Origin of the sequence: Tenacibaculum dicentrarchi, from assembly GCF_964036635.1 — a bacterium.
In the GTDB taxonomy this organism is placed as follows: Bacteria; Bacteroidota; Bacteroidia; order Flavobacteriales; family Flavobacteriaceae; genus Polaribacter; species Polaribacter dicentrarchi.
This window is the reverse complement of sequence record NZ_OZ038524.1, coordinates 2,095,686-2,153,356: the sequence shown is the minus strand read 5'-3', so window position 1 is coordinate 2,153,356 and position 57,671 is coordinate 2,095,686. Positions and strand designations below refer to the sequence as shown.

The following is a 57,671-nucleotide window of genomic DNA, read 5'->3' as shown; positions in this document are numbered from 1 at the left end:
ATACTAGAGTAATTATAGCGCCTAGTTTTGTGAATTTAAACACGGCAGTTAAAAAAGCAAAGAAAACTAAAATTGAAGTAGCAGCTCAAAATATGTATTTTGCTAAAAGCGGTGCTTTTACGGGAGAAATATCTGCCGATATGTTAACTTCTTTAGGATTGAATTTAGTTGTTTTAGGACATTCTGAACGAAGAGAATATTTTGGTGAAACAGCGGCTATTTTAGCTAAAAAAGTAACAGCAGCTCTTGAAAATAATTTAGAAATTATTTTTTGTTTCGGAGAGGTTTTAGAAGATAGAAAAGCTGAAAATCATTTTAAAGTAGTAGAAAATCAATTGAAAAATAGCTTGTTTCATTTGAATAAAGCTGATTTTTCTAATATTATTTTAGCCTACGAGCCTGTTTGGGCAATTGGAACTGGTGAAACAGCATCGGCAGAACAAGCACAAGAAATGCACGCTTTTGTAAGAGCAACTATTGCAAAACAATATGGTGATGCAATTGCAAACGATATTTCAATTTTATACGGAGGAAGTGTAAAGCCTGAAAATGCCGCAGAAATTTTTTCAAAAACAGATGTAGACGGAGGATTAATTGGAGGAGCGGCTTTAAAAGCAGCTGATTTTGTAACGATTATAAAAGCAATATAATCAAGAGTAATGGATAATATTTATATAGAATATAATTTTGAAGTAAGCCCTAAAGACCCGGCAACTGAAATTTTAATAGCGGAATTAGGTGAGGTTGGTTTTGAGAGTTTTGTAGAACTTGATAACGGAGTAACGGCATACATCCAGAAAAATGACTGGAAAGAAAACATGTTAGAAGATCTTTTTATTTTGAAATCGGAAGATTTTTCTATTCGTTTTGATCATAAAGAAATTGAGCAAACGAATTGGAATGCCGAATGGGAAAAGAATTTTAATCAAATTCAAGTAGATGATTTGGTAAGTATCAGAGCGCCGTTTCATGAAAACCCTCATTTAAAATACGACATTGTTATTGAGCCAAAAATGAGTTTTGGTACAGGGCATCATGAAACAACACATATGATGGTACAGCATTTAATTGATTTAGATGTAACCAATAAAAAAGTGTTAGATATGGGCTGCGGAACAGGAATTTTAGCAATTTTTGCTGAAATGAAAGGAGCAAATCCTATTGATGCCATTGATATTGATGCTTGGTGTTATGAAAATTCTGTAGAAAATGTACAAAGAAATGAATGTAAAAATATTTCAGTTTTTGAAGGAGATTCATCGCTTTTAGCTGATAAAAAATATGATGTTATTATAGCAAATATCAATCGTAATATTTTATTAAGTGACATGGAAATATATACAAATTGCTTAAATAAATCAGGTATTTTATTGCTAAGTGGTTTTTATAGCGAAGATATTCCTGTTATAGATACAGAAGTCTCAAAACACGGTTTAGCATTACAAAAAACAATTAAAAGAAATAATTGGGTAGCTTTGCAGTATCAAAAAACAGCATAAATGAGCACGATAGAAAAAATACAAGAAGATTTAGACGTTTTAACGCAAGAAACAAAAAAGCATGAAATTATTTTACATAATGACGATGTAAATTCATTCGATTTTGTAATTGATAGTCTAGTTGATGTTTGTGATCATACATTAGAGCAAGCAGAGCAATGTTCTGTTTTAGTTCATTACAAAGGTAAATGTGCCGTTAAAACAGGTGAGTATAAAGATTTAGAACCAAGATGTGCTAAGTTGTTACAATTAGGTTTATCAGCAGAAATAATTTAAGATGGAAAGTGTTTTTAGGTATTACGAATTTTCTGATTTTATCAAGGATGTATCAGCTGCTTTTTCAGGAAATGAAATTTGTTATGCGATATTAAATGAACAGCATTTTTTAATTTTTGAAAAGGATAAAGAAATCTATAATTTATATGTTTCTAAATATAATAAAAAAAATGAAATAGGGGTTAAGCCCCCTGAAATACTAGAGATTTTAGTTGAAGGTTACGATAAAGCAATACCTGCTCACCGTGTATTTTTAAGGAAGTATTTATATTAAAAAACTCAAAAAAAAAACTTATTTTGAGTTTTTTTTTGGTTTAATGTGACGTTTAAAAAATAAGCGTGTCATAGTAGTGTGTATCATTTGTAAATAATTGAAATAAAAATTTTAAATAAATATTTTTTAAGAGTATTAAAATAGTAGTAGTTAGTTTTTATACTAAGTTTGGTTAGATGAAAAGGCCTTAAGCGAAAGCTTAGGGTCTTTTCTATTTTTTATTATGTCGATTTATTAACTTAAAGATAAAGTAATGTAAATATTGTTTTTTTTAAATTAGGTTACATTTATTGCTATAAAAAACAGCTAAAAATAATAGGATGAAAAAAATAGGTTTAATTTTAATTTTCACCTTTTTACTTTTTATGCAATCTTGCAATATTATAAGTGAATGTGAAGATGTAGATTGTTTTACACCACCAGATCCGTTTCAATTTGAATTAGTTGATAAATTAACAGGAGAAAATTTATTTACCACAGGTGAATTTAACTCAAAAGATATTAAAATATTAAATAGTACTACTAAAAAACCTATCGAATTTCGTTTTATCGATAAGAATAATTATAATATTATCGAAATGACTTCTATTGGATGGAAAACAGCAATTGTTAATTATACGATTCAAATAGCTGATAAAAATATTTTCGAGGTCTATGTAAATTCACAAAGAAAAACAAAGGGCTGTTGTGAATATACTGAGTATAAAGAAATTCAAATTAAGCAAGCTGCGTACGAGTTAACCGAAAACACTAGGTTTTATAAAATATTTATTAAAACAGTGTCTGTGGGAAAATAATAAGCAAAAAAAAACACTAAGAAAAAATCTTAGCGTTTTTGTGACCATGGCAGGATTCAAACCTGCAACCTCTTGAGCCGTAATCAAGAATAATACTATTTGTTCATTATTTTATTACTACCTTAATACTATGTAAACCCTTGTATTTACTGTAAATATACTCTTTTTGTTAATAAGTAGTATTTGTTTATTATGTTATTTTTTCTGCAAATATTCTGCAAATGGTTTATGTTTGCAGAAAGTAATTAAAATATGAAAACCGAAAAAGCAGTAAAAGAATACAATATTTCAATACGATTAGATAATAGAAGAAAAAAAGATAGTGGCTGTTATCCTATTAAATTAAGAGTTTACGGAAAAGTAACTAGAAAGGAAAAATGGTATGCTTTAGATATTGATTTATTAGAAGCTGATTTTATTGAAATTTGGCAAAACCCAAAGAACAAAAAATTTAGAGGTTCAAAAAAAGAACTGGAACTAAAACTAAAAGCGATTGAAACTCGAGCAAATGAAGTCGCAACAGAAATGACTGTTTTTAATTTTGATAAATTTGAAACTAAACTATTTAGAAAGTCATCAGATAAAAATAATGTAAAGTATCATTTTAATTTAACTATTGACAAAAATATAAAGGAGGGTAAAATTGGAACTGCTGAAAGTTATAAATACACTCTTAATTCCTTAATTGATTTTAGCGAGAATAAAAAGAAGTGTAAAGCTGATAAACTCACTTTTAATATTATCAATGTAGGTTGGTTAAAAGAATATGAAGCTTTTATGTTATCTAAAAATAAAAGTTATACTACAATAGCAATTTATACTAGAACGTTAAGAGCCGTATTTAATAGAGCTATTGAAAGTAATGATATTAGTATTGATATTTATCCATTCGGAAAAAATAAATATAAAATTCCACGAACAAAAAAAGTAAAGAAAGCATTAAGTAATAACGAACTTAAAATTTTATTTAATGCTGAGGTTTTAAATGATAACCAGCAGAAAGCAAAAGATTTTTTCTTTTTCAGTTATAATTGTAACGGAATGAATTTTAAAGATATTGCTTTATTGAAATACTCAGATATTAAAAACGGTAAATTCAGTTATTACCGTGCAAAGACTTTTGACAAATCAGCAGAAAAAACAGAAATTACAATCTACTTAACAGATTTTACAAACGAGGTTATCAATAAATACGGAAACAAGTCTAAAGATAATTTTGTATTTGATATTATCAATGTTTCTGAAAACAGTACAACTCAGTACAACAAAATTAAAAACTTTACTAGGCACATAAACGAACATCTTAAAAAAGTAGCTAAATTAAACGGTTTACCTATTGATTTGTCGAGCTACTGGGCTAGGCATTCATTTGCAACAAATTCATTGCGTAAAGGTGCTAGTATGGAGTTTATAAGCGAGGCTTTAAATCATAGTGACCTGAGTGTAACTAAAAATTACTTTGCAGGTTTTGAAGATGAAGCCAAAAAAGATTTTGCCAATAGCTTGTTGGACTTTTAAGGAGTACAATTAACATAAAACAGTAAAAAAAAATAAAAAAAATAAAAAAAAATATTTTTAATTAAAAAATTATCTTTTTAAGGCACGTAAGGCTTTTTTTAAAATAATAAGTAGTTATACATAGTTAATGACTATTAAATACCTAAAACATACCTTAAAACAATAAATTTTCATTGTATTGTTATTTATTCGTAAATATGTTTTATCTTTGAACCGTCTTATAAAAATAAAGGCACAAAAAAAAGTGCTTACAGCTTTTCGGCAATTAAACACTTTTGTAGTATTATTATCTGTAGGAGGAAAATAATTATTGCAAAAGTATGAAATTAAAGGGAGTTGTAAGCATTATCTAATAATTTTTTAATTTCATAATTTTATGGTTTTAACATTTAATGATTTACCAACAGTACTAAATGAAGTACTAGAATTACAAAAAGAGCTGAAAAATTTAATCCTATCTAAGGAGACAAGCTCACAATCCGAACTGGAAAAACCTCTAAACATTAAAGAGGTCGCAAAACTTACTCAGTTAAGCGTTCCAACTATTTATTTATACGTATCAGGGCGTAAAATTCCACACTACAAACAAGGTAACAAGCTAAGATTTTTTAAATCCGAAATTATCGACTGGATTAAAAAGGGCAAAGTTAAAACAGTTTCAGAAATTGGAGCTGATACTGATGTTTTACTATCTAAAAAAGCGGTTTAAGATGACTACGAACCGCAAAATTTCACAAAAGACAAAAGTACTTAGCTATCTTAAAAATAACATTGCCACTGGCTCAATGGTATGCGATGCTATCGGTATAACACAAAAGAGTTTTAGTAGAATTAAAAGAGACCTCGAAAAAATAGGCTTATTAGCTGAGGTTAAACACCAGCGTTGTAAAATTACTAAGTGTTTAGCTTGGTACTTAACCACAAATGATGTTTTAGTAGCTGAAATAAATAATCTTAGCTAATTGATGGAAACACCTCAACAAAAAGTAAAGGATTTTTTAACAGATGTTTACGATACGATAGCTACTCTAATTACTTTATATTTTAATTAGAATGTAAAAATATAGGAGCGTACCTATTTGATGCGCTCCTATTCTTATTTAATTGCTTAATCCTAAGCGATACGGCATTTCTTATGCCAAAATTAACGATAGTAAAGGTATAAAAATAGAATGAATAATATTGAAAATAAAACAAACATTACAGCAGAAATGATATTAGAAAATGTAACTAATACAATTGATGCGATTGATAAAAGAGACGAAAGTGTGGGGCTTTTTACAGTTAAGAAAGCTAATAAATGGATTGATGAAGCTAAAAACACGGCAATACCTAAAACATTATTTGGTGAACTTTGGTTTGAAAGTGAAATTTGTATCTTATTTGCTGATACTAATTTAGGTAAATCAATTTTAGCGGTTCAAATTGGCGAAAGTATAAGTAGTGGCAAACCAATACCAGGGTTTAAACTAGAAGCCGAACCGCAAAAAGTATTATACTTTGATTTTGAATTATCAAAAAAACAATTTGAAAATAGGTATTCAGTAGATTATGAAGACCATTTTAAATGGAACGATAATTTTTTAAGAGTAGAAATAAATCCTGATTCAAATATTCCAGACGGCAAAGATTTTGATACTTATTTAAACGAGTCAATAGAACAAAGTATTATTAAATTAGATTCTAAAATCTTAATTATTGATAACCTTACTTACTTGAAAACTGAAACCGAAAACGCAAAAAACGCTCTGCCTTTAATGAAACATTTAAAAGCCTTGAAAAGCAAATACGGACTTTCACTCTTAATTTTAGCACACACACCAAAAAGGGATTTATCAAAAAAAATTACTAGAAATGATTTATCGGGAAGTAAGATGTTAATCAATTTTATTGATGCGTGTTTTACTATTGGCGAAAGTAGTACTGATAAAAGTTTACGATACTTAAAACAGATTAAAGCCCGAAACACTGAAATTGTTTACGATACTGAAAATGTAGCAATTTGTAAAATAGATAAACCGTTCAATTTTCTACAATTTGAATTGGTAGACTATGGAAACGAAAGCGAACACCTCAAAGAAGTTACTGACAAAGAAAAAAACGAACTAGAACAAAATGTACTTAATTTCAAAGCTGAATATCCAAATTTAAGTTTGCAAGATATTGCTGACAAATTCAATACTAATAAAATGAAAGTGTCACGAATATTAAAGAAAAATAACAAATCGTAACAGTCGTAACAGTCTGTTACGGTGTTACACTTGTTACGAAGTGTTACGATTATTAATGCAGAAATATTTAAAACCCTTATTTTCAGTTAGTTAAATAGGTAGTCGTAACAAATCGTAACAGTTGTAACAGTCGTAACAAATCGTAACACCGTAACAGTCATAACAAATCGTAACAGTCGTAACAGTCGTAACACTGTAACAGTCTGTTACGCTTGTTACGATTAATTAAAAACCTTTAATTTTATGGATAATTTCAGATACATTTTAGAAAAATACAACGGAACAAAGAGCCGATACCATTGCCCTAACTGTAATAAACCTAATCAGTTTACTAGATACATTGATACACAAACTAACGAACATTTAAACGATGCTGTAGGGGCTTGCAGTAGGCTTGTAAAGTGTGGTTATCATTATAAACCAAAACAATATTTTCAAGACAATAATACATTTGAAACAAAAGCAGTTCCATTTGTACGAAAGCCACCACCACCAAAACCAATAACAAGTTATTTTAATGCTGAGGTTATGAATAAGAGTTTGAGTAGTAAAGCTCCTAACTTCTTTTTAGATTATTTAATCACTTTATTTGGTACGGAAACGGCTCAAATGCTAATAATGGATTATAATATTGGAACTTCTACTAAATGGAACGGTGCAACCACTTTTTGGCAACAAGATATTAACGGAAAAATAAGAAGTGGCAAAGTAATGCTTTACAATCCTGAAAACGGTAAACGAGTTAAGAAGCCGTATAATCACATCGGTTGGGAACATTCAGAAATTGATAACTTTAATTTAGAGCAATGTTATTTTGGTGAACACTTATTAAATGAAGACAAAAACAAGCCAATAGCAATTTGCGAAAGTGAAAAAACAGCAATTATTTGCAGTATCTGTTTGCCAGAGTTTTTTTGGTTGGCTTGTGGTTCGCTTAATAATTTGAGTAAAGCAAAGACAAAGGTATTAAAAGGTCGCAATGTAGTATTGTTTCCTGATGCAGGTTGTTATAATAATTGGAATGATAAAATACCTAGACTCGCAAAAGATGTATATTTTACAACTAATACATTGTTAAGAGACAAAGCAACGGATTACCAAAAAGAACAAGGTTTTGATATTGCTGACTGTTTGATACAATCACAAAAAGCCACGTAAAAATAATGAAAAAACATAAACATTTAAGAGTAATTGAGCGTAAAAATATTTACAGAATAGGAGGCAATTATTTCACAATTTTAATAGATGGAGTTTTTAAAGATTTTAGAAGAATTAAAACACCTCAAAAATATAGAATAATTTAAAACAAAGAGTTTTCTTACATTATAAAAAAGAGCCGTTTTAAAGCAGTCTTATAACCTCAGTAGTAAAGTATATTAAATTATTCTTTGCGTTTGCTGAGGTTCTTATTTTTGTAGTTAATTGGTATCTGTTACACGTATGTACTTTGTATCTACGTTTTGAACACTATAAGAAAAAAAATATTGCGATGTTTTAGACACTATAAAAAAAGAGCCGTTTTAAACCAACCGTCTTTACAATTTACTTTAACATCTGAAATGTACGTTTTAAGCTAATTTTATAACCTCAACTACAAAGAGTTTTAAAATATTATTTGCGTTTGTTGAGGTGTTTATTTTGATAGTTACTTGGTATCTGTTATGCGAGTGTGTATAAAAAAAGAGAAGATAGTTTTCGTACATTTAAAAAAAGAGCCTAACAATTCAGCAATAGAGTAACACTATCAGCAGAAACAAAACTTAAAATAATTATTTAATTATCTATTTTTCTGCAAATATTCTGCAAATGAAAAAACCAGCATTTACAGAAACGTCTGTAACTACTGGTTTTGTTGTGACCATGGCAGGATTCAAACCTGCAACCTCTTGAGCCGTAATCAAGTGCGCTATTCAGTTGCGCCACATGGCCGTATTGCGAGTGCAAATCTACAACTGTTTTATTGATAAAAAAAATAAATTCAAGTTTTTTTTACTTTTTTTTTCAAAAATTAATTTAATTCTTTTTTGAAGTTATTTATTATTTCTTCAGCGCCTTGAAAATCAGATTTATATATAAATAATTCACAAGAGTCACCTGTGGCACCAAAACCTGCTAATCTCCCAGATTCTTTTGTGTCTTTAACTAAGCTTGGTATTTTAGCTTCATCTAATAAAAAAGCAAGCCTATTTGCTAATATTGAAGTTCCGGTATATACTTTTACGTGTTCTTTCATAATTTTAGGTTTTAATATGTTAATCTAATGAGTTTATAGTAATAAATGCTCGCCATCCAATAATTGCTAATTGAAATTTTGAAGCTGTAGAAATATCTAATGCTCTTTTTGTAAAAGAGGGTAGTAGTAGTTTGTTTAGTTTTGCTAAAGCTTTAAAAAAATGTTTTTTCATTGAAATATTTAATTCTATATCAAAAATACTGAAAAATAATGTATTACTAAGGGTAACATAAATCTAGATAGGTTGCCCTTAGTAATAAAAGCCATTTTATTTTTTATTTTGCATCATTTTTTTTGCTAAGTCAGCACCAATTAATGACTGTAATAAGCTTCCGTTTGCGTTTCCTCCGTTATTTCCACCTTCAATATAAGTAGTGGGAAGTTGTAAGTCTTTTATTTGCTGGGCAACACCAACGGCTGTTTTATATTCCCATTCTGCTTTTTCTTGTGGAGTTAAACCAGCACTAACTAATTTAGCATTTTCATAATATTGCGCTTCGGCAGCTACTTTTTTACTTTTGGCTTTGTATTGCTCAACTTCAAATTGCTTTTTTTCTTTGATTAAATTAAATCCAGCTACTTTTGCTTCTGTTTCGGCTTCAATTGTTTGTTGAATTTGGATTTTTTCTAACCTTGCTCTTTCTTTTGCTTTTTCAGATTCTCCTTTAGCAACTTCTTTTTTAGCTCTGTAATATTCACGTTCGGCTTGTTGTTTTTCTAATTGAGTTTGGGCAACTTCATTTTTTTGTAAATCTAAACGCTCATCAAAAGAAGATTCCCAATCAATACCCGTTACTTGTGCTTGGTAAATTTTTAAACCATATTGTTTTAATGTATTAGAATCATCTCTAATAATAGTACCATCTTTGGTTCTTTTTATTCTAAATTTTTTCTGTTTACTTGATTTTCCGATTTTTATTTTTCGAATAGTGGTTGTATCGCCTACAACTTCATTACTATTTTCCGATTCGTAATATTGCTCTACTTGATACATTCCGTTTTCTAATTGATCTCTAAAATACCTATCAAAATCAGAAGCCTGTCCAGAAATATAATCTTGTGCGTCCATCAATTTACAGGTGTTTTTTATAGCGGCATCAATATTTGGTAAAACTCTTCCATAGATTAATTTAGATTCACTTCTGTTTCTATCTGCCATGTTTAAAAAAACTGCTTCATCATTAATATTTACTCCTACAATAACAGAAGTGCTTATTTCGGCTTTAATAGCATCGCTAAATTCCCATTTTTGAGCTTTTCGGTTATAAATACCTCGGTCACTTTTTGGTAATTCATTTTCATCTTTAACAATAATATCTTTTATAGATGTTTCATACGATAAAGGAATAATTCGTCCCCACCATTTTAATTTTAATCCTTGGGTTGTAATCATTTTATCGCCACCAGAAACGTATTGTACCGCATAAGCAGTACCTGCATCTGCATAAAAAAACATTCCTGTAATAATACTCATAAAGGCACCAAGTGCTGTTAATTGAATACTTCTTTGAAAAGTAAACCAAGTTAAAATTTTGTTGTTTTTAATAATTGAGCTTAATAACATAGTTGTTAGCCCCATAATAATTAATAATACTCCGATAAATGTTAGCATAAAATATAGTTTGGTTTTAAAAGTTGGTTATGATAATAAAGCGATAATCGTTGCAATTTTTATTGCGATAATAATTAGTTTTAATGTAATAGCAATCATTTTTTAGGTGTTTTTAATTGGTTTATAATTCTTAATTTTTTATGAATATAGTGTAAAGAAAAGCTCGCTTCCAAAAAGATATTTAGCATTTAATAGGTTTAGATTTAAATAAGAAGTTAAAAGGTGATAAATAGTTTTAATTTATAAGATAGTTTACTTGTTTAGTGTTCTTATTTTTAATCAAAAACTTACTTTTATGTTTTTAATGATAATTTAATATTGGGGTTTTATAATTATTTTAAAGAAAATAAAGGAAAACAGGTGTTTATAAAGCTTATTTTTTGGTATTTGTTCTTTTTTAAAGCTTTTTAGCACTTGTTTATTTTGATGTCAAAGTTCTATATTTGCAAGAAAAAATAGAATCGATGGATAATATTGTATATATAGCGTTAGGATTGTTATTATTAGTTCTTGGAGGGAATTGGCTTTTAAAAGCAGCTGTTGGATTATCGTTAAAATTAAACATCCCAAAGGTAGTAATCGGAATGACAGTTGTTTCTTTTGCAACCTCAGCACCAGAGTTAATTGTAAGTATAAAGTCGGCATTAAACGGCGCTTCTGGCTTGGCAGTAGGGAATGTAATAGGTTCTAATATTGCTAATATTGGCTTGGTTTTAGGGATTACGCTAATTTTATCAACTATTGAAGTAGAAAAAAACTTTTATAAAACCGATTGGCCTGTAATGATGGTAGCTTCAGGTTTATTATATTTTTTTATCGCTTTTGATAATACCATTGAGCAATACGAGGGAATTATTTTATTTAGTATGTTGGTGGTGTTTTTAGTGTATTTATTGCGTTTTCAAAAAACAGCAGTAGTCGATGAAATGCCTGAAGATGATGAAGAATTACCTTTATATAAGGTGGTATTATTTTTAAGTATTGGTGGTTTCTGCCTGTGGTTAGGTTCTGAATGGTTAATTGATGGTGCTACAAACTTAGCAAAAAGTATGGGGGTAAGTGATGCTATTATTGGTGTTACAGTGGTCTCGGTAGGGACAAGTGTACCAGAATTAGCGGCATCAATCATTGCAGTTTTGAAAAAAGAGAAAGCTATTTCTTTAGGAAATTTAATTGGTTCGAATGTCTTTAATATATTGGCAGTTTTAGGAATTACATCAATTATTACACCGATAAAATTAGGTACTGATGCTTTAAGTTTGGTAAATAATGATATTTATTGGATGCTTGCCATTTCGTTTATCATATTGCCATTTGCGTTTTTCCCAAAGAAATTACGCTTAAATTGGGTTCATGGAATTATATTATTAGTTGCTTACACTGTTTTTGTGTATTTAAAATTGAGTTAAGAAAGTGGTTGTATGGATTTTTATTAGAAAAACTATTATATAAAAGCAACAAACCTCACAATTAAAACCTGTGAGGTTTATGCTTAATAGCCTGCTTGAATTTTATTTAAAAATACTTTTCTAACATAGAATAATACATTGAACTTCGTTAAATTGAATTAAACTCATTTTTGCATTTTAATTTGCCATATTTTTTTAGCTTTTTTTGATGGTATTTATCGATTTGATTGATTTTAATGAGTAGAAGAAATTGAAAAAAGAAAAAAATCACTCGAATTGACTGCTTGTTTATGAGTTTTTGCAGTAAAATTATAATTAATTTCTAAAATTCTGAAAACTAGCAAAATCCCTAGCCCCGATTGAAGCAATTGTTTGAGCTCTTTTTTATTTTTTTCTTTTGAAAAATAAAAAAAGCGAGTGCGTAAAGCGGGAAATAGCTTCAAATAATCCTTTTTCTTATAAAATATATCGCATAAAAAAGCCTTTAAACGAATTTAAAGGCCTCTTTTGTTGTTGTTGTTGTTGGTTGTGTTGTAATGGAAAATATATTATAAGTTATCGCAAACAGGCTTTACTGTTTGTATAATTCTTGAAGCAATTTTGTAAGGATCTCCGTTTGAAGCAGGTCTTCTGTCTTCTAAATATCCTTTCCAATCGTTATCAACTGTTAAAATAGGAATACGAATTGAAGCACCTCTGTCAGAAATTCCGTAACTGAAATCGGTAATTGAAGCAGTTTCGTGTAAACCTGTTAAACGTTGGTCGTTGTGAGCTCCGTAAATATCGATATGTTCTTTAGTTACTGGTCTGAAAGCTTCACATATTTTCATGTAAGTTTCTTTAGATCCACAAGTTCTTAACACAGTGTTAGAGAAATTTGCGTGCATTCCAGAACCATTCCAATCTCCTTTTACAGGTTTTGGGTGATATTCGATGTAGTAACCATATTGTTCTGTTAATCTGTCTAATAAATATCTAGCAATCCAAATTTCATCACCAGCTATTTTTGCACCTTTTGCAAATAATTGAAATTCCCATTGCCCTGAAGCAACTTCTTGGTTAATTCCTTCAAAATTTAAACCAGCATCAATACATAAATCGGCATGTTTTTCAACAAAATCTCTACCGTGAGTATTTCTACCACCTACAGAACAGTAATACATTCCTTGAGGACCTGGATATCCGCCAACAGGAAATCCTAAAGGAAGTTGTGTTGCGTTGTCCATAATAAAATATTCTTGTTCAAAACCGAACCAGAAATCGTTATTGTCATCATTAATAGTAGCACGAGCGTTAGATTCATGCGGAGTTCCGTCAGCATTCATTACTTCATTCATTACTAAATATCCGTTAACACGAGCAGGATCAGGATAAATTGCAACAGGTTTTAAAACACAGTCAGAAGCGCCTCCTGAAGCTTGTTTTGTAGAAGACCCGTCAAAAGACCAATTTTTTAGCTCTTCTAAAGTTCCTTGAAAATTTTCATGCTCTTCAACCTTTGTTTTACTTCGTAGGTTTTGAGTTGGTTTGTAACCATCTAACCAGATATACTCTAACTTAATTTTTGCCATGATACTAGAATCTATTATTTAGAATTGAATTCAAAGCAAAAATAAATAATTTATATTATATGCTAAAATTTATAGGGGTAAAATATTTAATATTAGTTTTTAATCATGCAACCCCTGTTTTTTTAGGGGGTGTTCTTTAATTTTGATAAATTTATGTATTTTTGACCTCAAATTCACACTTTATATTATGTCAACTTTAAGATTTAGCGCTTTAAAAGAAACTTTACACAGAAAACCTGTTTTTATAGAACAAAAAGGGCGTCGTTCAGAATTGTTTGGGAAAAATGTTTTTAACGAACAAGCAATGCGTCAGTATATGACAAAAGATGCGTATAAAAGTGTGATGAACGCCATTGAATTTGGAACTAAAATTGACAGAAAAATTGCCGATCAAATTGCGGTAAGTATGAAAGATTGGGCGCTGTCTAAAAATGCAACTCATTATACGCATTGGTTTCAGCCATTAACAGGGGCAACGGCAGAAAAACACGATGCTTTTTTTGAAACTATTGATGGTGGTGGCGCTATGGAGCGTTTTGATGGTGGGCAATTGGTACAGCAAGAACCTGATGCGTCTAGTTTTCCGCATGGCGGGATAAGAAATACCTTTGAAGCTCGTGGTTATACGGCTTGGGATCCTACATCACCAGCATTTGTATATGGTACAACGTTGTGTATTCCAACGGTTTTTGTTGCTTATACTGGCGAATCTTTAGACAACAAAGCGCCTTTATTAAAGGCCTTACAAGCTGTTGATACATCGGCAACCGCAGTTTGCAAATATTTTGATAAAAATGTATCAAAAGTAAGTGCAACCTTAGGTTGGGAGCAAGAGTATTTTTTAATTGATACTGCATTAGCTGCTGCCCGCCCTGATTTAATGATGACAGGAAGAACACTTTTAGGGCATTCTCCTGCAAAAGGACAGCAATTAGATGACCATTATTTTGGGTCAATTCCTGATAGAGTACTGAGTTTTATGCGCGATTTAGAGCAAGAATGTATGCTTTTAGGAGTCCCTGTAAAAACACGTCATAATGAAGTAGCACCGAATCAGTTTGAGTTAGCGCCTATTTTTGAAGAAGCTAATTTAGCGGTTGACCACAATTCATTATTAATGGATGTGATGGAAAAAGTATCGCAACGTCATCAGTTTAAAGTATTGTTTCATGAAAAACCTTTTGAAGGAATTAATGGTTCAGGGAAACATAATAACTGGTCGTTAGAAACAAATACAGGTGTTAATTTATTGAGCCCAGGAAAAACTCCGATGAAAAATTTACAGTTTTTAACCTTTTTTGTAAATACCATTAAAGCAGTTCATGATTATGAAGAATTAATCAGAGCATCGATGGCAAGTGCTAGTAATGATCACAGGTTAGGAGCAAATGAAGCGCCACCAGCAATTATTTCGGTGTTTATTGGCTCGCAATTATCCGAAGTATTAGACGAATTAGAAAACGTTACCAAAGGAAAATTATCACCTCAAGAAAAAACAGATTTAAAATTAAATATTGTCGGTAAAATTCCTGAAATCTTATTAGATAATACCGATAGAAACCGAACATCTCCTTTTGCTTTTACAGGAAATAAATTCGAATTACGTGCCGTAGGTTCGTGGGCTAATTGTGCAGGGCCGATGACGGTTTTAAATACGATTATAGCAAAACAGCTAAAAGAATTTAAAATTGAAGTAGATACCTTAATAGATGCAAAAAGCTTGAAAAAAGATGAGGCTATTTTTAATGTGTTAAGAGAATATATAAAGGCATCTAAAAAAATTAGATTTGAAGGCGACGGCTATGGAATTGAATGGGAAAAAGAAGCTAAAAAACGTGGTTTAAGCAATCATAAAACAACGCCTGAGGCTTTAAAAGCTAAAATATCAGAAAAATCAATTTCACTTTTTGAAGAGATGAATGTGATGAATAAAATAGAGGTGGTGGCTCGTCATGAAATTGAATTAGAAGAGTATTCAAAACGAATTCAAATTGAAAGTAGAGTTTTAGCAGATGTTGCTAGGAATCATGTAATTCCTACAGCAATTCAATATCAAAATACCTTAATCGAAAATGTAAAAGGCTTGAAAGAGATTTTTGGAAACGGCTTTGAGCAATATGCTAAAGAACAGCTTGATTTAATTAAAAAAATATCGGGGCATCTTGCTGAAATCAATTCTAAAATTGAAAAAATGACCGAAGAACGTAAAAAAACGAACAAATTTTTTGGGCAAAAAAATGCCGATAATTATTGTAATAAAGTAAAACCGTTTTTTGATGAAATCCGTTATCATTGTGATAAGTTAGAATTATTAGTAGATGATAATTTATGGCCTTTAACAAAATATAGAGAATTATTATTTATCAGATAAAACAATTAACTAAAAATTAAATAGGAAACCCTTTTGAATTCTGTTAAATTTGCAATTAACAACAACATAACACATGAGTAACGAAGTATCTAAACGCTACGCACAACGAGGCGTATCGGCATCTAAAGAAGATGTTCATAATGCTATAAAAAATATTGACAAAGGGTTATTTCCAAAGGCTTTTTGTAAAATTGTACCTGATTATTTAACCAATGATGAAGATTATTGTTTAATAATGCACGCCGATGGTGCAGGAACAAAATCGTCATTAGCCTATATGTATTGGAAAGAAACAGGCGATATTTCTGTTTGGAAAGGAATTGCACAAGATGCGTTAATCATGAATATTGATGATTTATTATGCGTTGGAGCAACCGATAACATACTACTTTCTAGCACAATTGGACGTAACAAAAGTAAAATCCCTGGCGAAGTTTTATCAGCAATTATCAACGGAACTGAAGAGTTAATCGACGATTTAAAAGGTTTTGGTGTAACGATTCATTCAACAGGTGGCGAAACTGCCGATGTTGGTGATTTAGTACGCACTATTATTGTAGATTCTACCGTAACAGCACGTATGAAACGTACTGATGTAATTGACAACGCAAACATTAAAGCAGGCGATGTAATTGTTGGTTTAGAGTCTTTCGGGCAGGCAACTTATGAAACACAGTATAATGGTGGAATGGGTTCTAACGGATTAACATCGGCAAGGCATGATGTTTTTGATAACTATTTAGCAGCTAAATATCCGGAGAGTTTTGATGCGGCTGTTCCTGCGGATTTAGTGTATTCAGGAAAAACAAAATTAACAGATGCTGTTGAAAATTCGCCAATCGATGCGGGTAAATTAGTGTTATCGCCAACAAGAACATACGCACCTATTATTAAAGAGATTTTATCGAAATTTAATGCTGATACGGTTCACGGAATGATTCATTGTTCTGGTGGCGCGCAAACTAAAATTTTACATTTTGTTGATGAATTACATATTGTAAAAGATAACATGTTTGCTGTTCCGCCTTTATTTAAATTGATACAAGAGCAATCAAAAACAGATTGGAAAGAAATGTATCAGGTGTTTAACTGTGGGCATAGAATGGAAATTTATGTATCGCCAGAGGTTGCCGACGATATTATAGCGATTTCAAAATCGTATAATGTAAATGCTCAAATTGTAGGTAGGGTAGAAGCTTCTGAAACTAAAAAATTGACCATAAATAGTGAGTTTGGTACTTTTAATTATTAACTAAAAGTGTTTTATATAGATGAAAAAAGCCTCCGTTTGACGGAGGCTTTTTTTTTGTGAGTGTAATCATGTGTGTTTTTCATAATATCTAAATATTTCAAAAAGTATTATGGAACAATATAATATTTTGATATAAAAAATCACTTTAAATATTAATGAATATATTTTTAAAAAATAATGACAATCTACAAAATCTATAATTACTTGTGAAGTTGTAAATAATAGAAAGGTTGAAATAATTAATAGTTTTAAATAAAAATTCACTTTTTTTAAACTTCGGATATTTCTCTTTAAAAACGAAATTTTTTGTTTAATGCTAGGTGAATTATTACCATTAAAAACTTCCTTTATTTGGTGTTTTAAATTTTCACGATAGTTTAAGATGAAAGAATATAATACAGTAAATATAGTCAAACTTATCCCTAGAAAAGCAAGATTAATATTACCATAATTATTTATTTGCTCAATCATATTACAAGTCGTCATTATATCCAAGAAAATTTTCAATAACTGGTTGCAGTTTTTTTATAATAAACGATGTTTTGTAAATTTCATCATTTTCAATTTCATTAGAAGTGATTTCTGTAGAAAAATTATATGATTCTTCTGCTACTTCATTAATTTTTTCTATGACTTCATCTATTGAATTTTGTTCTATTTTAAATTGTTGCTTACCATTAGTTATTTTTAGACTTCTTTTTGAAAAGAATTTAAAAATTTTAGTGTCTTCAATTATTTTTTTAACTTTATCTAAAGGTATGTCTTTATAAACGGTTTCTTTAATTTTTGATGATTTACTTTCAGTAACATATTCGTGAAAATGATAATCTTCATCATTTTCATCAAATTCGAATGACGAAAGTTTTAAAGATAATTCAGGGATAATTTTATTTTTTTTAAATCGACTAATTATATCATTTAATTTTATATTCTTGATTTCAATATCTAAAATGTCTTTTAATACCATTTTAGAAGCATTTACTATTTCACTATTGTTTTTATTAGGGTCTTCATATAAAAAAATTATCCATTTGAATTGTAGTTTATTGACTCCAAATGTATGTGGATATAAAATAAAAATATAATTTTTACTTCCTATTTTATCTGTTTTTTTAAGTTTTACTTTTTCTATAGTTTCTACATATCCATCAAAATGATTAGTTATAAATGAGGTAACCCTGAGAAGTAAACCAGAATCGTTACCAAATGAAATTTTTTCAAATGCTACTTTTTCAATATTTTGCGTAATAGATTTATTTCTTTTATCTTTTGTTATTGGTTTTTTTTCTTTGTTAAAGACATTAATTTTATCAATGAGATTATTAATTAATAAATCTTTTGAAAATACAAGTTCTTTAAAAGTAATTGTTGTTGATTCGTCTTTTTTTTCAGTAGAAATATACACGGGTACTTTTAATTTGTATGTTTTCATTCTTTCTTTATAACAGTTTTTAAGAAGTTTTGGTTTTAAAAACTAATTTAGCATTAATTCTTTCAACAAAAAAAGGTCGTCAAAATAAATTGACGACCTTTTAAACAAACAACTAAATTCTAAAACTTATTATGAAGAGTTTTAGAAGATTTTTTATATAAGATATCAAAACAGTTACTGCCCTGATATCTTATTTATTTAGAAACAGTATTTATTTTCTGCTTTTAATTTTTCAGCAATCATGTTACGTAATCCAATTACGTTTGGCTGATTTGCGTATTTTGTAAAACGTTTTAAGCCCATTAACATCATACGTTGCTCATCACCTTGTGCAAAAGAAACAATACCTTCTTTAGCATTTTTAATGATGATATCTACCGCATTATATAAATATAATTGCGTCATCGCAATCTGTTCTTTTTGAGAATCTTTACCAAAACGTTTGGCGTTTTTTTCAGTTCTCAAAATAGCAGATTCTGCCATATAGGTTTCAATTAAAATATTAGAAGCCGCGGTTAATAATTGTTGATGCTGCTCTAATTCGGTACCAAATTTCTGAATTGCAGACCCTGCAACCATTAAGAAAACTTTCTTTAATTTAGCAACCATTTCTTTTTCTTCTGCAAATAATTCAGAATAATCAGGCGTATCAAAAGAAGGAATACCTAATAATTCTTCGCCAACAGCCATTGCAGGATTTAATAAATCTACATGACCTTTCATCGCTTTTTTAACCAACATTCCAACAGAAAGTAATCTGTTAATTTCGTTCGTTCCTTCGTAAATACGAGCAATACGCGCATCTCTCCAAGCCGATTCCATAGGAGTTTCTTCTGAGAATCCCATACCTCCAAAAATTTGAATTCCTTCGTCAGCACACGCTTGTACATCTTCAGAAACAGCCACTTTTAAAATAGAACATTCAATAGCATATTCTTCCACACCTTTTAATTCCGCTTCTTGATGCGTATTTCCTTCGGCTTCACGTAATGCAATTCTATCTTCAATATTTTTAGCAGCTCTATACGATGCTGATTCCCCTACATAGGCGTTGGTTGCCATATCGGCTAATTTCATTTTGATAGCACCAAATTCAGAAATTGAAGTTTTAAATTGCTTACGCTCATTTGCGTAATTAATTGCAATTGTAGTAACTCTTCTTTGAGAATCTAAACAAGCAGCAGCTAATTTAATACGCCCAACATTTAAGGCATTCATGGCAATTTTAAAACCATTTCCTCTTGCTGATAACATATTTTCAATCGGCACAATTGTATCATTGTAAAATACCTGACGGGTAGAAGAAGCACGGATTCCTAATTTATGCTCTTCTTCACCTAACGTAATTCCATTTGTATTTTCTTTGTCATATTCAACGATAAAACCAGTAATGTTTTTATCATCTTCAATACGAGCAAATACAATCATAACGTTACAAAAACCTGCGTTTGAAATCCACATTTTTTGTCCGTTAATTTTATAATGCGTTCCATCTTCCGATAGGGTAGCGGTTGTTTTTCCTGAATTAGCATCTGAACCAGCACCTGGTTCTGTTAAACAGTAAGCACCAAACCATTCACCTGTTGCTAATTTTGGAACATATTTTTGTTTTTGAGCTTCGGTTCCGTATAAAGTAATTGGCATCGTTCCAATACCTGTGTGTGCACCGAAAGCAGTACTAAAAGAACCTGTTCCGCTTGAAATATAATCACAGGTTAGCATGGTAGAAACAAATCCCATTCCTAATCCGCCGTAAGCTTCAGGAACAGCAACACCTAAAAAACCTAATTCACCAGCTTTACGCATCGTTTCTTCGGTTAAAGCATAATTTTTCTTTTCAAAACTTGCTTTATGAGGGATTATTTCACGGTCGTTAAATTCCATAACCGCTTCTTTCATCATTTTTTGCTCTTCGGTAAAATCTTCTGGAGTAAAAACATCTTCACAATTTGTTTCTTTTACTAAAAATTGTCCTCCTCTTAATAAATCTGCCATTTTTGTTTTGTTTTAATTGTTAGTTTAGTTTAAGAATTCGAAAATACCAGCAGCACCTTGCCCAGTTCCTACACACATGGTTACCATTCCATATTTTCCTTGCATATTGCGTTTACGCATTTCATCGAATAATTGTACCGATAATTTAGCACCTGTACAACCTAAAGGATGTCCTAAGGCAATAGCACCACCATTTACGTTAATGATGTCTGCGTCTAATCCTAATTCACGAATTACCGCTAATGATTGCGAAGCAAATGCTTCGTTTAATTCAATTAAACTGATGTCTTCTTGTTTTAATCCTGCTTGTTTTAATGCTTTTGGAATAGCTGCAACAGGACCAATTCCCATAATTTTTGGCGGTACACCAGCAGCAGCATAACTTACCATACGAGCAATTGGTTTGATGTTTAATTCTTTCACCATATCTTCACTCATCACCATTACAAATGCTGCTCCATCACTTGTTTGTGATGAATTTCCAGCGGTAACACTTCCGTTTGTAGCAAATACAGGGCGTAAACGCTCTAAACCAGCAATATTTGAACCTTTACGAGGTCCTTCATCTTTTGTTACGGTATATTTTCTAGTGGCTTTTTTTCCGTTCGAATTAACATAGGTTTCTTCCACTTCAATAGGAACTATTTGGTCTTGAAAACGATTTTCAGCTTGTGCTCTTAATGCTTTTAAGTGTGAATTTAAAGCAAATTCATCTTGGTCTTTACGAGAAATATTATATTTTTCAGCAACCGCTTCGGCAGTATTTCCCATTCCCCAATAATAATCAGCATGCCCATCAGCAACTACATCATAATTTAATTCTGGTTTAAAACCTGTCATTGGTACAGAACTCATGCTTTCGGCACCACCAGCGATAATACATTCTGCCATTCCTGACTGAATTTTAGCCACTGCCATACCGATAGTTTCTAATCCTGATGAACAAAAACGATTTACCGTTACTCCTGGAACGTCATCAATTTTTAATCCCATTAAAGAAATTAAACGTGCCATATTTAATCCTTGCGAACCCTCAGGCATTGCGTTACCAACAATAACATCGTCAATACGAGTTTTGTCAAAATCGGGTAACTTTTCCATTAAATATTCAATGGTTTCTGCCGCTAGTTCATCGGCTCTTTTAAAGCGAAATGCTCCTCTTTTTGATTTTCCGATAGCGGTTCTATATCCTTGTACTATATATGCTGTTTTCATTTTTCTTCTGATGTTTTAGGGTGAAGTTTAGTTACGTAATGGTTTTCCTGTTTTCAACATTTGTTGAATACGTTCTAATGATTTACGCTCTGTTGTTAAACTTAAAAATGCTTCACGCTCTAGGTTTAATAAATACTGTTCAGAAACTTTTGTTGGTTCTGATAAATCTCCACCAGCCATTACATACGCTAGTTTATTGGCGATTTTTTGGTCGTGTTCTGATATGAATCTACTAGCTTGCATAGAATCGGTAGCGACCATAAAAGCACCTAAGGCTTGTTTTCCTAAAACTAAAATATCTTCACGTTTTACAGGTTGTGTATAACCAGCTTCTGCCATTAATACGGCGTGTTTTTTAGCTTGTGCAATTTGACGCTCTCTGTTTACTACAACAACATCTTTTCCTTTTTGTAATAAGCCTAAATCGAAAGCTTCATGTGCTGAGGTACTTACTTTTGCCATACCAATAGTTAAGAAATATTCTTGTAATACGTTTAACTGAACATCTCCTGTACGGAACGTATCGGAAGCACGCAACGCCATTTCTTTTGAACCACCACCACCAGGGATAACTCCAACACCAAATTCTACTAATCCCATGTAAGTTTCAGCAGCGGCAACCACTTTATCGGCATGTAATGATAATTCACATCCACCACCTAACGACATTCCGTGAGGCGCAGCAATGGTAGGAATTGAAGAATAACGCATACGCATCATCGTATCTTGAAAATACTTAATAGCCATATTTAATTCGTCATATTCTTGTTCAACAGCCATCATAAATATCATTCCGATATTTGCTCCAACCGAGAAATTTGCTCCTTGATTACCAACAACTAATCCTTGGAAATCTTTTTCAGCTAAATCAATTGCTTTGTTTAATCCTGCTAAAACATCGCCACCAATAGTGTTCATTTTAGATTGAAATTCACAATTTAAAATACCATCACCTAAATCTTCAATAACAACGCCAGAATTTTTAAAGACCTCTTTTGTTTTTCTGATATTATCTAAAATGATAAATGAATCTTGCCCTGGTTTTTTTAGTTGTGCTTTTGCAGAAACATCATAAAAATAGGTAGCTCCTTCTTTAACAGAATAAAAAGATTTTTGCCCATTTGCAACCATTTCGGTAATCCAAGTAGCAGGTTGGTTTCCTTCGGCTTTCATTAATTCGATACCTTTTTCGATACCAACGGCATCCCAAATTTCGAAAGGCCCATTTTCCCAACCGAAACCAGCTTTCATGGCATCGTCAATTTTATACAATTCGTCAGAAATTTCTGGAATCCTATTTTGAACATAGGCAAACATTGCTGCGAAGTTTTTACGGTAAAACTCTCCCGCTTTATCTTTTCCGCCAACCAACACTTTAAATCTGTCAATTGGTTTATCAATAGTTTTTGTTAATTCTAAAGTTGCAAATTTCGCACGTTTTTTAGAACGATATTCCATCGTTTCTAAATCTAAAGTCAAAATTTCTTTCTTCCCTTCAGCGTTTACAACTTTTTTATAAAAACCTTGTTTTGTTTTACTTCCTAACCATTTATTTTCCATCATAGTATTGATGAAACCTGGTAATTTGAATAAATGGTGTGCTTCGTCGTTCGGGCAGTTTTCGTAAATACCGTTTGCAACGTGTACTAAAGTGTCTAAACCAACAACATCAACAGTTCTAAAAGTTGCCGATTTTGGGCGACCAATTACAGGACCTGTTAATTTATCAACCTCTTCAACGGTTAAACCTAATTCTTTTACTTGATGAAATAAAGATTGAATCCCGAAGATTCCAATTCTGTTACCAATAAAAGCAGGAGTATCTTTAGCTAAAACCGAAGTTTTTCCTAAAAATTTAGAACCATAATCCATTAAGAAATCAGTAACTTCTTGTTTACAGTCAGGACCAGGAACAACTTCAAATAATTTTAAATAACGTGGAGGATTAAAAAAGTGAGTTACCGCAAAATGCTTTTGAAAATCTTCGCTTCGTCCTTCGTTCATAAATTTGATAGGAATCCCTGAAGTGTTTGAAGAGATAATCGTACCAGGAGTACGGTATTTTTCTAATTTTTCAAAAACAATTTTTTTAATATCTAATCGTTCAACAACAACTTCCATAATCCAATCAACATCGGCAACTTTGGCAATATCGTCTTCTAAATTACCTGTAGTAATTCTACTAGCAAATTTTTTAGCATAAATTGGCGATGGTTTCGATTTTAAAGAAGCCGTTAAAGCGTCATTAACCAAACGATTACGAACAGCTTTGTCTTCTAACGTTAGTCCTTTTGCTTTCTCTTTGTCGTTAAGTTCTCTAGGAACGATGTCTAATAATAAGACTTCAACGCCAATGTTAGCAAAATGACATGCAATACCGCTTCCCATAATCCCCGAACCGATAATTGCTACTTTTTTAATTCTTCTTGTCATTTGTTTTTAGGTTTTTTTATACAGTTTTATTGTCGGCATCAATATACACCTTCTTTTCTGTAATAAGTTTGTTTATGGTTGATGTTACTTTAAAGAAAAGATTTAATTCTTCTTCTGTAATATGTTTTTTTACTTGATTATTAAACTGATATACGTGTCCTTTTGATATTTCGCGCATTTCTTTACCGTAAGTTGTCAATTTAATAATAACGCCTCTTCCGTCATTAGGGTTTTTCTCTCGGCAGATAATACCTTTGTCTTCCATTGTTTTTAATAAGCGAGAAAGACTTGTTGGTTCCATGCCCATTAAAGGACCTAATGCGGTGGAAGGAGTTCCTGTTTCAAAATCGATATTTAATAATACAAAAGCAGTTGCCATGGTACTGTCATGCTTTGCAGCTTGCTCATTGTACATTTTTGCAACAGCTTGCCAAGTGGCTCTTAATTGATGATCGATTGATTTATTTTTATCCATGTTCGTCCAAAGATACAGAAATTTATTATGCGTGCATAGTATTTTTTTGTAAAAATTATGCGTGCATAGTAAATTTAACATTTACGTAAAGTGTAACGTTTGGCGTAAACTTATGACTAATCCGTATAAAAATATGTAAGTTTGTGTTACAAGCTTAAAAAAATAACTAAAAAAAAATCACGATAAAAAGAATGGGTAATTTATTAGAAATTAAAAATGTAGTAAAGCGTTATGGCGATTATACGGCGTTAAATAATGTATCGCTTAGTATTGAAAAAGGAAGTGTTTTCGGTTTATTGGGTCCTAATGGAGCAGGAAAAACATCGTTGATTCGAATTATCAATCAAATTACCATGCCCGATAGTGGTGAAGTTATTTTAGATGGCGAAAAATTAGCGCCACATCATATAGAGCACATCGGATATTTACCTGAAGAACGTGGTTTGTACAAATCGATGAAAGTAGGCGAGCAGGCTTTATATTTGGCACAGTTAAAAGGGATGACTAAATCCGAAGCAAAAAAACGCCTTAAATATTGGTTCGATAAATTTGAAATAAGTAGCTGGTGGGATAAAAAACTAGAAGAGCTATCAAAAGGAATGGCGCAAAAAGTACAATTTATTGTTACAGTATTGCATCAGCCTAAATTATTGATTTTTGATGAACCTTTTTCTGGTTTCGACCCGATAAATGCGCAACTAATCGCCAAAGAAATTTTGCAATTGCGTGACGAAGGTGCAACCATTATTTTTTCGACTCACAGAATGGAATCGGTAGAAGAAATGTGTGATGAAATTGCCTTGATTCATAAATCAAACAAAATATTAGACGGTAAATTACACGATATTAAGCGTCAATTTAGAACAAATACCTTTCAAGTAGGTGTAAACACGGCAAACCCATCCGAAGTAGAAGCAAAATTAAAAGAAAACTTTAAGGTTTTACCTGCCGATTTTAAATTGTTAAATGACGGTTTAAAATTAAAAATACAATTAACCCAAGGAAATTCAGCAAACGATTTGTTGTCATTTTTAACCACCCAAGGACAGGTGCAACATTTTGTAGAATTAATACCAACTGCCAACGATATCTTTATTGAGTCAATACGTAAAAATAGTTAAAAGAAAATGAGTAAGTTACAATTAATAATAGCAAGAGAATTTAAAGCGAAGGTTAAAAATAAGTCATTTATTATGATGACTTTTTTAAGCCCAGTAATAATGATTGCCATGATGGCGTTGATTGTTTTTTTGATGAAACAAAACGATCAGAAAATTAAAGACATTGTATATGTCGATAATTCAGGTATTTTTTCAAAAGATAATTTTAAAGATACCGAAACCATAAAATACAAAGATTTTACCACTTTTGGCATCGAAGAAACTAAAAAGAAAGTAGAAGCAGGTGAGCATTTTGGTGTTTTAGTAATTCCTAAACAAGATAGTTTAGAATTGTTGGCAAATTCAGTAGAATTTTATTCAAAAGATACGCCAGGTTTAAATACCATAGAAAACATAGAACGAAACGTAAATACACATTTGCGAAATTTAAAGATGAAGGAATTAGGTATTAATTTAGAAAAAATAAAAGCCGCTAAAATTTCTTCGGATATAAAAATGTATAATTTTTCGGGTGAAAAATCATCAAAAATGATTAATAACATGAAAATTGGTGTAGGAACCATTGCTGGTTATTTATTAATGATGTTTATGATTTTGTATGGAACATCGGTAATGCGTAGTGTTATTGAAGAAAAAACCAGTAGAATTGTAGAGGTAATTGTATCATCAGTAAAGCCTTTTCAATTAATGTTGGGTAAAATTGTAGGAAATGGAGCGGCAGGATTATTACAGTTTTTTATCTGGGGAGTTTTATTATTACTTGGAGCTGTTGTCGTTTCTTTATTTATAGGAATTGATACTTCACAGGTTTTTTCGCAAGATATTGATGCCAATCAAGTGGCAAAAATGCAAGCATTAATGGGAAATAAAGCCGAGTTATTTTTAGAAATCAGAAAATTACCTTGGTTTACCTTATTTTTCTTATTTATATTTTACTTTTTAGGAGGATATATGCTGTACAGTTCTTTATTTGCAGCTGTTGGAGCAGCAGTAGATAACGAAACAGATACCCAACAATTTATGACGCCAATTATGCTTCCTTTAATGCTGGCTGTTTATGTGGGTGCTTTTACGGTGGTTAATGACCCACATGGTCCTGTTTCTGTAATTTTTTCTTACATTCCGTTAACATCGCCAATTGTAATGCTAATGCGTGTGCCTTTTGGTGTTGCTTGGTGGGAAATTGCTTTATCAATGTTATTGTTAGTCTTTAGTTTTATAGCAATTGTATGGGTTGCTGCAAAAATTTACCGAGTAGGTATTTTAATGTATGGTAAAAAACCAACCTATAAAGATTTATGGAAATGGATGCGTTACGGTAGTTAAAATCGATGCACTAAATTAATTAAATATGAAAAGCAGTTATTATTAAAATAACTGCTTTTTTTGTGGCTAAAATGAACAATTTATTATAATTTTAGTTCCATGAAAGAATTGAATAAAATATTGAACTACACTGTTCAATTTAACAAAGAAATAGGTATTAGTATTAAAGCAGTTTTAATGCTAATAGTTGTACTAATTTTGGCATCTTTTTTATTAAAATATTTTGAAAAATTTGTTAAAAAAAGACTTCAAAATGAAGACGAAAACAAGTTTAGCACTGTTTTTTCTTTTGCTAGTTGGTTGTTATATATTATTATTTTCTTAACTACCTTAAATTCATTAGGCGTAAATGTAACGGCTATATTTGCAGCTTCAGCAGCCTTATTAATTGGAGTTGGTTTGGCATTACAAACTTTTTTTCAAGATATAATATCAGGTATTTTTATTATCGTAGATCAAAGTGTGCATGTAGGTGATATTATTGAGTTAGATGATAAAGTAGGTAGGGTAGAAGAGATAAAATTAAGAACCACTCGTGCGGTAACTATTGATAATAAAGTACTGGTAATTCCGAATCATAAATATTTAACAAGTAGCCTGTATAACTGGACACAAAACGGTACTACAACGCGTGAAAGTGTAAAAGTAGGGGTTGCTTATGGTAGCGATGTTCAATTGGTAAAAGAATTATTATTAAAAGCAGCAACCGAACATCCGAAGATATATCAGCATCCTGCTCCTTTAGTAATTTTTGAAAACTTTGGAGATAGTTCGTTAGATTTTAAATTAATATTTACTTTAAATGATAGTTTTCAGGCGCAAATACCTAAAAGTGATTTGCGTTTTAAAATTGATGAACTGTTTAGAGAACACCATATTTCAATTCCGTTTCCACAACGAGATATTCATATTATAAAGTAAAGATAGTACAATAAATTAGATGGCGTGATTATTGCATAGTAATAGTAGTGCAGAAAATGAAAAATATGAGCAAAATATTAATAATAGAAGATGAAGCGGCAATCCGCAGAGTTTTAACAAAAATTATTTCAGAAGAAAACGATGCTTATCAAGTATCGGAAGCCCAAGATGGTTTAATTGGTTTTGAAATGATTAAAAATAACGACTACGATTTGGTTTTATGTGATATTAAAATGCCAAAAATGGATGGTGTTGAGGTATTAGAAAAAGCTAAAAAATTAAAGCCTGAAACGCCAATGGTCATGATTTCTGGTCATGGCGATTTAGACACCGCAGTAAATACAATGCGTTTAGGGGCATTTGATTATATTTCAAAACCACCAGATTTAAATCGATTATTAAATACTGTTCGTAATGCTTTGGATAAAAAAGAGTTGATTGTAGAAAACAAACGCTTAAAAAAGAAAGTAAGTAAAGGTTATCAAATGATTGGTGAAAGTGATGCGATTACTCAGATTAAAGAAATCATTGAAAAAGTAGCAGCTACGGATGCACGTGTTTTAATTACCGGACCTAATGGAACAGGAAAAGAGCTGGTTGCACATTGGTTACACGAAAAATCAGACAGAGTAAAAGCGTCAATGATTGAAGTAAATTGTGCAGCTATTCCATCAGAATTAATAGAAAGTGAATTATTTGGTCATGTAAAAGGTTCTTTTACTGGAGCAAATAAAGATAGAGCAGGAAAGTTTGAAGCCGCAAACGGTGGAACTATTTTTTTAGATGAAATTGGCGATATGAGTTTATCGGCACAAGCTAAAGTATTAAGAGCTTTGCAAGAAAATAAAATACAACGCGTTGGTTCTGACAAAGACATTAAAGTAAATGTGCGAATTGTAGCGGCAACCAATAAAGATTTAAAGAAAGAGATTTCAGAAGGTCGTTTTCGTGAGGATTTATACCATCGTTTAGCGGTTATTTTAATTAAAGTTCCTTCGTTAAATGATAGAAGAACAGATATTCCTTTATTAATAGATTTTTTTACTTCAAAAATTTCTGAAGAACAAGGAACTCCTAAAAAAGCATTTTCAAAACAAGCAGTTAAATTATTACAAGAATATGACTGGACAGGAAATATTAGAGAGCTTAGAAATGTAGTAGAGCGTTTAATTATTTTAGGTGAACAAGAAATATCTGAAAAAGATGTAAAATTATTTGCTAGTAAATAAGATAAAGTAATTAAGAGTTAATAAAGTATAAAAAAAACTTATGATAACATAAAGAATTAGCATTAAGTTTTTTACTTTATAGTTGTTTTGCTTGGTATATTTGTACTTGTGAAAACGAATAATAATCAATAAAAAAATAAAAAAATGTCAACAATTGTAGGTAAAAAGTTTCCAGGTTTAAGTGTAGATGCAATGAACGAAATGGGTGATACATTTAAAGTAAATGTATTAGAAGAGGCTGTAAAGAACAAGAAAAAAGTATTGTTATTTTGGTATCCAAAAGATTTTACATTTGTGTGTCCTACCGAATTACATGCTTTTCAAGCTGCTTTAGGAGAATTTGAAAAAAGAAATACCGTTGTAATTGGTGCTTCTTGTGATACTCCTGAGGTTCACTTTGCATGGTTAAATCAATCTAAAGATAATGGAGGTATTGAAGGTGTAACGTATCCTTTATTAGCAGATAGCAACCGTAATTTATCATCAATCTTAGGTATTTTAGATATTACTGATGAGGTTTTTGACGAAGCAACTCAAACGGTACAAGTAGTTGGTGATAACGTAACTTACAGAGCTACTTATTTAATCGATGAAGAAGGAACGGTATTTCATGAAGGAATAAACCACATGCCAGTTGGGCGTAATGTAAACGAATTTTTACGCTTAATTGATGCGTATGCACACGTTCAAACAAACGGAGAAGTTTGTCCTGCAAACTGGGAAGAAGGTAAAGAAGCTATGAAACCAAATGCAAAAGGAACTGCTGCATATTTAGCATCTCACTAATACAATATAATGAAAGGGCTTAGTTCGTGTACTGATTGGGGGATTATATGCACGAACTCCTTTCTCTTAAAAACTTATAATTATGGTACAAGAATTAAGTCAAGATAATTTAGAAAATTTAGTAGCAAACAACAAAAAAGTAGCGGTACAATTTTCAGCAACTTGGTGTGGTAATTGTCGTATAATGAAGCCAAAATTTAAAAAATTAGCTTCGGAAAATGAAGAAATTACTTTTGTAGTTGTTGATGCGGAAAAATTTCCAGAAAGCAGAAAATTAGCCGATGTAAGTAACTTACCTACTTTTGCAACTTTTGTAGATGGTAAATTTGTAAACCAAGTACAAACCAATAAATTTGATTCTTTAAAAGAGTTAATTAATGAGGTTAAAGAAGTTAAAGAGATTGTATAGTTTTAAATTAAAATAGCGTTATGAAATTACCAGTAATAAAACATTTGACTTCTTTTATTGAGCAAAACGATCAAGATTACGTACTAGAAACTATTGAAACATTAGAGGCTTTAACAGAGGTTTCATCTTTAAAAGATGAAGAATTAGACGTTATCGGTGAGTTAATTTCCAATATGTACGGAGCTATCGAGGTTGATAAAATGATAAAAGACGGTACTCCTAAAAAAGAAGCGTTGAATACTTTTATGAAGCGTGTTTTAGGATCTATTGATAAATAATACTATTGTTTAAAAGATAATAAATCCCGAGCTGTATGGCTTGGGATTTTTTTGTTAAAGCAGGTTTAAACAGATTATAAATAGATGTTTTTTTATTCTTCCTCTACACTCTTCTGCTCATTCATTTTTTTTACCAATGCTTTTAAACGTTCTTTATTTTGAAGCTTTTGAAGTTTAACTTTGTTTTCTTTTTGTTTCATTAAGCGAGTGTGTTTCGCTTTATTTACGGTGTTTTTTGCTTTTCCTTTTTTAGGCATTTTGATTCTTTTTTGATGTTTTTATCATTAATAATCCGAAGAAAGTAAGTAATCCGTTTAAAACTAATACGAAAAATCCAAAATCGAAATTGAATAATGTCTTACTAAAATAGCTTATTAAAAATGTGAAAATAGGAGATACAATACAAATTATAGGAACTAATTTATCTTTTATATTCAGTTTTGTAAATAATCCGAAGGCATATAATCCTAATAAAGGTCCGTAAGTATAACCCGCAAATTGAAATATTTTAGCAATTACACTAGCATCTGCAATAAAATATTTAAAAATTAAAATTGTTGCAATTAATATAAATGAAAATAAGATATGTATTTTTTTACGGATTTTCTCTTTTTGCTGATTATCCTCTTTTTTATCAATTTCTAAAATATCAATACTAAAAGATGTTGTTAAGGATGTTAAAGCACTATCGGCACTTGAATAGGCGGCGGCAATTAATCCTAATAAAAAGAATAAAGAAGTTACTAAGCCTAAATCACCACTCATGGCAATCATCGGAAATAATTGGTCTTTATGTGCGTCTAATCCGTTAATAGTTGCATAATCTGTAAGTAAAACACCCAAAGCTAAAAAGAAAAAATTAACGATTACTAAAACAATTGTAAACCAAAACATATTTTTTTGAGCATCTTTTAAATTACGACAGGTTAAGTTTTTTTGCATCATATCTTGGTCTAAACCTGTCATAACAATTGCTATAAATGCTCCAGATAAAAACCGATTCCAAAAATAATTCCCTGCTTTTATATCATCAAAAAAGAACATTTTAGCCGATTTACTTTCAGAAATATAGGTAAATAAACTGTCAATTTGTAAGCTGTCTTTTATCATAATAATACAAACACCAACGGCAATTAACATGAATAAAGTTTGTAGCGTATCTGTCCAAACAATAGTTTTTATACCGCCTTTAAAAGTGTATAACCAAATTAATAAAATGGTAATAGTTACGGTTATCCAAAACGGAATTCCGTAAGCATCAAACAAAATTAATTGTAAAACATTGGCTACTAAAAATAAGCGAAAAGCCGCTCCAATAGTTCTTGATAATAAGAAAAAAGAAGCACCAGTTTTATAGGAATAACTTCCAAAACGGTCTTCTAAATAAGTATATATTGATGTTAAGTTTAAGCGATAATAAAGCGGAAGTAATACCAAACCAATAACCGCGTAACCTACCACGTAGCCAAAAACCATTTGCATATAACTCATTTGTTGCCCTTCAACCCAGCCAGGAACTGAAATAAAAGTAACGCCAGAAAGTGATGCGCCAATCATACCAAAGGCGACTAAATACCAAGGTGAAGAATTATCTGCTTTAAAAAAAGTGTTGTTATTTGCCGATTTACCTGTAAGGAAAGAAATCAGAATTAAAATTCCAAAATAACCAAGAATCAGGAGTACAATATGTAGTGGTTGCATATAATTTAATTACAAGTTATGAATTACGAAAGTACTAATTTAGTTTATCGTAATTCATAACTTGTAAGTATTAAATTACATTTCAATAATTATATCTTCTATATTTTTACGAACCTTTTTTAGGTCTTTCATATAATCATCTTCAGCTCTAAAACCAACTGGTAATACTAATACCGATGTTAAATTATGTTTGTCTAAACCTAAAATTTCATCATACTTTTGAGGAATAAAACCTTCCATTGGGCAAGAATCTATTTTTTCATTTGCAGCAACAGTCATTAAATTTCCTAAAGCAATATAAGCTTGATTTTTATTCCAAATAGCTAATTCTTCTTGAGTTTTACTAGTTACAGAATCTGTAAGCATTTTTTTAAACGGCGCTAAAATTTCATCAGGAGTATTTCTTGTTTCTTTTACTAATGAAAAATAAGTATCAATATTTTTGATATCATATTCTTTAGGAATACATAAAACTAATACATGAGATGCTTGTGCAACTTGTGGCTGATTCCAAGAATGTGCAACTAATTGTTGCTGAATTTCTTTATTTTGAAGAACCACCATTTTAACAGGTTGTAACCCGTAAGAAGAAGCGGTTAAATTAAAGGCTTCTTTTAAAGTAGTTATTTGTGTTTCAGAAAGTGATTTATTTTCATCGAATTTTTTAACAGCATAACGCCATTTTAAATTTTCTACAGTATTCATATTATATATTTTAGTTTCCTAACAAAAATACAACTGCTTTTAATACAAATTAAGGTTTGATTATTAATAAAATTGATGACTTAATTTATTTAATCTATCTAATTTATAAAATATTGAGAAAAATTTATCTTATAAAATTAATAAGTACTAAAAAGTAAAAGCATTGATAAGAAGTGATTTAGCTATATTTTTTATATATTAATACACTGAAAAAAAAAGTTAATTTACAGTTATGAAAGAAGAATTTTTACATTTTTTGTGGAAATACAAATTGTTTAACACAACTAATTTAAAATCGATAGCTAATGAAACTATCAAAATAATTAAATCAGGATTACACAACCAAAATACAGGACCTGATTTTTTAACTGCTCACTTAAAAATAAACAATCAATTATGGATTGGAAATGTTGAAATTCATATAAATTCATCCGATTGGTATTTACATAAACATGAAGAAGATAAAAACTATGAAGCCATAATTTTACACGTAGTTTGGCAACATGATACTGTTATTTTTATGAAGAATAATCAGCCTTTGCCAACGCTTCAATTAAAAGATTTTATTGATATAGCTCTTTTAGAAAATTATCAAAAGTTATTTTCAAAAAAATCGAGTTGGATTTTATGTGAAAATCAAATTAATTCTGTTGATACTATTTTGATTAATAATTGGCTAGAAAAATTATATTTACAGCGTTTAGAACGTAAATCAGTTTTTATTAAAGAATTATTATCTAATTCAAATAATAATTATGAAGCTGTATTATTTCAATTACTAGCTAAAAACTTCGGATTAAAAATAAATGGAGATTCTTTTTTAAGATTATCACAATCATTTGATTTTTCTGTATTACGAAAAACTAGATTTAATGAATTAGAATTATCAGCATTATTATTTGGTCAGGCTGGTTTTTTTGAAGATGAAATAGAAAATGAGTATTTTATTCAATTAAAGAATGAGTATAATTTTATTAGTCATAAACATAATTTAACACCTATTTCTAATAATTTATTTCAATTTTTTAGAATGCGACCTACAAATTTTCCAACGATTCGAATCGCTCAATTGGTTGCTTTATTTCATAAACATCAAAATTTATTTTCTCAACTTATAGAAACCAAAAAAATATCAGGTTTTTATAAGTTGTTTTCGGTTGAAGTAAATGATTTTTGGAAAATACATTACACTTTTGAAACTGAATCTAAAAAATCATCAAAAAAAATAACAAAATCATTTATTGATTTATTACTGATAAATACCATTATTCCTTTAAAATATATTTATGAAAAAAATAGAGGAGAGGTAAATGAAGCAGATTTTTTTGACTTGATAAAACAATTAAAATCAGAAAAAAATACGATTATTTCAAAATTTTCAGATTTGAAAATAAAATCAGAAAATGCTCTTAAAAGTCAAGCTTTATTAGAACTTAAAAATAATTATTGTACTGATAAACGTTGTTTACAATGTGATATAGGTAAGAATTTATTACATAAATAATGTATTTTTGTGTATAAATAACAAGAAATATAAAAAATAATTAAAATAGTTTAAGCTTTAAAATGAGTAATAAAGAGTATATATTTGTTGTAAATTATTATTATGAAAAAAATATTTATTACTGTAATTTCGGCAGCTTTTGTTTTGTTAAGTTGTAAAAATGATAAAGAAAAAACGAATTCTCAAAATATAGAAACAATTGTAGAATCGCAAAAAAAAGAAGTTTTAACACCTGCTGTTTGTTTGCTAGAAAAGCTTTCTGTAAGAGTTACTCCTAAATCAAAAGGAAAATGGATTACCTCGATGAGTTTAGGGGAAAAAATTGAATTTACAGGGGAGGAAGTGACTGATTCTGTTTCTAAAAAATTATACTATAAAGTAAGGTTAATTGATGGAAAAGAAGGTTGGACTAGAGCAACTTTTTTAGCTGTTAATGGTAAGGTTTCAACATTACTTAAAGAAGCAAATGTTTATAAAAGACCTGATTTATTAACTAAAACGAATAAAAAATATAGTGCAATGGATATTATTGCTGTTTTAAAAACACAAGATGATTGGATACATGTTAAAGGTAAAAGAGCTGAAGGACAGTATATTGAAGAGGCTTGGATTAAATCAGGAAATTTATCTGAAGCTTCAGTAGATGTTGCTGTTGCTAAATTTGCAGGACTAGCAATAGCTTCAGGATCAATGACTGATAAAATAAAAGCATTAGAGAAAATTACTAATAATGCTGATTTTTCATCATCAAATCTTATAGCTGTATTACAAGAAAAAATAGAAGATTACAAAGCTAAAAATCAAAAGATAGATAATAATATAGAGGTTTCGGAATAATTAATTCGTAGTATCTATAAACAAAAAAGATGTAACATTGATGTTACATCTTTTTGTTTCTTAAAATAAAAAATTAATAAAGACTTTTATATTCACTAGGGTTTGCTTCATTCATAATAGCATATATTTTTTCAAAAATATCTTCAGCAGATGGTTTTGAAAAATAATCACCATCGGTACCGTAAGCAGGTCTGTGTGCCTTTGCTGTTAAGGTTTGTGGCTTGCTATCTAAATGTTTGTATCCATTTTGATTTTCAAGAATTTCTTGTAATAAATACGCCGATGCTCCACCAGGTAAATCTTCATCAACCACTAATAAACGATTTGTTTTTGCTACCGATTTTACCGTGTCATGATTGATATCAAAAGGAAGTAAACTTTGGGCATCAATAATTTCGATATCAATACCAACTTGGGCTAATTCTTTTGCTGCTTCTTCTACAATTCGCAAAGTAGAACCGTAAGAAATTACGGTCATATCAGTTCCTTCTTTAATGGTTTCCACTATACCGATTGGCGTTTTAAAATCACCTAAATTAATTGGTAATTCTTCTTTTAATCGGTATCCATTTAAACATTCTACAACTAAAGCTGGGTCATCGCCTTGTAATAAAGTATTGTAAAAACCAGCTGCTTTGGTCATGTTTCTGGGTACTAAAACGTGAATTCCACGAACATTATTTATAATTCCACCCATTGGCGAACCTGAATGCCAAATTCCTTCTAAACGATGCCCACGGGTTCTAATAATTAATGGTGCTTTTTGTTTTCCAAAAGTACGGTAACGAAGTGTTGCTAAATCGTCACTCATAATTTGTAAAGCATATAATAGGTAATCTAAATATTGAATTTCAGCAATTGGGCGTAAACCACGCATTGCCATTCCAATACCTTGCCCTAAAATAGTAGCTTCACGAATTCCTGTGTCTGAAACTCTTAGCTCGCCATATTTTTCTTGTAAACCTTCTAAACCTTGATTTACATCACCAATATAACCAGCATCTTCACCAAAAATAACTGTTTCAGGATATTTCTTAAAAATGGCATCAAAATTATCACGCATAATAAGACGTGCATCTACTAAATTCTCTTCAGCGGCATATTTAGGCGCTTCCGCTGCTATTTTTTCAGGAGAAAAAGTGGTTTCGCTTAGTAAATGTGACGAAAACTTAACAGCCGCATTATCAATAGCATCTTTAATAAATTTCTGAAGTATTTTCTTTTCTGCAAAATCTTCGTCTTTTAAATAACGTAAACTTTTACGCGTTGCAATTAAAATATCTTTTCTAATTGGCTCAAGAACACTTGCTAAATCATTTTTATATTTGGTAATAAAAGAGCCATTGTTACTTTTTTCAGCAACAGTTTCTAATAAAGAAACAGCCATGGCAACTTCGGCTTTTATTTCGTTTGTATAAGCGTTCCAGGCATCACGTTTTGCTTTGCTTACTTGTTTTTTAGCTTGTTTTTCAATATCCATTAATTCTTCTTCAGAATTAACAAATTTTAAAATAGCTCCATTTTCATCTTTTAATTCAAATTCTAAAATCCATTTTCGCATTTGAGAAATACAGTCAAACTCTTGTTCCCATTGCAATCTTTCTGTCGATTTATAACGCTCATGCGACCCTGAAGTTGAATGTCCTTGAGGCTGTGTTAATTCTTTTACATGAATTAATACAGGAATATGCTGTTCTCTAGCAATTTTCCCTGCTTTATTATAGATGTCAATTAATTGTAGATAATCCCAACCGTTTACCACAAAAATTTCATACCCATTGGTATCGTTTTCTTTTTGAAATCCTTTTAAAATTTCAGAAATACTTTCTTTGGTTGTTTGATATTTTGCATGTACCGAAATACCATATTCATCATCCCAAACATTCATTACCATCGGCACTTGTAAAACACCGGCAGCATTAATGGTTTCAAAAAACAAGCCTTCTGAAGTACTTGCATTTCCGATAGTTCCCCAAGCAACTTCGTTTCCTTTATCAGAAAAATCAGTAAAATGTTCTAAACCTTTTACATTTCTATAAATTTTAGAAGCCTGTGCCAAACCTAATAAACGAGGCATTTGCCCTGCAGTTGGTGAAATATCTGATGACGAATTTTTTTGAGCGGTTAAGTTTTTCCATTTTCCATTTTCATCTAACGAATGTGTAGCAAAATGCCCCCCCATTTGCCTACCTGCCGACATCGGCTCAACTTCGATGCTATTATGCCCGTATAAACCTGCAAAAAATTGTTGCGGAGTTAATTCGTTAATTGCCATCATAAAGGTTTGATCACGATAATACCCTGATCTGAAATCACCATTTTTAAACGCCTTAGCCATTGCCAATTGAGGTACTTCTTTACCATCACCAAAAATTCCGAATTTTGCTTTACCTGTCAAAACTTCTCTACGCCCTAACAAACTACATTCTCTACTCAATCGTGCAATTCGATAATCGTTTAAAACATCATTTTTAAAATCTTCAAAAGAAAGTTGTTTTGTACTGGCTATTTCGGTTTTTTGCGTCATAATTATCTGTTTTTTGGTCTGGTTACAAAGATAGTTTTTTTAGTCTAAATTTAAAAATTTACGTATTTATTGAATATTCTTTAAATTAATGCTATTAAAAAGCTATTTTGTTAAATTATATGTAAGTAAAATCTTCTTATAAAGTTATAAATTCGATGAATACTCATTGTTGTTACAAATTTGATTTTTATCAGATAGACTTATTTTATTATTTCAAGGTAAATAAACGTCCTACTGAATTTATTTTAGCATTGCATAAAGCAAATAGCTACTGCAAATCAGGATGTAGTCAGTTTGACGGATTAGATTATTTATTTTTCTGTTCTATTTTTTTTAGATGAAATTTAAACAGGCTAAATAATAAGAAGAAAAAGCTCGTTGAATTTTAGTACAACGAGCTTTTGGTATTTTTAGAAATTTGGTTTTAATTGATGTTTTGCATAAAATTTATTTAAGTGATCAATCGCTTCATCGGCGGTATCGACAACTCTAAATAAATTTAGGTCTTTTTCACTAATATTTCCTTCTTCAATTAAGGTGTTTTTGATCCAATCTAATAAACCACCCCAGAATTTTTTACCTACTAAAACAATCGGAAAACGTCCAATTTTTTTAGTTTGAATTAAGGTAATTGCTTCAAATAATTCATCCATAGTACCAAAACCTCCAGGCATTACTACAAAACCTTGTGAGTATTTTACGAACATTACTTTACGAACAAAAAAGTAATCGAAATCTAAACTTTTTCCTTGGTCAATCCAAGGGTTATCGTGCTGTTCGAAAGGTAATTCAATATTTAAACCTACCGAAACTCCTTTCCCACGATGTGCACCTTTATTACCAGCTTCCATAATTCCTGGACCTCCACCAGTAATTACCCCAAAACCATTTTGTGTTAATTTAAAAGCAACTTCTTCAGCTAGTTTGTAGTATTTATCTTCAGGTTTTGTTCTTGCAGAACCAAAAATAGACACACAAGGACCAATTTTACTTAATTTTTCATATCCTTCTACAAACTCAGCCATAATTTTAAAAATAGCCCAAGAGTCGTTTGTTTTTATTTCGTTCCAGGTTTTTGGTTGTAATTTTTCTTTAATTTTTCTATCATCATTCGGGCTCATATTCTCGTTTTTTATAATTTATGTACTAAGTAACACTGCTAAAATTACTTTTTCAGCAAGCTTACTAATGTACTTTTTTTAATGAGAATAGCAATAAAAAAATGATTTTTTTTAAAAGAATTTATCTTTTAACTTAAAACTATTTTTTTACGGAGAAATACGCAAAGGAAGTTTCTTATAAAATTATCTTCGGAATTTGTTGTTGCCATAAATTATAATAATGTCCTTTTTTAGCATATAAAACCGTATGATTTCCTTGTTCTAATACTTTTCCCTTTTCTAAAACGACTATTTCATCCGCATTAATTACTGTACTCAATCTATGAGCGATAATTATAATTGTTTTATTTTCTTTACGTAGTTTTTCTATCGCTTTTTGAATATAATTTTCGGAAGTCGAATCTAAGGAAGATGTTGCTTCATCTAAAACTAAAACTTCGGGTTGCTTATATAAAGCTCGTGCAATAGCGATTCGTTGTTTTTGCCCTCCTGATAATGTTGCACCATTTTCACCTAAATAGGTATTAAATCCGTTTGGTAAACTTTCTATAAACTCTAAAATCCCTATTGATTTACAAATATCAATGATTAATTCCATATTAGGAGCAAAACTTCCAACAGCAATATTATCAATAACATTTCCTGTAAATAAATCTATTTTTTGAGGAACAACACTTACTAATTCACGCAAACTTTCATGTTGAATATACTTTAAATCTAAATTTCCGATAGTAATTCCCCCTTTTTGTATCGGGTATATATTTTGTAATAATGAAATTAAAGTTGATTTTCCAGAACCACTTTCGCCAATAATAGCAGTAATAGTTCCTTTTTTAAGTTTTAAATTGAAATCAGTAAAAACCTGTACTCTTGTACCATACCTAAAAGCGACATTTTTAAATTCAATATCATCAATTTTTTCTTTTGTAAGTACTACTTTTTCAGAGTTCTCCTCACGCTCTAAATCCATTATTTCAAACAAACGGTCTGCTGCAATTAAAGCACTTTGTATTTGTTTATTAGCACCAATTAAACTTGCCACAGGATTCATAAAATAGCCAATAATAGCATAAAAAGACATTAATTCTCCTGCCGTGATTTCTCTTTCAATTACAAAATAAGAACCACTCCAAAGTAAAATAATCGTAAATAATTGTGCTATAAAAGTAGTAGATGTTCCAGCGAAAACAGAATTTAAAGCCGATTTATATCCAACATTTAACAAACTGATAAACCGTGTTTCTGTTTTTACATTTGCAAAACTTTCTAAACCAAAACGTTTAATAGTTCCTACAGAATTTAAAGATTCTACTAACTGACTTTCTAAATCGGCAGAATTTTCCATTATTTTACGTTCTGTTTTTTTATTTAGCTTATTTATAATTAAATAAATGACTAAATATAATGGAATAACCAACAACATAATTAAAGCCAATTTCCAATAATACATAAACATAATACCAAAAGAGAAGAACAAAATAAGAACATTAACCGTTAAACTTAAAGAAACATCATTAATAAATGTTCTTATTTTTACGGCATCGTTAATACGAGAAATAATTTCTCCTACTCGCATGGTATCAAAAAATTGCTGTGGTAATTTTAGTAAATGTTTATAATATCCTAAAATTAAACGAGCATCTATTTGTTGCCCACTTTTAATCAAAAATACATCTTTAAAAACACCAATTATTATACGAAGTACAAGCAATGCAAGCATTATTATACTCAACAAATTTAAAAGCTTGGTGTTACCACCGATTAATACGTGGTCGGTAATTTTCTGTATATAAATAGACATTGAAAAACCCAATAAAGTATAAATAACAGCACCTACGAAAGCTTGTAATAACACAAATTTATGAGGTTTTAATAAAAACCAAAACCGCTTTAAAACAGATACTTTTTCATTACCTATAACAAAATCTTCTTTTGGTAAAAGCAATACCAAAACGCCTGTCCATTCCTTTAAAAAAGCTGAATGTGTTTTTTTATGGATTTTCCCATCTCCTGGGTCCATAATTTTTATATACTCTTTAGTAACTTCGTAAATAACCACATAATGTTGTAATTGTTCTTTAACGATTATATGGGCTATGGCTGGTTTTGGTATTTTAAACAAACTATCTAATTTACCACGCACACCTTTTGCTTCAAAACCTAATTTTTCTGATGCTTCTATTAAACCTAATACATTAGTTCCTTTTTTATCAGTACCTGCATATTGGCGAATACGTGCAATAGGAAGTTGTAAGTTATAATGTGCCGAAATAGATGCTAAACATGCTGCACCGCAATCGGTAATATCGTGTTGTTTTATAGTGATTTTTGCCATTCTTTTTCTTTTGAATGACAAAGAAAGGTTTGTTTACTGCAATTTATTTGCAGGGAAATATTAATTTCTTTTTTTATTTTTTTTATAAAAAAAATAAAAAGAAAAAAATGTTACGGTAGTCCAAAACAGAATGAATAAAAATGAATTTATCTCATAACCAAATAAAGTTTTTGTCTGATTATATAAACAAAAATAAATTATTTCTATGATACCAAAAATACCTATGATTAATTGTGATTTATCTTTCATTATAAATAATAATCTTTAATTAAATTAATTGAATTATAAACAAGATGCACAAGGAATAGAGCTAAAAAAGAATTAATTTTTTTGCTTTTTTTATAAAATATATAAATAGACCCAAACCATAAACCAAGTACAAAAGTAGCTATTATATACGCAATATTATATTGGTGTAATATTCCGAAAAAGGATGCGGAAATTATAATAGAATATAAATGTATCTGTTTTTTTCTTGAGAAGAATTTTAGCAACAGTTCAATTATAGTAAATTGTATAAAAAAAGTTTCAATTAGAGGAGCTAATATTATTACCTCAAAAATTATTTCTAAAAAAGATGAATAATTAGTGAAATCTAATTTAAAAATACCTTTTCCATAAAAATATTCTAAGAAAAATTGTAATACCTCACCTAAAAAGAAAGATATTATTATAAAAAAAAATAATTGATTAAAAATATTTAAACGATTAAATGAATTGTAATTAAAATACATTAGTTTTTCTATATAATAAAAGTTGGCTTTATGTATAATAAAACCAACTTTTGTGTTTATTAATGTCTACAAGAAGATGAACATTCTCTTGTAGCACCCTCATAAATTTCGTCTACTACATATATAAGAAACATAAGAGGGCCCCAATTAAACCCTGGAAGCCCCCCTCCATTGATTTGTATAGATTCGTTAACATCAATATTTTTTACGTTATATTCTTTTAGTTTTTTCATTTTTTATGTTTTTATTATTAATATTTCATCCAACTAGTTGGGTCACCTGGACTATTTGGCCTATCTTGACATCCTGAATCACAAGACCAATCCCTATTCACTAACCAATGAACGAAATCCCCTATTGGACCACCTCCTTCAATTTCTCTGACTTCTTCAATATTCATCTCCTGAACGCCAAAACCTTCTAAATTTTTCATAAAATTACATTTTTTAAAATTACTATTTCTTTTTTTGATTGTATTTTTTTAATTAATTACAATCGGTATCAAAACAAATTATATATGTGCACCTATTTATTTGTTTTGATACCACAAACATAACCGTGTTCACTGCAATTAACTTGCAACGAATAAATTAGTTTGTAAAAAATAACTACCTCCAAAAATTTTAGTAACCTCATTATTTGTTAATACACTTACAGAAATAGATACTTTTAAATCAAAATCATTACAATAATGATAGGTTTTTCTACTTCTACTATAACAAATATTCGCATTGTAATCTTTCAGTTGTTCTACCAATAAATATACAGAACGCTGGCTTATTTGAAGTAAGTTAGCGAGTTCTTTTGGTGTACCTGTATTTTGATTGGTAATTAAATTATGTAATTGTTGTAAGCGTTCTAAATTTTTTAAATTTTTCATAGAAGGATTTTTTGAAACTTCATTATTTCATCTAGTTTATAGGTGAAATGATTTTTGATTTTACAGCTAAAAAAATAAGGGACAATTATGTAATAGGGTTTAACCAATCGTCCATTTTATCGTAGAGTAGGTCAAAAAGTGTACGTTCTGTAAGTTCAAAACGAGCATTAGCAAACATTCCTTTTTTTAAGTTTCCTTTAAAACCATTTTTAAGTTGTAAAAAATCTTGATTTAACGAACATAAAACTTTAAACATTGGTGTATTATTAACCATTTCTACATCGTTACCAATTGCAGTGATACTACCAGTAGCCAAACCCCATTGGTTATAATTAAAAGCAGTTACCTGAAACTTTACCTTGTTTCCTTTTTTAAGCAAACCAATATCCGTAGGGTTTATATAGCATTCTACCATTAAATCTGATTGCGGTGAAATTTCGGCTAATTGTAATCCGTTAGAAATAAAACTTCCTTTTTCAATTCCTTTCACATTTAATAAAGTACCTGTAATGGGGGCTTTTATTATTGATAAATTACTACTTTCTTTTAATTGAATTTGATTATTTTCTAATTCTTTTAATTGATTCTGAGAGTTTACTAACTGATTTTGCCAAGTACTAAATTGTTGTTTTTTATGTTGCGTAGTTGCATTTAAAGCTAAATCATACGCTAGTTTACTATCATTAAGGGTAACTTTAGCGATAACACCTTTTTTAAATAATTTTTGATTACGCTGATAATCTTGTTTAATTTTTAAAAAACGAGTATTAAATTCACTTAACTTTTGTTGATAAAAGCTATATTCTTGTTGATATTTTAAAGACTGTAATTTAATTTTTCTTTTTTTAGGGCTAGCTAATAATTTTAAATCTTCAATAAAAATCTTGGTTTCATTTAATTGACTGGCAGTATTTTCAATTTTATGATTCATCGCTACATTACTAACTATTAACAATGTATCTCCTTTTTGTACTTTTAGATTATTTTTAAGTTGATGAAAAAAAACATTTCCACTACTACTGCTTTGTATTGTCATTCTCTCTTTATCTGACCTTATCAATCCTTGAGAAGTATTGTAAATTGTAATTTTAATAAAAGGTAATGATATTAAAGCTAGTAGTATTGCTACCAATATTACATTGTAAACAATTTTGCTTTTTTTAGAATGTTTGAATTGGTGTACTTCAACACTGTTTTCTATAATCTCTTTTGGAAATATTTGTTTCATATTTTTTTTGCCTAACAATTTTTTAATTTAATGGAAGTCTTCTACTTTTTACAGATATTGTGGGTAAAGGAATATAGTTTTGTTTTAAAATAAGATTGTTTTTTTTCTGATAAGTTTTTTTAAAAGTAAATTTTAAAAAAGCTCCTGTCAATACCCAATACCCCTAATTGAGCTTTAGGGTTAACCCTAATTGAAATAGGGTTAACCCTATTTTTGTTAACATTTTATTAACATAGATAGGGGCTTTTAGTTATTTTAAAGGTAGTTTTATTGCTTAATTTATTGTTTTTCAAGGTGTTGTGTGGTTGGTTGCTTTTTCGGGAGTTCCTGTTACTAAAACTTCGCCACTATTTTTTCCACCTTCCATATATTCTCTTTGATAGATATAGCCTATTTAAATTTCATCTGAAAAAAAATAGAACAGAAAAATAAGAAACCGAATTCATTAAAAAGAATTTAGTTCAGTTTCTCATCCTGATTTACCGAAGTTCTCCTTTTGATACGATGCTGAAATAAATTCAGTATGACGTTTACCTCTTTTTTATAACTACAATCCCTTCTTCAAAAATTTAGCAGTATAACTATTTTTATGTTTGGCTACTTTTTCAGGAGAACCAATAGCTAACACTTCGCCACCATTTTTACCACCTTCCATACCAATATCAATAATGTGGTCAGCAAGTTTAATAACATCCATATTATGTTCGATAATTAGCACGGTATTTCCTTTATCAGCAAGTTTATTTAGTACGTTCATTAAAACACGAATATCTTCAAAATGTAAACCTGTAGTAGGTTCATCTAAAATATAAAAAGTATTTCCTGTGTCTCTTTTAGATAGTTCTGATGCTAATTTAATACGTTGTGCTTCTCCTCCAGAAAGAGTCGTAGATTGTTGTCCTAGTGTTATATATCCTAATCCAACATCTTTAATTGTTTTTAATTTTCTGTGTATTTTAGGAATCGCTTCAAAGAAATCAGTAGCATCATTAATGGTCATATTTAATATATCTGAAATAGATTTCCCTTTATATCTAATTTCTAAGGTTTCTCTATTAAAACGTTTTCCTTGACAAGTTTCACAAGTTACGTTAACATCAGGTAAAAAGTTCATTTCAATAACTTTAACACCACCACCTTTGCAGGTTTCACAGCGTCCACCTTTTACATTAAAACTAAAACGACCAGGTTTATAACCTCTAATAACGGCTTCAGGAGTTTTAGAAAATAAACTTCTAATTTCTCCAAATACTCCAGTATAAGTTGCTGGATTCGAGCGAGGAGTCCTACCAATTGGAGATTGGTCAATATCTATAACTTTATCAATATGTTTTAAGCCTTCAATTTTTTTATAAGGCATAGGTTTTTTTACGCCATTGTAAATATGTGCATTTAAAATAGGGTATAAAGTTTCATTTATTAACGTGGATTTTCCACTTCCTGAAACTCCTGTAACACAAATCATTTGTCCTAAAGGAAATTTAACAGTAATATTTTTTAAGTTATTTCCTGATGCTCCAGAAAGTTTAATAAAATTCCCGTTTCCTTTTCTGCGTTCTGTTGGTATGGTAATTTTTTTTCTTCCTGTTAAATAATCAGCAGTTAATGTATTGTGTAATTTTAAATCTTCAAAAGTTCCTTGGCTTACAATTTTACCACCATGTATTCCTGCTCCAGCACCTATGTCTAAAACAAAATCGGCTTGTTCAATCATATCTTTATCGTGTTCAACCACTAAAACAGAATTTCCAATATCACGAAGTTTTATAAGTGATTGAATCAATTTTTCGTTATCACGCTGATGTAAACCGATACTTGGTTCATCTAAAATATATAAAACACCAACTAATTGCGAACCAATTTGAGTGGCTAATCGAATTCGTTGTGCTTCTCCACCTGATAATGATTTTGATGTTCTGTTTAATGTTAAATAATCTAAACCAACATCTAATAAAAATTGAATTCTTGTGCGTATTTCTTTTAAAATTTCACTAGCAATTATTAATTGTTTTTCGGATAAATTATTTTCAATATCTTTAAACCAATTAGCTAACTCACTTATATCCATTTGAGCTAACTCACTAATATTTTTATTGTTGAATTTAAAATGAAGCGCTTCTTTTTTTAATCTTTTTCCTTGGCAAACAGAACAATTAACTTCATCCATAAAATCTTTTGCCCAGCGTTTTATAGTAGTGCTTTCAGCATTTTTATACTGATTTTTTATAAAGGCGATAATTCCTTCAAAATCAATTTCATAATTTCTAGTTACACCAAGCTCTTTCGAACTTATTTCAAACTTTTCATTTCCTCCGTGTAAAATGATTTCCAAGGCATTTACAGGAATTTTATTTATTGGGTCGGTAAGTTTAAAATTGTGTCTGTCGGCAATTGTTTGTAATTGTTTAAAAATCCAACTACTTTTTTGATTTCCTAAAGGTATAATTCCTCCATTTTTGATGGAGATATTATCATCAGGAATTATTTTTTTTATATTAATTTCATCTGTAAGTCCTAATCCGTTACAACAAGTACAAGCACCTCTTGGTGAATTAAATGAAAAAGAATTTGGCTCGGGATTTGGATATGCAATTCCTGTACTAGGACACATTAATTCACGACTAAAATAACGTGGCTTATCATCAGTATTAACAGCATCAACATCAATAACCATTAAAATATTATCACCTGTATATAAGGCTGTTTTTATGGTTTCTTCTAAGCGTTTTTCTGATTTTTCATTGATAACTAAACGATCGATAACCACTTCAATATTGTGAGTTTTGTAGCGGTCAAGCTTCATACCTTTTTCAATATCTTTTATTTCACCATCAACTCGAACTTTTACAAAACCTTGTTTGGCTATTTGTTCGAAAAGCTCTCGATAATGTCCTTTTCTACTTTTGATTAAAGGCGCAAGAATAGCAATACGTTTTTCGTTAAAATCTTTTAAAATCAATTTTCTGATTTGTTCATCAGAATAGCTGACCATTTTCTCATTAGTATTATATGAGTAAGCATCCGAGGCACGAGAAAAAAGTAAACGTAAAAAATCGTAAATTTCTGTAATTGTACCTACTGTTGAACGTGGACTTTTATTTGTGGTTTTTTGTTCGATAGCAATAACGGGCGATAAACCATCAATTTTATCAACATCAGGTCTTTCTAATCCTCCTAAAAACTGACGAGCATATGCCGAAAAGGTTTCAATATATCGGCGCTGTCCTTCGGCATAAATAGTATCAAAAGCAAGTGATGATTTCCCACTACCACTTAGCCCAGTAATAACTACGAGCTTTTCACGAGGGATTTTAACATCAATGTTTTTTAAGTTATGTGCTCTAGCTCCGTAAACTTCAATATATTCTTGTTCTTTCAAAAGTACTTTTTTTACCAAATTTAACCAAAGAAGCAAAGTTACAGAAACCAAATTTGTTTTAAAGCAGATGCAATAAAATCATTGTAATTAGGTATCTTGCAATTAAAATAATTAAGATGAAATTTATTCATTCGGTGCGTCATTTTTTTGAGCATCATGGTTTTGCGGTATCTTCTCGGTTTGCAGATAAATTAGGAATGCGTGCTACTAATGTGCGTTTATTTTTTATTTATATTTCATTCGTAACCATTGGTTTGTCGTTTGGCTTGTATTTAACCTTGGCGTTTTTATTACGCCTAAAAGATATGATTTATACTAAACGAACTTCTGTTTTTGATTTATGATAAAGAGCCTCTTTAAATCAAAATTATATAAGGCGGTTTTATTCTCGTTGCTTATTTTACTAATAGGGATAGGCGGGTATATGTGGCTATTTAAGTATTCTTTTATTGATGCCTTATACATGACTATAATTACCATTACCACTATTGGTTTTGGTGAAGTTTACCCGTTTGGAACTGGCGAAAAAATATTTACTATAGGTTTAATAGTATCAAGTTTATTTACCTTCGGATATGCCGTTTCATTATTTTCAGAATATTTAATAAGTGGGCAATTTTTTTATCAATTAAAAACAAAAAAAGTGCAAAAAAAAATTGAAAAGTTACAAGGACATACCATTGTTTGTGGCTACGGTAGAAATGGAAAACAAGCAATTTCAAAATTAAATAGTTACAATCAAAAATTGGTAGTAGTTGAAAAATTTGAAAATGTGATTAAAGAACTAGATGAACATGAAATATTAAATATTGAAGGCGATGCAACTACGGATGAAGCCTTGCTAAGAGCAGGAATTTTAAATGCTCATAATTTAATAACTGTTTTACCTTCGGATGCCGATAATTTATTCGTAGTATTAACCGCTAGTCAGTTAAATAAAAAATGTAAAATTATTAGTAGAGCTTCGGAAGAATCATCATGTAGTAAACTTAAAATTGCAGGAGCCGATAATGTTATTATGCCCGATAAATTAGGTGGTGCACACATGGCGTCATTAGTGGTAACTCCTGATGTTATTGAATTTGTAGATCGGTTAACCATAGAAGGCGATACTACAGCAAATTTAGAAGAAATAAAAATAGATAACTTACCTAAAGAATACCTAAATAGAACTATTTTAGATTTAGATTTACGAAAAAAAACAGGATGTACTGTTATTGGGTATCGCACTGCGGATAAAGAATACATTATAAATCCGGAAGCGTCATTAAAACTTTCGGCAGGCGCAAATTTAATTGTATTAGGACGTCCTGAGCAAATTATAAAATTAAGACAATTATTTTAATGAAAAAAGTAGTTATTACAGGAAGTAATGGATTGTTAGGGCAAAGCTTAGTTAATTTATTATTAAAAGAAACCCAAAAATATCAAGTAATTGGTTTTTCAAAAGGAAAAAATAGAAGTGGTAGAACCGATTTTAACTATGTTCCTATTGATATTACAAATAAAAACCGTCTGAATAAGCAATTAAAAAAATATCAACCAGATGTTATTATAAATACCGCAGCAATGACAAATGTTGATGCTTGTGAGAACAGTAAAGAAGCCTGTGATCTTTTAAATATTGATGTAGTTGATACTTTAAGAAACTTTTCATCAGCTAATAATACACATTTAATTCACATATCTACCGATTTCATATTTGACGGTAAAAAAGGTTTTTATAAAGAAACTGATACGCCAAATCCTGTTAATTATTACGGAATATCAAAATTAAAAGCAGAGCAAATTTTAACCCAATCAAACATAGATTATACCATTCTTCGAACTGTTTTGGTCTATGGAAAAGTCTTTGATATGTCGCGAAGTAATATTGTGCTTTGGGTAAAAAAATCACTAGAAGATAAAAAAGAAATTACCATTGTTAATGATCAATACCGCACGCCAACTTACGTGGAGGATTTAGCATTTGCATGTAAATTATCTATTGATAAAAAAGCAGTAGGAATTTTTAATATTTCATCAAATACACTGTTGAGCATTTATGAAATAGCCCAGCAAATAGCAGTAGTTTTTCAGCTAGATAAAAGTCTAATTAAGCCTATAAAAACAAGCGAATTGAAGCAAACAGCAAGCAGACCAGTTAAAACAGGTTTTGATTTGGAAAAGACTAATGAAATATTGCAGTTTTATCCAAAATCATTTAAAGAAAATTTACAAAAATTTAAAAAGAAGTTATCCTAAAAGCGATATTTTAAGGCTTAAAACTTGTTGTAAGTACATTTTTTTATGATATTGCGAATTACAAACTAAAAATAAACATATTTATATGAATAAAAGACTTCTTACATTGTTATTATTAATAATACCGATGTTCACGTTCGCACAAGAAAAAGGTTTAGCTGAAAAGATAAATGAAGGGTTTAAACCTGTTGCTGATGCTTGGGGTGGTTTTGTTTTTTACTCAATAGAATTAGGAGGAGGAGTAAAAATGCCTCTAGTAATAATAATGTTATTAATGTCGGGGTTAATATTTACAATATTATTCAAATTTGTAAATATCCGATTATTTCCAACTTCTATAAACATTGTTAGTGGAAAGTATGACGAAATTGACCATGTAACAACAGATGTTATGGAAGGAGACCCAACCCCAGGTGGTGACGCGATTGAAACCATTCGGGTAGAAGGAACAGACGGTGAGGTTTCTCATTTTCAAGCATTAACAGCAGCACTTTCAGGAACTGTTGGTTTAGGAAATATAGCAGGTGTAGCGGTGGCTTTATCATTAGGAGGACCAGGAGCAACTTTTTGGATGATTATTGCAGGTTTAATAGGAATGTCGTCAAAATTCGTAGAGTGTACTTTAGGGGTAAAGTATAGAGATGTAGGCGAAGATGGTACCATTTACGGTGGACCGATGTATTACTTAAGAAAAGGATTAGCCGATGTAGGTAAAAGTACTTTAGGTAAAATATTAGCCGTTATTTTCGCTATTATGGTTGTTGGTGGTTCTTTTGGAGGAGGAAACATGTTTCAAGCAAACCAAGCAGCACAGCAATTTGGTAGTATGATTGGTTCAACAGATTTATCAACTGCTTTAACATTTGGTGTTGTAATGTCTATATTAGTAGGTGTTGTAATTATTGGAGGAATCAAAAGAATTGGAAATATTACAGAAAAGATTGTGCCTTTTATGGTAGGTATTTATGTTTTAGCTGCTATAATTATTTTAGTTGCTAAGTTTTCGTTAATAGGAAATGCTTTCAGTCAAATTTGGGATGGTGCTTTTAATGCAAAAGGAATTTCAGGAGGTATATTAGGAGTATTAATTATTGGTTTTCAAAGAGCTGCATTTTCAAATGAAGCAGGAGTTGGGTCGGCTGCAATTGCTCATTCGGCAGTAAGAACAAAATACCCCGCATCAGAAGGTTTAGTCGCTTTATTAGAGCCATTTATTGATACCGTTGTGGTTTGTACCATGACCGCTTTAGTAATTATTATTACCAATGGCGACGGAAGTATTATGACTTACGGAACAAAATCTCCAGACGGTGTTTTGGCAACCTCAAAAGCATTTGCTTCGGTAATTCCTTGGTTTCCTTATGTATTAACAATGGCAGTAGTATTGTTCGCTTTTTCAACCATGTTATCGTGGTCTTACTACGGATTACAAGGTTGGATGTTTTTATTTGGTCGTTCAAAAGCAGCAGATTATGCGTATAAAATATTATTCTGTTTATTTGTAATTATTGGTTCAGCAGCAAGTTTAGGAGCGGTAACAGATTTTTCTGATGCAATGATTTTTGCTATGGCAGTACCTAATCTTGTTGGGTTATTTTTCTTATATCCAAAGGTAAAAGAAGAGTTAACAATTTACTTAAATGCTATTAAAGCTAAAAATTTATAAGAGTTTTAAATCTTTTTATTAAAGATAAAAAAATATAAAAATGAAATTATTTAAATCCCATTTCTGGTATAACAAACGCCAAAGAAATGGGATTTTCTTTTTGTGTATTATCCTTTTTATCCTTCAGGTTATCTATGTTTATATGGCTTTTTCCTCGGATAAAAAAATAACTACAACTTCAATCGAAATTCATGCTTTTCAACAAAAAATAGACAGTTTAAAAACAATCGCTTTAGCAGTTAAAAAACCAAAAAAATACCCTTTTAATCCTAATTATATAACCGATTTTAAAGGAAGTAAATTAGGCATGAGTCTGTTAGAAATTGATAAATTACACGCCTACAGAAAACAAGGTAAATTTGTAAATTCAGCGATAGAATTTCAGAAAATAACCAATATTTCCGATAGTTTACTAAGTGAAATTTCGCCGTATTTTAAATTCCCAGACTGGGTACTAAAAGGCAAAAAAGAAGTAGTAAAAAAAAGACACACTTCAAATTATTCTGATTTTTCTGCTGTAAATTTTTCAGAAAAACCTGTATCAAAAACAGAAAAACGAATCGTTAAAATTAATATAAATACTGCTTCATTTAAACAAATATTAAAAATTCCTTATGTTAATTATCAACTTTGTAAAAAGATTATTGAATACAGAGAAGAAGTTGCAGAACTTCAAGATATATCAGAAATAAAAAATATCGCTGAATTTCCAATCGATAAATATGATAGAATAGTTTTATATTTGAAAGCAGAATAAACAAACAACAAACGAATATATAATGATGAATACTATGTACTTTACAGAAGAACACGAATCTTTTCGTGAAAGTTTTAAAAGCTTTTTACAGAAAGAAGTAGTTCCTCATATAAATAAATGGGAAAAAGATGGAACGGTAGAACGTTTTATTTGGAAGAAATTTGGTGAAATGGGTTATTTCGGATTAAATCAGCCAGAAGAATATGGAGGTTTAGGATTAGATCTTTTTTATACCGTAATTTTTTTAGAAGAATTACAAAAAGTAAACTCAGGAGGTTTTGCTGCTGCTATGTGGGCACATGCTTACTTGGCAATGACACATTTAAATAAAGAAGGAGATGCTCGTATAAAAAAAGATTATTTAACACCAAGTATTAACGGTGATAAAATTGGCTGTCTATGTATTTCAGAACCTTTTGGGGGAAGCGATGTTGCAGGAATGCGCACCACGGCTGTTAAAAAAGATGATACCTATGTAATTAACGGTTCAAAAACATTTATTACCAACGGAATATATTCAGATTATTTAGTGGTTGCTGCTAAAACAAATCTGCAGGAAAAACACAAAGGAATGAGTATCTTTATTGTTGATAGAAATACCCCAGGGGTTTCAGCAACTAAATTAGACAAACTAGGATGGAGAGCTTCCGATACCGCCGAAATTGCCTTTGACAATGTGGTAATTCCTGCTCAAAATTTAATGGGAGAACAAGGAAAAGGGTTTCCTTATATTATGCAACATTTCGCTTTAGAGCGTTTAATTATGGCAATTAATGCACATGCAAGAGCCGAATATGCGGTTGATTATGTCTTGCAATACATGAGCGAAAGAGAAGCTTTTGGTAAAACCCTAGACAAGTTTCAGGCCTTGCGTCATAAGGTGGCAGAAATGGCATCAAAAGTTGATATGTGTCGAGAATATAATTATTCGATTACAAAAAGACTCAACGATGGCGTTTACGTAGTAAAAGAGGCGAGTATGAGTAAAATGCTATCTACCAAAATGGCGGATGAAGTTATTTATGATGCCTTGCAATTATTGGGTGGTTATGGGTATATGGAAGAGTATCCGTTGGCACGTTTGTTACGAGATAGCCGTTTAGGTCCTATTGGTGGAGGAACTTCAGAAATTCTAAAAGAGATTATTGCTAAAATGATTATCGACAAAAAAGAGTATAAGCCAGCAACTTAATTTCTGAATTAATAAAAAGGTATTTTGGGCATTCCCTTGCAGGTCGCGCTTTCCACTATATCTTTTTTATGAAAAATAAAAAAGGATGCCGTTTCAATCGCTAATGCAGTGACCAACTTTAAAATAAGTATAAAAATAATTGTAGATTAAAATAAGACTCAGTACATTTGCAGTCCTAAAAATAAAAATTTAGAGACTACAATGAAGGGAGGTGCTAATATATGTTAATTATTCCAATTAAAGAGGGAGAGAATATCGATAGAGCGTTAAAACGTTACAAACGAAAGTTTAGAGATGTAAAAATCTTAAGACAACTACGTGATAAAAAACAGTTCAATAAACCGTCTGTTGTTAAACGTGCTCAAATGAAGAAAGCGTCTTACGTTCAAGGACTAAGAACTAAAGAAGAAGTAAGCTAGAAATAGTTTATTAATTTACAGAAACCTGTATTGATTAATTTCAATGCAGGTTTTTTTGTATATTTATTTTTCAAAAGCTGTTAGAATAGCAGCATCAAAATATTAAAATAGGCTTTATGTTATTGACGGCTTTCTTAGACTACCTAGAACACGAAAAAAACTATTCAAAAAATACGATTAATGCCTATCGGATAGATTTACTTGGTTTTAAAGATTTTTGCATCACCGAATTTGACCAAGAAGATTTGGCAACCATTCATTACAATCAGATAAGAACCTGGATCGTTTCACTTATTAATGCTGAAATATCAAACAGAAGTGTAAACCGAAAAATGAGTTCTTTAAGAACATTTTATACTTTTTTGCAAAAAATAGCTGCTATTGAAAATAATCCAATGGCAAAACACAAAGCATTGAAAGTTCAAAAAAAAATACAAACACCTTTTGATATTGATGAAATACAGGAAGTAATTGCGCTTTTAAGTGAACCTGATAATTTCGAATCGGTAAGAAATAAATTGATTGTAGAATTGCTATATTCTACAGGGATGAGACGAATTGAAATGATTAATATTAAAGAGAAAGATATTGATTTTAGCAAACAAGTAATAAAAGTACTAGGTAAAAGAAACAAAGAACGCTATGTAATGTTACTTTCAACAGTGTTAAAAACATTAAACGAGTATTTAATTTTAAAAAGAACTTACGAGGTGGCAGGTGAACAGGCGCTGTTGATCACAGAAAAAGGAACTAAAATTTACGAAAAACTTGTGTACCGAATAATAAATGTGTACTTTAGTAGGGTATCTACAAAAGCTAAAAAAAGCCCCCATATATTAAGGCATGCTTTTGCTACTCACTTATTAAATAATGGTGCGTCGTTAAATTCGGTTAAAGAATTGCTAGGGCATTCAAGTTTAGCCTCAACTCAAGTATATACGCATAATAGCTTGGAGCAAATAAAAAAAGTGTATAATAAAGCTCATCCTAGAGAGTTAAAATAAAGATTGGAAAAATTATGAAAGTATTCACACAGTCAGTAAATTTTACAGCAGATAAAAGTTTAATCGATTATATTGAAAAGAAAATTGAAGGTCTAGAAAAGTTCCATGATAAAATAGTTGATGTAGAAGTATATTTAAAAGTACAGAAAACTAGTGAGAAGGAAAATAAAATAACAGAAATCAAAATAAATATACCAGGTGATGAATTTATGGTGAAAAAACAAACAAAAACCTTTGAAGAAGGCGTCAACATTGCGATTGATTCATTAAAAAGAAGTTTGAAAAAGTCAAAAGAGAAGCAAAGAACGATTTTAGTTTAATAAAAAAATAAAAGTTTTTTAAAAATAAATTGAAAAAAGTTTTAAAATATAGAAATTACTTTATACATTTGCAATCCGTTAGAAATAGCGGATTGTTTTTATTGACAATTAAAAAGCCGATGTAGCTCAGCTGGCTAGAGCAGCTGATTTGTAATCAGCAGGTCGTGGGTTCGAGTCCCTCCATTGGCTCAATAAAACAAAAAGTTCATTATTTATTAAGTACCAAAAAAATAGGGGAGATACCAAAGCGGCCAACTGGGACGGACTGTAACTCCGTTGTCTTACGACTTCGCAGGTTCGAATCCTGCTCTCCCCACTTTTTTAAAACTTATTAGTCAATGTATCAAGCTTCAACTTTTGATTATTGATGAAAAGTTTTAAAAATATGCGAAAGTAGCTCAGTTGGTAGAGCGTCAGCCTTCCAAGCTGAATGTCGCCAGTTCGAACCTGGTCTTTCGCTCTAAAATCTACGCCGGTGTAGCTCAGTTGGTAGAGCGCATCCTTGGTAGGGATGAGGTCATCGGTTCAAATCCGATCATTGGCTCTTTTTTGGAGTTTTTTAAAAAAGGATTTAAAGTAATACTAAATATATTTAACTAAGAATTAAAATTAATAATCATGGCAAAAGAAACTTACGATCGTTCGAAGCCCCACTTAAATGTTGGTACTATTGGTCACGTAGATCACGGTAAAACTACATTAACTGCTGCTATCACAAAAGTATTAGCTGATGCAGGATTCTCTGAAGCTAGAGATTTTGATCAAATCGATAATGCTCCAGAAGAAAAAGAAAGAGGTATTACAATTAACTCTTCTCACGTTGAATATGCGACTCAGAACCGTCACTATGCACACGTAGATTGTCCAGGTCACGCCGATTATGTTAAGAACATGGTTACAGGTGCTGCTCAGATGGATGGAGCTATTTTAGTAGTAGCTGCAACTGATGGTCCTATGCCACAAACTCGTGAGCATATCTTATTAGGTCGTCAGGTAGGTATTCCACGTATCGTTGTTTTCTTGAACAAGGTTGATATGGTTGATGATGAGGAGTTGTTAGAGTTAGTAGAGATGGAGGTAAGAGAATTATTATCTTTCTATGAGTATGATGGAGATAATGGTCCTGTTGTTGCTGGTTCTGCTTTAGGAGCTTTAAATGGTGAGGAAAAATGGGTTAACACTGTATTAGAGTTGATGGAAGCAGTTGATTCTTGGGTTGAAGAGCCTTTAAGAGAGACTGAAAAAGATTTCTTAATGCCTATTGAAGATGTTTTTTCTATTACTGGTCGTGGTACTGTTGCAACTGGTCGTATTGAAACAGGGATAATCAATTCTGGTGACGCTGTAGATATTATCGGTATGGGTACTGAAAAGTTAGCTTCTACAGTTACTGGTATTGAAATGTTTCGTCAAATCTTAGATAGAGGTGAGGCAGGAGATAATGCAGGTATCTTGTTGAGAGGTATTGCTAAAGAAGATATTAAAAGAGGTATGGTAATCTGTAAGCCAGGTTCTATAACTCCACACGCTAAGTTTAAGGCTGAGGTGTATGTATTGAAAAAAGAAGAAGGTGGACGTCACACTCCATTCCATAATAACTATCGCCCTCAGTTTTATGTACGTACTACTGATGTGACAGGAAATATTTTCTTGCCAGAAGGTGTAGAGATGGTTATGCCTGGTGATAACTTAACTATTACAGTTGAATTAATCCAGCCAATTGCATTAAACTTAGGTTTACAGTTTGCTATCCGTGAAGGTGGTAGAACAGTAGGTGCAGGTCAGGTTACTGAGATTTTAGACTAATTTATTAGTTTACACTATAGAAAAGGAGTCTCTTAAATGAGAGGCTCCTTTTAAAATAAAATACGGACGTAGTTCAGCGGTAGAGCACTGGTCTCCAAAACCAGCTGTCGGGAGTTCGAATCTCTCCGTCCGTGCATAATTAAAGCGAGTTATAATGATGAATTATAGCTCGCTAAAAGAATAACAAAATGAATAACTTTATACAATACATCAAAGGTTCTTTTGAAGAATTAAATACAAATATGACTTGGGCTTCTCGTGAAGAGGCTCAAAAGTCTACTGTAATTGTTGCGGCGTTTACAATTGTTTTTGCCTTAGTCGTAGCAGGAGTAGATAAGGTTTTTCAAACAGGATTAGATAATTTCTTTAAAATGTTTTAAATGATGGCTGACTCAGTAATGAAGTGGTATGTGGTAAGAGCTGTTGGTGGTCAAGAAAATAAGGTTAAAACTTATATTGAGACAGAAATCGCTCGTTTTGGTTTGTCTGATTTTGTAAGTAAAGTTATTGTTCCTACAGAAAAAGTTATTCAAGTAAGAAACGGAAAGAAAGTTAACAGAGAAAGAGTCTATTTTCCTGGATATGTAATGGTAGAAGCTAATTTAGCTGGAGAAGTACCTCATGTGATAAAATCAGTAACAGGCGTTAT

Annotated in this window: 56 protein-coding genes and 6 tRNA genes (2 of these 62 cut by a window edge); 40 read left to right on the top strand and 22 right to left on the bottom strand. The window is 30.6% G+C overall.

All coding sequences use genetic code 11. The annotated features are described in order from the left end of the window. The 11 genes from tpiA to ABNT14_RS09290 form a co-directional block, all read left to right on the top strand. Nucleotides 1-650, top strand: partial view of a triose-phosphate isomerase gene (tpiA, locus tag ABNT14_RS09340; protein ID WP_101902962.1) — the 3' portion only. 109 nt of this gene lie to the left of the window's left edge; the window shows 650 of its 759 coding nt (coding positions 110-759); its start codon lies off the left edge, out of view; its stop codon occupies nt 648-650. 9 nt (nt 651-659) lie between these two features. Continuing rightward, nucleotides 660-1,499 (top strand): 50S ribosomal protein L11 methyltransferase, encoded by an 840-nt coding sequence (prmA, locus tag ABNT14_RS09335; protein ID WP_101902961.1) that lies wholly within the window; start codon nt 660-662, stop codon nt 1,497-1,499. Continuing rightward, nucleotides 1,500-1,775: an ATP-dependent Clp protease adaptor ClpS gene (locus tag ABNT14_RS09330; RefSeq protein ID WP_101902960.1), complete on the top strand. Its 276-nt coding sequence runs from the start codon at nt 1,500-1,502 to the stop codon at nt 1,773-1,775. It abuts the gene before it with no gap. Between the two features lies 1 nt (nt 1,776). Beyond that, the gene (locus ABNT14_RS09325) at nt 1,777-2,049 is read left to right on the top strand and encodes a hypothetical protein (protein WP_101902959.1); all 273 of its coding nucleotides are present in this window, start codon (nt 1,777-1,779) and stop codon (nt 2,047-2,049) included. A gap of 320 nt (nt 2,050-2,369) precedes the next feature. Continuing rightward, a complete protein-coding gene (locus tag ABNT14_RS09320; RefSeq protein WP_101902958.1) occupies nt 2,370-2,846 on the top strand; it encodes a hypothetical protein in 477 nt (158 codons plus the stop codon). Nucleotides 2,847-3,098: 252 nt separating this feature from the next. Continuing rightward, entirely contained in the window at nt 3,099-4,364 is a 1,266-nt protein-coding gene (locus ABNT14_RS09315; RefSeq protein ID WP_101902957.1) for a tyrosine-type recombinase/integrase, read from the top strand. A gap of 376 nt (nt 4,365-4,740) precedes the next feature. Further along, a complete protein-coding gene (locus ABNT14_RS09310) occupies nt 4,741-5,073 on the top strand; it encodes a helix-turn-helix domain-containing protein (RefSeq protein WP_101902956.1) in 333 nt (110 codons plus the stop codon). A gap of 1 nt (nt 5,074) precedes the next feature. Further along, a complete protein-coding gene (locus ABNT14_RS09305; protein WP_101902955.1) occupies nt 5,075-5,326 on the top strand; it encodes a hypothetical protein in 252 nt (83 codons plus the stop codon). 210 nt (nt 5,327-5,536) lie between these two features. Further along, a complete protein-coding gene (locus ABNT14_RS09300; protein ID WP_101902954.1) occupies nt 5,537-6,595 on the top strand; it encodes an AAA family ATPase in 1,059 nt (352 codons plus the stop codon). 243 nt (nt 6,596-6,838) lie between these two features. After that, nucleotides 6,839-7,753 carry a DUF6371 domain-containing protein gene (locus ABNT14_RS09295; protein WP_101902953.1) on the top strand — a complete coding sequence of 305 codons (915 nt, stop codon included), beginning with the start codon at nt 6,839-6,841 and terminating at the stop codon, nt 7,751-7,753. A gap of 5 nt (nt 7,754-7,758) precedes the next feature. Further along, a complete protein-coding gene (locus ABNT14_RS09290; RefSeq protein ID WP_159459540.1) occupies nt 7,759-7,899 on the top strand; it encodes a hypothetical protein in 141 nt (46 codons plus the stop codon). A gap of 551 nt (nt 7,900-8,450) precedes the next feature. Here ABNT14_RS09290 and ABNT14_RS09285 read toward each other — a convergent pair. The 4 genes from ABNT14_RS09285 to ABNT14_RS09270 form a co-directional block, all read right to left on the bottom strand. Then, nucleotides 8,451-8,524: transfer RNA gene (locus ABNT14_RS09285), tRNA-Arg, on the bottom strand. A 79-nt stretch (nt 8,525-8,603) separates the two neighbouring features. Continuing rightward, a complete protein-coding gene (locus ABNT14_RS09280) occupies nt 8,604-8,828 on the bottom strand; it encodes a putative signal transducing protein (protein WP_101902952.1) in 225 nt (74 codons plus the stop codon). A 19-nt stretch (nt 8,829-8,847) separates the two neighbouring features. Then, the gene (locus ABNT14_RS09275) at nt 8,848-9,000 is read right to left on the bottom strand and encodes an SsrA-binding protein (protein ID WP_101902951.1); all 153 of its coding nucleotides are present in this window, start codon (nt 8,998-9,000) and stop codon (nt 8,848-8,850) included. A gap of 96 nt (nt 9,001-9,096) precedes the next feature. Then, nucleotides 9,097-10,440, bottom strand: a complete 1,344-nt coding sequence (locus ABNT14_RS09270) for an SPFH domain-containing protein (RefSeq protein WP_101902950.1) — start codon at nt 10,438-10,440, stop codon at nt 9,097-9,099. A gap of 464 nt (nt 10,441-10,904) precedes the next feature. Here ABNT14_RS09270 and ABNT14_RS09265 point away from each other — a divergent pair, with 464 nt between their 5' ends. Further along, on the top strand, nt 10,905-11,849 hold the full coding sequence (locus tag ABNT14_RS09265; RefSeq protein WP_101902949.1) for a calcium/sodium antiporter: 945 nt from the start codon (nt 10,905-10,907) through the stop codon (nt 11,847-11,849). A gap of 548 nt (nt 11,850-12,397) precedes the next feature. On the opposite strand, the gene ABNT14_RS09260 is transcribed toward ABNT14_RS09265, so the two are convergent. Further along, nucleotides 12,398-13,420 carry a glutamine synthetase beta-grasp domain-containing protein gene (locus tag ABNT14_RS09260; RefSeq protein WP_101902947.1) on the bottom strand — a complete coding sequence of 341 codons (1,023 nt, stop codon included), beginning with the start codon at nt 13,418-13,420 and terminating at the stop codon, nt 12,398-12,400. A gap of 187 nt (nt 13,421-13,607) precedes the next feature. On the opposite strand from ABNT14_RS09260, the gene ABNT14_RS09255 reads away from it, so the two are divergent. Both ABNT14_RS09255 and ABNT14_RS09250 read left to right on the top strand, forming a co-directional pair. After that, complete coding sequence (locus ABNT14_RS09255; protein ID WP_101902946.1) at nt 13,608-15,791, top strand: glutamine synthetase III; 2,184 nt, start codon at nt 13,608-13,610, stop codon at nt 15,789-15,791. Between the two features lie 73 nt (nt 15,792-15,864). Beyond that, complete coding sequence (locus ABNT14_RS09250) at nt 15,865-17,043, top strand: AIR synthase related protein (protein WP_101902945.1); 1,179 nt, start codon at nt 15,865-15,867, stop codon at nt 17,041-17,043. 472 nt (nt 17,044-17,515) lie between these two features. On the opposite strand, the gene ABNT14_RS09245 is transcribed toward ABNT14_RS09250, so the two are convergent. From ABNT14_RS09245 to ABNT14_RS09225, 5 genes are all read right to left on the bottom strand, one after another. Continuing rightward, the gene (locus ABNT14_RS09245; RefSeq protein ID WP_058885633.1) at nt 17,516-18,475 is read right to left on the bottom strand and encodes a hypothetical protein; all 960 of its coding nucleotides are present in this window, start codon (nt 18,473-18,475) and stop codon (nt 17,516-17,518) included. Between the two features lie 198 nt (nt 18,476-18,673). Further along, nucleotides 18,674-20,470: an acyl-CoA dehydrogenase family protein gene (locus ABNT14_RS09240; protein WP_101902944.1), complete on the bottom strand. Its 1,797-nt coding sequence runs from the start codon at nt 20,468-20,470 to the stop codon at nt 18,674-18,676. 24 nt (nt 20,471-20,494) lie between these two features. Then, the gene (locus ABNT14_RS09235) at nt 20,495-21,685 is read right to left on the bottom strand and encodes an acetyl-CoA C-acyltransferase (RefSeq protein WP_101902943.1); all 1,191 of its coding nucleotides are present in this window, start codon (nt 21,683-21,685) and stop codon (nt 20,495-20,497) included. Nucleotides 21,686-21,712: 27 nt separating this feature from the next. After that, the gene (locus ABNT14_RS09230) at nt 21,713-24,118 is read right to left on the bottom strand and encodes a 3-hydroxyacyl-CoA dehydrogenase/enoyl-CoA hydratase family protein (RefSeq protein ID WP_101902942.1); all 2,406 of its coding nucleotides are present in this window, start codon (nt 24,116-24,118) and stop codon (nt 21,713-21,715) included. A gap of 16 nt (nt 24,119-24,134) precedes the next feature. Beyond that, nucleotides 24,135-24,593, bottom strand: coding sequence for a MarR family winged helix-turn-helix transcriptional regulator (locus ABNT14_RS09225; RefSeq protein ID WP_101902941.1), 459 nt, complete (start codon nt 24,591-24,593; stop codon nt 24,135-24,137). A gap of 191 nt (nt 24,594-24,784) precedes the next feature. On the opposite strand from ABNT14_RS09225, the gene ABNT14_RS09220 reads away from it, so the two are divergent. The 7 genes from ABNT14_RS09220 to ABNT14_RS09190 all read left to right on the top strand — a co-directional run bounded on the left by ABNT14_RS09220 (nt 24,785) and on the right by ABNT14_RS09190 (nt 30,663). Then, on the top strand, nt 24,785-25,714 hold the full coding sequence (locus ABNT14_RS09220; protein ID WP_058885628.1) for an ABC transporter ATP-binding protein: 930 nt from the start codon (nt 24,785-24,787) through the stop codon (nt 25,712-25,714). 6 nt (nt 25,715-25,720) lie between these two features. After that, entirely contained in the window at nt 25,721-27,040 is a 1,320-nt protein-coding gene (locus ABNT14_RS09215; protein WP_101902940.1) for an ABC transporter permease, read from the top strand. 99 nt (nt 27,041-27,139) lie between these two features. Beyond that, the gene (locus tag ABNT14_RS09210; RefSeq protein WP_101902939.1) at nt 27,140-27,961 is read left to right on the top strand and encodes a mechanosensitive ion channel family protein; all 822 of its coding nucleotides are present in this window, start codon (nt 27,140-27,142) and stop codon (nt 27,959-27,961) included. A 65-nt stretch (nt 27,962-28,026) separates the two neighbouring features. After that, nucleotides 28,027-29,190, top strand: coding sequence for a sigma-54-dependent transcriptional regulator (locus ABNT14_RS09205; protein ID WP_101903383.1), 1,164 nt, complete (start codon nt 28,027-28,029; stop codon nt 29,188-29,190). Nucleotides 29,191-29,334: 144 nt separating this feature from the next. Next, on the top strand, nt 29,335-29,976 hold the full coding sequence (locus tag ABNT14_RS09200) for a peroxiredoxin (protein WP_101902938.1): 642 nt from the start codon (nt 29,335-29,337) through the stop codon (nt 29,974-29,976). 82 nt (nt 29,977-30,058) lie between these two features. After that, a complete protein-coding gene (locus tag ABNT14_RS09195) occupies nt 30,059-30,385 on the top strand; it encodes a thioredoxin family protein (protein WP_101902937.1) in 327 nt (108 codons plus the stop codon). A gap of 20 nt (nt 30,386-30,405) precedes the next feature. Next, entirely contained in the window at nt 30,406-30,663 is a 258-nt protein-coding gene (locus ABNT14_RS09190; RefSeq protein ID WP_058885623.1) for a DUF6952 family protein, read from the top strand. 92 nt (nt 30,664-30,755) lie between these two features. Here the strand turns inward: ABNT14_RS09190 and ABNT14_RS09185 are convergent, their stop codons facing one another. From ABNT14_RS09185 to ABNT14_RS09175, 3 genes are all read right to left on the bottom strand, one after another. Next, nucleotides 30,756-30,920: a hypothetical protein gene (locus tag ABNT14_RS09185; RefSeq protein ID WP_180948546.1), complete on the bottom strand. Its 165-nt coding sequence runs from the start codon at nt 30,918-30,920 to the stop codon at nt 30,756-30,758. After that, nucleotides 30,913-32,364: a sodium:solute symporter gene (locus tag ABNT14_RS09180; RefSeq protein WP_101902936.1), complete on the bottom strand. Its 1,452-nt coding sequence runs from the start codon at nt 32,362-32,364 to the stop codon at nt 30,913-30,915. Before ABNT14_RS09180 ends, ABNT14_RS09185 begins: the two co-directional genes overlap by 8 nt. 75 nt (nt 32,365-32,439) lie before the next feature. Beyond that, a complete protein-coding gene (locus ABNT14_RS09175) occupies nt 32,440-33,069 on the bottom strand; it encodes an NAD(P)H-dependent oxidoreductase (RefSeq protein WP_101902935.1) in 630 nt (209 codons plus the stop codon). 232 nt (nt 33,070-33,301) lie between these two features. Between ABNT14_RS09175 and ABNT14_RS09170 the strand changes: the two genes are divergently transcribed. Continuing rightward, on the top strand, nt 33,302-34,573 hold the full coding sequence (locus ABNT14_RS09170; RefSeq protein WP_101902934.1) for a DUF2851 family protein: 1,272 nt from the start codon (nt 33,302-33,304) through the stop codon (nt 34,571-34,573). Nucleotides 34,574-34,675: 102 nt separating this feature from the next. After that, entirely contained in the window at nt 34,676-35,410 is a 735-nt protein-coding gene (locus tag ABNT14_RS09165) for an SH3 domain-containing protein (protein WP_101902933.1), read from the top strand. Between the two features lie 73 nt (nt 35,411-35,483). Here the strand turns inward: ABNT14_RS09165 and ABNT14_RS09160 are convergent, their stop codons facing one another. The 9 genes from ABNT14_RS09160 to uvrA form a co-directional block, all read right to left on the bottom strand. Beyond that, a complete protein-coding gene (locus ABNT14_RS09160) occupies nt 35,484-37,937 on the bottom strand; it encodes an alpha-ketoacid dehydrogenase subunit alpha/beta (protein WP_101902932.1) in 2,454 nt (817 codons plus the stop codon). A gap of 410 nt (nt 37,938-38,347) precedes the next feature. Then, nucleotides 38,348-39,058, bottom strand: coding sequence for a TIGR00730 family Rossman fold protein (locus tag ABNT14_RS09155; RefSeq protein WP_101902931.1), 711 nt, complete (start codon nt 39,056-39,058; stop codon nt 38,348-38,350). Nucleotides 39,059-39,233: 175 nt separating this feature from the next. Beyond that, nucleotides 39,234-41,393: a peptidase domain-containing ABC transporter gene (locus tag ABNT14_RS09150; RefSeq protein WP_101902930.1), complete on the bottom strand. Its 2,160-nt coding sequence runs from the start codon at nt 41,391-41,393 to the stop codon at nt 39,234-39,236. A 248-nt stretch (nt 41,394-41,641) separates the two neighbouring features. Beyond that, on the bottom strand, nt 41,642-42,127 hold the full coding sequence (locus tag ABNT14_RS12385) for a CPBP family intramembrane glutamic endopeptidase (protein ID WP_101902928.1): 486 nt from the start codon (nt 42,125-42,127) through the stop codon (nt 41,642-41,644). Nucleotides 42,128-42,186: 59 nt separating this feature from the next. Continuing rightward, nucleotides 42,187-42,360 (bottom strand): hypothetical protein, encoded by a 174-nt coding sequence (locus tag ABNT14_RS09145; RefSeq protein WP_348719383.1) that lies wholly within the window; start codon nt 42,358-42,360, stop codon nt 42,187-42,189. Nucleotides 42,361-42,377: 17 nt separating this feature from the next. Beyond that, nucleotides 42,378-42,560, bottom strand: a complete 183-nt coding sequence (locus tag ABNT14_RS09140; RefSeq protein WP_101902927.1) for a hypothetical protein — start codon at nt 42,558-42,560, stop codon at nt 42,378-42,380. Nucleotides 42,561-42,698: 138 nt separating this feature from the next. After that, on the bottom strand, nt 42,699-43,007 hold the full coding sequence (locus ABNT14_RS09135; protein WP_101902926.1) for a DNA-binding protein: 309 nt from the start codon (nt 43,005-43,007) through the stop codon (nt 42,699-42,701). 85 nt (nt 43,008-43,092) lie between these two features. Beyond that, nucleotides 43,093-44,235: an HlyD family efflux transporter periplasmic adaptor subunit gene (locus tag ABNT14_RS09130; protein WP_145993580.1), complete on the bottom strand. Its 1,143-nt coding sequence runs from the start codon at nt 44,233-44,235 to the stop codon at nt 43,093-43,095. A gap of 547 nt (nt 44,236-44,782) precedes the next feature. Then, nucleotides 44,783-47,614 (bottom strand): excinuclease ABC subunit UvrA, encoded by a 2,832-nt coding sequence (gene uvrA, locus ABNT14_RS09125; protein WP_101903382.1) that lies wholly within the window; start codon nt 47,612-47,614, stop codon nt 44,783-44,785. Nucleotides 47,615-47,730: 116 nt separating this feature from the next. On the opposite strand from uvrA, the gene ABNT14_RS09120 reads away from it, so the two are divergent. The 17 genes from ABNT14_RS09120 to nusG all read left to right on the top strand — a co-directional run. Continuing rightward, complete coding sequence (locus ABNT14_RS09120; protein WP_101902924.1) at nt 47,731-47,958, top strand: PspC family transcriptional regulator; 228 nt, start codon at nt 47,731-47,733, stop codon at nt 47,956-47,958. Then, nucleotides 47,955-48,959 (top strand): potassium channel family protein, encoded by a 1,005-nt coding sequence (locus ABNT14_RS09115; RefSeq protein ID WP_101902923.1) that lies wholly within the window; start codon nt 47,955-47,957, stop codon nt 48,957-48,959. Before ABNT14_RS09120 ends, ABNT14_RS09115 begins: the two co-directional genes overlap by 4 nt. After that, the gene (locus tag ABNT14_RS09110) at nt 48,959-49,858 is read left to right on the top strand and encodes an SDR family oxidoreductase (protein WP_101902922.1); all 900 of its coding nucleotides are present in this window, start codon (nt 48,959-48,961) and stop codon (nt 49,856-49,858) included. Before ABNT14_RS09115 ends, ABNT14_RS09110 begins: the two co-directional genes overlap by 1 nt. An 85-nt stretch (nt 49,859-49,943) precedes the next feature. Further along, a complete protein-coding gene (locus ABNT14_RS09105) occupies nt 49,944-51,524 on the top strand; it encodes an alanine/glycine:cation symporter family protein (RefSeq protein WP_101902921.1) in 1,581 nt (526 codons plus the stop codon). A 142-nt stretch (nt 51,525-51,666) separates the two neighbouring features. After that, entirely contained in the window at nt 51,667-52,281 is a 615-nt protein-coding gene (locus ABNT14_RS09100) for a helix-hairpin-helix domain-containing protein (RefSeq protein ID WP_234984997.1), read from the top strand. Nucleotides 52,282-52,306: 25 nt separating this feature from the next. Beyond that, nucleotides 52,307-53,473 carry an acyl-CoA dehydrogenase family protein gene (locus ABNT14_RS09095; RefSeq protein ID WP_101903381.1) on the top strand — a complete coding sequence of 389 codons (1,167 nt, stop codon included), beginning with the start codon at nt 52,307-52,309 and terminating at the stop codon, nt 53,471-53,473. Between the two features lie 221 nt (nt 53,474-53,694). Continuing rightward, complete coding sequence (rpsU, locus tag ABNT14_RS09090) at nt 53,695-53,892, top strand: 30S ribosomal protein S21 (RefSeq protein WP_028888499.1); 198 nt, start codon at nt 53,695-53,697, stop codon at nt 53,890-53,892. A gap of 116 nt (nt 53,893-54,008) precedes the next feature. Then, the gene (locus tag ABNT14_RS09085) at nt 54,009-54,896 is read left to right on the top strand and encodes a tyrosine-type recombinase/integrase (RefSeq protein WP_101902919.1); all 888 of its coding nucleotides are present in this window, start codon (nt 54,009-54,011) and stop codon (nt 54,894-54,896) included. A 14-nt stretch (nt 54,897-54,910) separates the two neighbouring features. After that, complete coding sequence (gene hpf / locus ABNT14_RS09080) at nt 54,911-55,216, top strand: ribosome hibernation-promoting factor, HPF/YfiA family (RefSeq protein ID WP_101902918.1); 306 nt, start codon at nt 54,911-54,913, stop codon at nt 55,214-55,216. 115 nt (nt 55,217-55,331) lie between these two features. After that, nucleotides 55,332-55,405: transfer RNA gene (locus ABNT14_RS09075), tRNA-Thr, on the top strand. 44 nt (nt 55,406-55,449) lie between these two features. Continuing rightward, nucleotides 55,450-55,532 (top strand) — tRNA-Tyr (locus ABNT14_RS09070). A 71-nt stretch (nt 55,533-55,603) separates the two neighbouring features. Then, nucleotides 55,604-55,676: transfer RNA gene (locus ABNT14_RS09065), tRNA-Gly, on the top strand. Nucleotides 55,677-55,687: 11 nt separating this feature from the next. Then, nucleotides 55,688-55,760, top strand: a tRNA-Thr gene (locus tag ABNT14_RS09060). A 74-nt stretch (nt 55,761-55,834) separates the two neighbouring features. Continuing rightward, on the top strand, nt 55,835-57,022 hold the full coding sequence (gene tuf, locus ABNT14_RS09055; RefSeq protein ID WP_101902917.1) for an elongation factor Tu: 1,188 nt from the start codon (nt 55,835-55,837) through the stop codon (nt 57,020-57,022). A 62-nt stretch (nt 57,023-57,084) separates the two neighbouring features. Further along, nucleotides 57,085-57,156 (top strand) — tRNA-Trp (locus ABNT14_RS09050). Between the two features lie 54 nt (nt 57,157-57,210). Further along, nucleotides 57,211-57,402 (top strand): preprotein translocase subunit SecE, encoded by a 192-nt coding sequence (gene secE / locus ABNT14_RS09045; protein ID WP_058885600.1) that lies wholly within the window; start codon nt 57,211-57,213, stop codon nt 57,400-57,402. Nucleotides 57,403-57,405: 3 nt separating this feature from the next. After that, a protein-coding gene (gene nusG, locus ABNT14_RS09040; protein ID WP_058886291.1) for a transcription termination/antitermination protein NusG crosses the window boundary here: on the top strand, nt 57,406-57,671 show its beginning. 283 nt of this gene lie beyond the right edge of the window; the window shows 266 of its 549 coding nt (coding positions 1-266); the start codon lies at nt 57,406-57,408; its stop codon lies beyond the right edge, outside the window.

Excerpts from the sequence above, each read along its gene's own strand:
- tuf (WP_101902917.1), top strand. The coding sequence starts at position 55,835 with ATGGCAAAAGAAACTTACGATCGTTCGAAGCCCCACTTAAATGTTGGT.
- ABNT14_RS09175 (WP_101902935.1), bottom strand. The coding sequence starts at position 33,069 with ATGAATACTGTAGAAAATTTAAAATGGCGTTATGCTGTTAAAAAATTC.
- ABNT14_RS09195 (WP_101902937.1), top strand. The coding sequence starts at position 30,059 with ATGGTACAAGAATTAAGTCAAGATAATTTAGAAAATTTAGTAGCAAAC.
- ABNT14_RS09310 (WP_101902956.1), top strand. The coding sequence starts at position 4,741 with ATGGTTTTAACATTTAATGATTTACCAACAGTACTAAATGAAGTACTA.
- ABNT14_RS09315 (WP_101902957.1), top strand. The coding sequence starts at position 3,099 with ATGAAAACCGAAAAAGCAGTAAAAGAATACAATATTTCAATACGATTA.
- ABNT14_RS09200 (WP_101902938.1), top strand. The coding sequence starts at position 29,335 with ATGTCAACAATTGTAGGTAAAAAGTTTCCAGGTTTAAGTGTAGATGCA.
- ABNT14_RS09085 (WP_101902919.1), top strand. The coding sequence starts at position 54,009 with ATGTTATTGACGGCTTTCTTAGACTACCTAGAACACGAAAAAAACTAT.
- prmA (WP_101902961.1), top strand. The coding sequence starts at position 660 with ATGGATAATATTTATATAGAATATAATTTTGAAGTAAGCCCTAAAGAC.
- ABNT14_RS09145 (WP_348719383.1), bottom strand. The coding sequence starts at position 42,360 with ATGAAAAAACTAAAAGAATATAACGTAAAAAATATTGATGTTAACGAA.
- ABNT14_RS09155 (WP_101902931.1), bottom strand. The coding sequence starts at position 39,058 with ATGAGCCCGAATGATGATAGAAAAATTAAAGAAAAATTACAACCAAAA.
- ABNT14_RS09265 (WP_101902949.1), top strand. The coding sequence starts at position 10,905 with ATGGATAATATTGTATATATAGCGTTAGGATTGTTATTATTAGTTCTT.
- ABNT14_RS09215 (WP_101902940.1), top strand. The coding sequence starts at position 25,721 with ATGAGTAAGTTACAATTAATAATAGCAAGAGAATTTAAAGCGAAGGTT.
- ABNT14_RS09250 (WP_101902945.1), top strand. The coding sequence starts at position 15,865 with ATGAGTAACGAAGTATCTAAACGCTACGCACAACGAGGCGTATCGGCA.
- ABNT14_RS09305 (WP_101902955.1), top strand. The coding sequence starts at position 5,075 with ATGACTACGAACCGCAAAATTTCACAAAAGACAAAAGTACTTAGCTAT.
- rpsU (WP_028888499.1), top strand. The coding sequence starts at position 53,695 with ATGTTAATTATTCCAATTAAAGAGGGAGAGAATATCGATAGAGCGTTA.
- ABNT14_RS09280 (WP_101902952.1), bottom strand. The coding sequence starts at position 8,828 with ATGAAAGAACACGTAAAAGTATATACCGGAACTTCAATATTAGCAAAT.
- ABNT14_RS09110 (WP_101902922.1), top strand. The coding sequence starts at position 48,959 with ATGAAAAAAGTAGTTATTACAGGAAGTAATGGATTGTTAGGGCAAAGC.
- ABNT14_RS09325 (WP_101902959.1), top strand. The coding sequence starts at position 1,777 with ATGGAAAGTGTTTTTAGGTATTACGAATTTTCTGATTTTATCAAGGAT.
- ABNT14_RS09210 (WP_101902939.1), top strand. The coding sequence starts at position 27,140 with ATGAAAGAATTGAATAAAATATTGAACTACACTGTTCAATTTAACAAA.
- ABNT14_RS09205 (WP_101903383.1), top strand. The coding sequence starts at position 28,027 with ATGAGCAAAATATTAATAATAGAAGATGAAGCGGCAATCCGCAGAGTT.
- ABNT14_RS09300 (WP_101902954.1), top strand. The coding sequence starts at position 5,537 with ATGAATAATATTGAAAATAAAACAAACATTACAGCAGAAATGATATTA.
- ABNT14_RS09320 (WP_101902958.1), top strand. The coding sequence starts at position 2,370 with ATGAAAAAAATAGGTTTAATTTTAATTTTCACCTTTTTACTTTTTATG.
- ABNT14_RS09165 (WP_101902933.1), top strand. The coding sequence starts at position 34,676 with ATGAAAAAAATATTTATTACTGTAATTTCGGCAGCTTTTGTTTTGTTA.
- ABNT14_RS09095 (WP_101903381.1), top strand. The coding sequence starts at position 52,307 with ATGAATACTATGTACTTTACAGAAGAACACGAATCTTTTCGTGAAAGT.
- ABNT14_RS09100 (WP_234984997.1), top strand. The coding sequence starts at position 51,667 with ATGGCTTTTTCCTCGGATAAAAAAATAACTACAACTTCAATCGAAATT.
- ABNT14_RS09240 (WP_101902944.1), bottom strand. The coding sequence starts at position 20,470 with ATGGCAGATTTATTAAGAGGAGGACAATTTTTAGTAAAAGAAACAAAT.
- ABNT14_RS09270 (WP_101902950.1), bottom strand. The coding sequence starts at position 10,440 with ATGCTAACATTTATCGGAGTATTATTAATTATTATGGGGCTAACAACT.
- ABNT14_RS09190 (WP_058885623.1), top strand. The coding sequence starts at position 30,406 with ATGAAATTACCAGTAATAAAACATTTGACTTCTTTTATTGAGCAAAAC.
- ABNT14_RS09255 (WP_101902946.1), top strand. The coding sequence starts at position 13,608 with ATGTCAACTTTAAGATTTAGCGCTTTAAAAGAAACTTTACACAGAAAA.
- ABNT14_RS09225 (WP_101902941.1), bottom strand. The coding sequence starts at position 24,593 with ATGGATAAAAATAAATCAATCGATCATCAATTAAGAGCCACTTGGCAA.
- ABNT14_RS09115 (WP_101902923.1), top strand. The coding sequence starts at position 47,955 with ATGATAAAGAGCCTCTTTAAATCAAAATTATATAAGGCGGTTTTATTC.
- ABNT14_RS09260 (WP_101902947.1), bottom strand. The coding sequence starts at position 13,420 with ATGGCAAAAATTAAGTTAGAGTATATCTGGTTAGATGGTTACAAACCA.
- ABNT14_RS09120 (WP_101902924.1), top strand. The coding sequence starts at position 47,731 with ATGAAATTTATTCATTCGGTGCGTCATTTTTTTGAGCATCATGGTTTT.
- ABNT14_RS09275 (WP_101902951.1), bottom strand. The coding sequence starts at position 9,000 with ATGAAAAAACATTTTTTTAAAGCTTTAGCAAAACTAAACAAACTACTA.
- ABNT14_RS09185 (WP_180948546.1), bottom strand. The coding sequence starts at position 30,920 with ATGCCTAAAAAAGGAAAAGCAAAAAACACCGTAAATAAAGCGAAACAC.
- ABNT14_RS09230 (WP_101902942.1), bottom strand. The coding sequence starts at position 24,118 with ATGACAAGAAGAATTAAAAAAGTAGCAATTATCGGTTCGGGGATTATG.
- ABNT14_RS09220 (WP_058885628.1), top strand. The coding sequence starts at position 24,785 with ATGGGTAATTTATTAGAAATTAAAAATGTAGTAAAGCGTTATGGCGAT.
- secE (WP_058885600.1), top strand. The coding sequence starts at position 57,211 with ATGAATAACTTTATACAATACATCAAAGGTTCTTTTGAAGAATTAAAT.
- ABNT14_RS09160 (WP_101902932.1), bottom strand. The coding sequence starts at position 37,937 with ATGACGCAAAAAACCGAAATAGCCAGTACAAAACAACTTTCTTTTGAA.
- ABNT14_RS09135 (WP_101902926.1), bottom strand. The coding sequence starts at position 43,007 with ATGAAAAATTTAAAAAATTTAGAACGCTTACAACAATTACATAATTTA.
- ABNT14_RS09170 (WP_101902934.1), top strand. The coding sequence starts at position 33,302 with ATGAAAGAAGAATTTTTACATTTTTTGTGGAAATACAAATTGTTTAAC.
- hpf (WP_101902918.1), top strand. The coding sequence starts at position 54,911 with ATGAAAGTATTCACACAGTCAGTAAATTTTACAGCAGATAAAAGTTTA.
- ABNT14_RS12385 (WP_101902928.1), bottom strand. The coding sequence starts at position 42,127 with ATGTATTTTAATTACAATTCATTTAATCGTTTAAATATTTTTAATCAA.
- ABNT14_RS09290 (WP_159459540.1), top strand. The coding sequence starts at position 7,759 with ATGAAAAAACATAAACATTTAAGAGTAATTGAGCGTAAAAATATTTAC.
- ABNT14_RS09105 (WP_101902921.1), top strand. The coding sequence starts at position 49,944 with ATGAATAAAAGACTTCTTACATTGTTATTATTAATAATACCGATGTTC.
- ABNT14_RS09180 (WP_101902936.1), bottom strand. The coding sequence starts at position 32,364 with ATGCAACCACTACATATTGTACTCCTGATTCTTGGTTATTTTGGAATT.
- ABNT14_RS09330 (WP_101902960.1), top strand. The coding sequence starts at position 1,500 with ATGAGCACGATAGAAAAAATACAAGAAGATTTAGACGTTTTAACGCAA.
- ABNT14_RS09295 (WP_101902953.1), top strand. The coding sequence starts at position 6,839 with ATGGATAATTTCAGATACATTTTAGAAAAATACAACGGAACAAAGAGC.
- ABNT14_RS09140 (WP_101902927.1), bottom strand. The coding sequence starts at position 42,560 with ATGAAAAATTTAGAAGGTTTTGGCGTTCAGGAGATGAATATTGAAGAA.
- ABNT14_RS09245 (WP_058885633.1), bottom strand. The coding sequence starts at position 18,475 with ATGAAAACATACAAATTAAAAGTACCCGTGTATATTTCTACTGAAAAA.
- ABNT14_RS09235 (WP_101902943.1), bottom strand. The coding sequence starts at position 21,685 with ATGAAAACAGCATATATAGTACAAGGATATAGAACCGCTATCGGAAAA.
- ABNT14_RS09130 (WP_145993580.1), bottom strand. The coding sequence starts at position 44,235 with ATGAAACAAATATTTCCAAAAGAGATTATAGAAAACAGTGTTGAAGTA.
- ABNT14_RS09150 (WP_101902930.1), bottom strand. The coding sequence starts at position 41,393 with ATGGCAAAAATCACTATAAAACAACACGATATTACCGATTGCGGTGCA.